The sequence below is a fragment of the Halomonas sp. TA22 genome (assembly GCF_013009075.1).
GTDB lineage: Bacteria > Pseudomonadota > Gammaproteobacteria > Pseudomonadales > Halomonadaceae > TA22.
Window position 1 is genome coordinate 1,078,313 of sequence record NZ_CP053108.1, and the last position, 56,630, is coordinate 1,134,942.

The window sequence follows — 56,630 nt, forward strand, 5'->3', positions numbered from 1 at the left end:
GTCGCCCGCCACCGCGCCACCTGCAGCTGGTCACGCCCGAAGGCGAGCGCCTGATGGGGGACCTTCCCGGGCTGACCGCCGAGACGCTCGCGACCGAATCCGGGCGCCTGGTGCACCTCACCACCAAGGCCTACGCCGCACAGGCGGCGTTCGAGGCGATTGCACCAAACCTGACGCCGGATACGCCCGTGGTGCTGTGGCAGAACGGCTATGGCATTCAGGAAACGCTGACTCGCCAATGGTCCGGACCGGTGCTGTGCGCCAGCACCACCGAGGGCGCCTATGTCACTGGCGTGGACGAGGTGGTACATGCCGGCCATGGCCAGAGTGTGCTTGGCGATCTTGGCGGCGAGCATGGCGAGCTCGCCTCGGCGCTTGCCGAGACCTTGAGCAGAGCGGGGCTACCGTGCCAGGCGGTGGATGACATTCGCGTGCGGCTCTGGCACAAGCTGGCGGTGAACGCTGCCATCAACCCCCTGGTCGCGCGCTTTCGCATTCGCAATGGTCAGCTTCGCGACAGACCATTTCGGCCGATGGTCGAGAGGGTCGTGGCCGAGGTGGCAAGAATCATGTCGTTAGAGGATATTCCTACCCCGCCCGAGGGGTGGAGCGGGCGGGTCTGGCAGGTGGTGGAGGGCACCGCCAACAACCGCGCCTCGATGCTTCAGGACGTACTCGCCGGGCGCCCTACCGAGCGCGAGGCGATCCTGGGCCCGCTGCTTGCAGCCGCCACTCGCCACACCCTGGCGTGTCCCGCTCTTGAGAGCCTTCATCGATCTTCTCCGGGACCTGCACCAGAGTGATCGGTAGCGCATGAAAACAACACTAAACGTTATTAAAAACAGATCGCTTATATCTTGACCCAATAGCGGCACTTGGGCGTATGCTCTATAGTCAAGCTGCCGCATCGGCCTGACTCAATGCCACGCGATATGCCATGCGGCACCCTCCGTCATGCCAACAGCACGTCAACAGGGAGTAGCCATATGGGCCTCAGAATTGGCGACATCGCCCCAAACTTCACCGCAGACACCACGCAAGGCACCCTGAACTTCCATGAATGGATCGGCGACAGCTGGTGCGTGCTGTTCTCGCATCCTAAGGATTTCACCCCGGTTTGCACCACTGAACTTGGCTACATGGCCAAGCTCAAGCCCGAGTTCGACAAGCGCAACACCAAGATCATCGGTCTCTCCGTCGATGCGGTCGAAAATCACGCCACTTGGTCGAAGGATATCGAGGAGACCCAGGGCACGGCGCCCAACTATCCAATGATTGGCGATACCAATCTTGAGGTGGCCAAGCGCTACGACATGCTGCCGGCAGATCTCGACGCCACCGCCGAGGGGCGCACGCCGGCCGACAACGCCACCGTGCGCGCGGTCTTCATCATCGGCCCGGACAAGAAGATCAAGGCGATGCTGATCTATCCGATGACCTCGGGCCGCGACTTCGACGAGGTACTGCGCCTGCTCGACTCCGTCCAGTTGACGCTGAAGCACACCGTGGCCACTCCGGTGAACTGGCGCCCGGGTGACGATGTCATCATCCCGCCCTCCGTCAGCGACGAGGAGGCGCAGAAGAAGTACCCACAGGGCTACACCACGCTCAAGCCCTACCTGCGCACCGTCAAGCAGCCGCAATGACCCTACCGTCGGGCGAGGGTTGACAGGACACTGGCGACCCGTCCGGTGTCACTGCCACTCGAGTCGCGCCTCCAGGCCACCGTCCGCTCGGTTGCTCAACGCCAACCGAGCGTGCTGGCGGTACGCCAGCACCAGCGCGATGGAGAGCCCCAGCCCGCTGCCGCTGATCTCCTGGCCTGCGACACGCCGGAAGCGCTCGGTGACCTGCGCGAGCAACTCCTCGGCAATCCCCGGGCCAGTGTCACGAATCGCCAACCATGCATGCTCCCCCTCTTCGACGTTCCCCATTCCCAGCACGACCTCGATACGGCCGCCGGCCGGCGTATAACGCAGCGCGTTATCCAGCAGGTTGCGGATCAGGATCTCCACTTCGGTCGCGTTACCCTCGATCTGCGGACGCACCGTGGCATCCACTTCCAACACCTGCCCGCGCGCCTCGGCCAGCGGCCACAGCTCGGCGGCAAGTCGCTGCACCATGTCCAGCAGATCGAGAGTCTCGCGTGGCGGCGCGTCGGGGCCATCCAGGCGTGCCAGCAGCAACAGCTGCTCCACGACCCGCTGCAATCGCTCGATACCGCCATAGGCCTTGCGCAGCGACTCGCGCTCACCGGCCAGTGCGTTGTCGAGATGAATCTTCAGCGCCGCCAGTGGCGTGCGCAGCTCATGGGCCGCGTCGGCACTGAAGCGTCGCTCGCGCTCCAGCGTCACGCCGAGCCGGGTGATGAAATCGTTCAGGGCATCGCGTAACACCTTAAGCTCGCGCGGCACCGCCAGGTCGATATGGCTGAGATCCTGTGAGCCGCGCCCCATCACCTGCTGCGACAGGCTCGAAAGCGGGCGCAGCCCGCGATTCACCAGCAGCCAGACGATCGCCAACAGCAGCGGCAACGCCACCAGCATGGGCAGAAAGTTGCCCAGCGCCACCTCGCCGGAGAGCTCATCATGGAAGCGTTCGCGCAAGCCGATGCTGAGCCAGCGCGCGTGGTCGTCGAGTTGCAGGCTGAAGACCCGCCAACGTTGACCGTCATACTCCTGCCAGCGGTAGCCCTCTCGCTGGGGAGGGGGAAAGGCCCCGGCATCGCCCCACTCCGCCCCCATCAGCCAGGGGATGCCATCCGCCTGCCAGAAGCCGAGCGTCAGCATGCGCTCCTCTGGATGGTAGCGCCGGCCGGGCGAGGCGGCTTGAGCATCGGAAGTACCGTACCAGTACGCCGGGTGGCCCGGCTGGTCCAGGTGGCGAGCGAGCCGTTCATACTCCTCGCTGGAGGTGCCCGGGCCGACCAGCGAGGAGACGATACGCCCCTGCATGCTCAGCTGGGCGTCGAGTATGCGCTCCATCTTGTGATGAGTGATGAAATAGGCCGAGACGACGATCGAGAGAGTGGCCAGGGCCAGTACCAGTGCCAGGGAGACGATCAGATAGCGGCGAATCGAGGTCATGCGCCAGGAGCGTCCAGGCGATAACCGATGCCGCGTACGGTGGCGATCAGCTGCTTATCGAGCTTGCGTCGCAGATGGTGCACATGGACTTCGAGGGCATTGGACTCCACCTCCTCCCCCCAGCCATAGAGCAGGCTTTCCAGGCGCGTGCGCGGCAACACCTTGCCCGAATGACGCGCAAGTTCCAGCAATAGGGCAAACTGCCGGCGCCCAAGCGCCACCTCCTGACCACGCCACGCCACACGGTGCTGGGATTCGTCGATGAGCAGGTCGCCCAGGCTCAAGGTCGGCGAGGCTCGCCCCTCGGCACGGCGGGTCACCACCCGCAGCCGAGCGAGCAGCTCCTGCAGATCGAATGGCTTGAGCACGTAGTCGTCGGCACCAGCGTCAAGCCCCTTCACTCGTGCATCCACGGCATCCCGGGCGGTAAGGATCAGCACCGGCAGGCGTGCATGGCGGCGAACCTCCTTCAGCACCTCGAGACCATCCATGTCGGGAAGTCCAAGGTCGAGCACCATCACCGAGAACGCCTCGGCCTGGAAGGCCGCCAGAGCATCGCGGCCCCCGGACACCCAGTCGACCACATAGCCCTCGCGTAGCAGTGCGGTCCTGATGCCATCGCCCAGCAGGGAGTCATCCTCCACCAACAGCACACGCATCGACTTCTCCCTTCACCGTTTCTTCCCACCCTTAAGCCTTCGTTAAGCCAAGCGTGCCAGGGTGGTGTTCAAGGCCGGCTGCTTCGCCGCATCGGTCTCCCCTGACAATATAAGGAGAACCCCATGCCACTATCTCTCGGCTTGACACAGGCACTTCAACCCATCAATACCCGCCTCGCCATCGAACACCCCCCGCGGCCGACTGCTCCGACCCCAGATACCTCCGCCATCGCGGTGTTGACCGACTTTACCCAGACACCGCCCCGCACCATCTGTGAGTCGACACCCATCGGTCAGGCGCATCGCAGCATGCTGCAGGAGGGAGTGAGATTGCTGCTGGTCACCGACGAGAGCGGCCATCTCAGCGGCATACTCAATGCCCGCGAGGTGATCGGCGGGCGCCGCATCACGCTGGCCATGCAGCACCACGGCCTCTCCCGCGAGGAGGTGACGGTGAAGATGGTCCAGACCCCAGGCGAAGCGCTGCATGCGATGCCCTATGCCCAGCTGGCCCGACTCACCATCGGTGAGCTGATGGAAGCGCTCAGAAGCTATGGCGACCAGCACCTGCTGATCACCTCGCAGGGCGATGACGGTGCGCCACGTCTGCGCGGGCTGGTATCCGCCTCCGATATCGGCCGTGCGCTGGGTGTAGAGCTCACTCTCGCGCCGGAAGCGCGCAGTTTCGCCGATATCTGCCAGGTCGTGCTTGGTCATGAGCTGTGAAGATGATGTACATCGTGGTTGAGGCTTGACGATCGCCACGGCGAAACGGTCCGCGAATCGCTTCGCAGGCCGTCGCTGCGCTCAACCGGTGTTGCGCAGTCCCGCGGCGATGCCCGCCATGGTCACCATCAAGGCGCGCGACAGCTCCGGACTGATCGCGCCGTCGGCGTCGCGGTTGCGCTGCAGCAGCTCCGCCTGCAGCCCATGCAGCGGGTCGATATAGGGATTGCGCACATCGATGGCCTGGCGGATCAACGGCGTATTCTCGAGCAGCTCCTGCTGACCGAGAATCTCCACCAGCACGCCCTGCAGCCGGGTGAAACGCCGGCGCAAGTCACGTCCCAGTGCCTGAAGAGAGGGTTCGTCGACCAGGCGGTGCTCATAGTAGGCGGCAATCTCCACGTCCCCCTTGGCCAGCAGCATCTCGAGCATGTCCAGATAGGTACCGAAGAACGGCCATTGCTCGCGCATCTCGCGCAGCCGCTCAAGCCCGCCCGGCTCCTCGAGCCGGGTGACGAAGGCGTCGCCGCTGCCAAGCCAGGCGGGCAGCATCAGCCGCGTCTGAGTCCAGGCGAATATCCACGGAATCGCCCGTAACGTCTCCACCCCGCCATCCTGACGACGCTTGGTGGGGCGCGAGCCGAGAGGCAACCTTCCAAGCGACCCCTCCGGCGTCACCGCCCGGAAATAAGGCACGAAGTCAGGATTCTCGCGTACCACGCTGACATACCCACGATGGGCGATCTCCGCCAGGCGATCCATCTCCTCGCGCCAGTGCGGCTGCGGCTGCGGCGGTGGCAGCAGCGTGGCTTCGAGTACCGCGCAGGTGTAGATCTCCATCGAGCGCAGTGCGATATCGGGCTGCCCGAACTTGAAGCGGATCATCTCGCCCTGCTCGGTAACTCGCAAGCTACCATTCACCGAGCCCGGCGGTTGTGAGAGAATCGCCGCATGGGCTGGGCCGCCACCACGCCCCACCGTACCGCCACGCCCGTGAAAGAGCGTCAGATCGACGCCATGTGCCTTGCACACCTCGACCAGGGACTCCTGGGCGCGGTACTGCGCCCAGGCTGCGGCCAGCTGACCGGCATCCTTGGCCGAATCGGAGTAGCCGATCATCACCTCCTGGCTGTCTCCAGCCAGGCGCCGGTAGCCCGGCAGCGCCAGCAACCGGTCGACCACGTCGCCGGCACGGTTCAGGTCGTCCAGCGTCTCGAACAACGGCGCTATGGGCAGACGCACGTCGCCGCCAACTTCCTTCATCAGCAATGCCACCGCCAGCACATCGGAGGGCTGCCCGGCCATGGAAATGATGTAGGTCCCCAGCGCCTCGCGCTGCTCGCGGGCGATGACCCGGAACGTCTCGATCGCCTCGCGGGTTTCGGTGGAGCACTCCCAGCGCCTGGGAATCAGCGGGCGCTGCGACTTCAGCTCGTCGAGCAGGAACGCCTGACGCTGAGCTTCGTCCCACTCGCTGTAGTGGCCAAGCCCCAGGAAGTCGGTCAGCTCCTCGAAGACCTGGTTGTGGCGGCTCGACTCCTGGCGGATGTCGAGTTTGGTCAGGGTCACGCCGAATACCGCCACACGACGCAGGGTGTCGAGCAACGCGCCATTGGCGATGGTGTCGAGCCCCACGTCGCACAGCGAGCGGTAGCAGGTCAACAGCGGCGCATAGAGTTGATCGCGGGTCTCGATGATCGGCCCGCTTTCATGGGAGCGGCCATCGAGACACGCCTTGGCCCAGTCGCGAGTCGCCTCGACGCGGCTGGTCAGGCGCTTGAGCAGGATGCGGTAGGGCTCGGCCTCGTCGCCGACTTCGGCCTTGAGCGCGCTATTGGCCTTCCACATCGACAGCTCGGCCTTGAGCTGTTCGAGGTCACGAAGATAGAGGTCGGCGGCCATCCAGCGCCCCAGCAGCAATACCTCGCGGGTGACCCGGGCAGTCACGTTGGGATTGCCGTCGCGATCGCCCCCCATCCAGGAGGCGAAACGCAGCGGTGCGGCGTCCAGCGGCAAGCGTTCGCCCGCCAGTTCCAGCAGCAGCGTATCGAGATCGCGATGGAAATCGGGCACCGCCTGCCACAACGAGTTCTCGATCACCGCAAAGCCCCACTTGGCCTCGTCGACCGGCGTGGGCCGCTCATGTCGGATCTCGTCGGTATGCCAGGCCTGGCTGATCAGCTCCTCGAGCCTGCCATGCACGCGGTTGGCCTTCTCGGGGTAGTCGAGGGAGGATTCGATGGCGGAGAGGCAGTCATCGATGGCGTCATACTTCTGGATCAGCGTGCGCCGGATCACCTCGGTGGGATGCGCGGTCAGCACCAGCTCGACGCGCATGCCGGCCAGCGTCTCGACCAGCTTGCGCGGTGGGTTGCCGGCCTCTCGTACCCGTGTCAGCAGCTCGCCGAGCACCGGTTGCGAGCCGGGCTTGTAGTCCTCGACGCGGCGAAAGCGCGCCCGGTAGTGCTGCTCGGCGATATTGGCCAGGTTGAGAAACTGATTGAAGGCGCGGGTAACCGGGAGCAGATCGCGATCCGGCAGCTGGCGCAGATATTCGATCAGCTCCCGCCTGCTCGGCTGGTCGCCTTGGCGGCCACGCTTGGCGAAGCCACGAATGGTCTCGATCTTGTCGACGAAGGCCTGCCCCTGGTCGTCGGCAATGGTACGGCCCAGGCTGTCGCCCAGAATGCGGACATTATCGCGTAGCGATTCGTGAAGATCATCACTCATGCGTAGCATCCTTTCTCTATGCGGTTAATTATCGTGGCTCTTGGCGCTCTGCCAATGCGCTTCCATCTCGTCCAGGCTGGCCTTTGCAGGCGTACGTCCCTGCTTCGCCAAGGCATCCTCTACGTAACGGAAGCGACGTTCGAACTTGGCGTTGGTGCGGCGCAGGCACTGTTCAGGATCGGCCTTGAGGCTGCGCGCCAGATTGGCCACGGCAAACAGCAGATCGCCCACCTCATCGCACGCATGCATCTGGTCGCCACGCGCCAGCGCCTCCTCGACTTCGGCGAGCTCTTCACGGATCTTGTCGATCACGCCCCGGCTGTCCGGCCAGTCGAACCCCACCCGGGCGGCACGCTTGGAGAGCTTGGCGGCACGCGACAGCGCCGGTAGCGCATGGGGAATATCGTCGAGCACCGAAGGCTCGCGTTCAAGCGGCGTTGGACGGGCCTCGCGCTCCGCCGCCTTGAGCGACTCCCAGCGGCTATTGACTTGACTGGTCTCGACCTCATGTGCCGAGACGCCTTCACGCCGCGACGCCAGATGGCCCGCAGGGAACACGTGCGGATGGCGGCGCAGCATCTTGGCGGTCAGTACATGCACCACGTCGTGAAAGTCGAAGCGCTGCTCCTCGGTGCCGAACTGACTGTAGTAGACGACCTGGAAGAGCAGGTCGCCAAGCTCGCCGGGCAGCTCGTCAAAGGCATGACGCTCGATGGCGTCCGCCACCTCGTAGGCCTCCTCAAGGGTATGCGGCACGATCGAGTGCCAATCCTGCTTGATATCCCATGGGCACCCCTGCTGCGGATCGCGCAGCACGGCCATCAGCTCGAGCAGGTCGCTCAGCGTGTACCGAGGCTTGCCGCCATGACGGTCGCTCATGCCTGGGGCCTCTTCTTGCGCTTGGGCGTACCGGCGCCGCCGCGCAAGCGTTTGATGTCGATCACGTTGGGCAGTTGCTGAATGCGCGAGAAGAGCCGCCCCAGCGTCTCCAGCCCATCGACCTCGACGGTGATGCCCATCCGGGCAATACCGTCGCTGGTATCGGTATGGGTGTTGATCGCCAATACGTTGACCTTGTCATGGCCCAGTACACCGGTGACATCGCGCAGCAGGCCCGAGCGGTCCCACGCCTCGATCTCGATATCGACGGGGTACTGGGTATGGGCACGCTCGCCCCACTCCACCTCGATGACCCGCTTGGGCTCATCGACACGCAGCTGCAGGATGTTGGAGCAGTCCTGGCGATGGATGGTGACCCCGCGCCCCTGGGTAATGAAACCGACGATCGCATCGCCGGGGACCGGGTGGCAGCAGTTGGCCATGCTAGTCTTGAGGTTGCCGACACCGAGCACGGTAATACCGTCGCTCGGATCCTTGCTCGGCGCGCGCTTGGGCTTGGCCAGTAGCCGGTCGAGCTGCTCCTGGTCGTCGGTCTCGCCAAACAGCTGCTGGGCCTGGTGAAGCACCTGGCCGATCCGTAGATCGCCGGCGCCGATCGCCGCGTACATGTCATCAGGCGTAGCGTAATTGACTTTCTGCGCCAGGGTGGTCAGCTCCATCCCCTCGACATCCAGGCGCTTCATCTCCTTCTCGAACAGCGCGCGCCCCTCCTCGAGGTTCTGGTCCCGCGCCTGCTGCTTGAACCACGCCTGGATCTTGGTACGCGCGCGAGACGTACGCACGTAGCCCAGCGAAGGATTGAGCCAGTCGCGACTCGGGCCACCCTTGGTGGCGGCGAGTATCTCGACCTGCTGACCGGTCTTGAGGCGATAGGTCAGCGGCACGATACGGCCATTGACCTTGGCCCCCCGACAGCGGTGACCGATCTCGGTATGCACGCGGTAGGCGAAGTCGATGGGGGTGGCGACCCTCGGCAGGTCGATGACATGGCCATCGGGGGTGAAGACGTAGATCCGATCCGGCGCCACATCGCTCGAGAGCCCCTCGCGCAAATCGCCGAAGTCGCCTACCTCGTCCTGCCACTCGAGCACCTGGCGAAGCCAGGCGATCTTCTCTTCGTAGCTGCGGCTCTTGGCGTTGGTGTCATGTCCCTTGTAGCGCCAGTGGGCACAGACGCCGAGTTCGGCCTCCTCGTGCATGGCGAAGGTGCGGATCTGAATCTCCAGCACCTTGTTCTCGGGCCCCAGCACAGCGGTGTGCAGCGACTGATAGCCGTTCTTCTTGGGGTTGGCGATATAGTCGTCGAATTCATTGGGGACGTGGTGCCAACGCGAGTGGACGAGGCCCAGCGCGGTGTAGCAGTCGGCGACTTCCGGCACCAGGATGCGTACCGCCCGTACGTCGTAGACCTGCGAGAAATCGATGCGCTTGCGCTTCATCTTGCGCCAGATCGAGTAGATATGCTTGGCACGTCCATCGACATCGCAGCGCGCAATGCCCTGGGCCTCGATCAGCCGCTTCAAGGTATCCACCACCTCTTGGATATAGCGGTCGCGATCGAGACGCTTCTCGGCGAGCTGCTTGGCGATGGCCTTGTACTCATCTTCGTGCAGGTAGCGAAACGAGAGATCCTCGAGCTCCCACTTGAGATGGCCGACCCCCAACCGGTGGGCCAACGGCGCGTAGATGTCGAACACTTCCCGGGCCACCCGCAGCCGTTTGTCGCGGGTGGCATCCTTGACCTGACGCAGCGCACAGGTGCGCTCGGCGATCTTGATCAGCGCCACGCGGACATCATCGATCATGGTCACCAGCATCTTGCGCAGGTTGTCCTGCTGATTGTGCTGGGAAAGCCCGTGGCTGGGCGTCTGATGACTGATCGCGGCCATCTGCAGCACGCCCTTGATGAGCCCGGCCACCTCGCCGCCGAACTGCTTGGCGATGACATCGCAATCGATCAGTTCCTCGCGCACCGCGCGATAGAGCACCGACGCCTCGAGCGTCGCCTGGTCAGGCCTCAGCTCGCTCAAGATATCGGCCATTTCAAGGCCCATGCGAAAGCTCGATCCATCCTCCAGCCACGCCTTGTGTGGCCGGTCCGACTCGCGCGCCAGGCGATCGGCAAGCATGCACGCCCGGCGCAGCTCGTCGGGATCGCGTAGTGTCACATCCTCCTGCAGGCGTGCCAGCCATTGTTCAATATCCACCGCACCATCTTGGGTCAGTGGCTGGTCTTCACGCACCTTTACCATGGGGCTGCGATCCTCGTGTTGTATGGCTCACGCCATGCGCTCAAGCAATAGCATGGACTCCATGTGAGCCGTCTGCGAAAACATATCCGCCATAGCCGCATGCGCAAGGCGATAGCCTCCTTGCATAAGGTATGCCGTATCGCGGGCAAGCGTCGCACTATCGCAGGAAATATAGAGAATGCGCGGTACCTGGCGCCGCGCCAAAACCCGGCATACCGCTTCGGCTCCCTCGCGAGGGGGATCGAGCACTACCAGCGACCAGTCGCGTTCGTCGAGCAACGCTCGTACTGCCTCGGGACGAGTGAGATCCGCCTGCCGCGCACTGACCGAGGCGAAGCCGTTGCGACGGGCATTATCCTCCAGGCGCGACACCATGGCGGGGCTGCCCTCCACGCCGACCACCTCACCGGCCGCACTGGCCAGCGCCAGGCTCAGGTTGCCCACCCCAGCGAAAAGATCGAGCACCCGCTCCTCGTCGCGAAGCGCAAGCCACTCAAGTGCCGTGTCGATCAAGCATTGATTGACGACGGCATTGACCTGCAGGAAGTCGCCCGGGGCGATGCTCAGCGACAGCTCACGGCGGCCAGCAACGAGCCGGTAGTAGAGATCCGGCGTCCCGCCAAGCCACTCGAGTTCAGGCTGCTCGCGGCCCAGCAGCCAGGCAAGCGTTACCGCATGGCGTCGCTCCGACGACTCGGCGTTCAGTGCCTCGGCGAAGGTCAGCCAGCGCTCCCGGTCGCCCACGTGTTCACGCAGCTGACGCACGATCAGACTGGCGCCCGCCTCGCTCTCCAGCAGCTCGACATGCCCCACCCAGCGCGGCGCCTCCAGCGTCTGCAGATGCTCGCGCAATACCGGCAACAACTCGGCCAAGGCGGGCACCAGAATGGGACACTGCTGGACATCCATCAAATGATGGCTGCCTTTGGCGCGAAACCCCAGATGCACGTGTCCGCCGGCATCGACCTTCACACCAAGCCTGGCACGCCGGCGATAGCCGTAACCGTCACCGCCCAGAATCGTCGGCAGCGAATCGCGCGCAACCCCATGCTGCTCAAGTTGCTCTACCAGCACCGCCTGCTTATGGCGTCGCTGCGCCTCGAGCTCGAGATGCTGTAGATCACAACCGCCACAGTGACCGAAATGCACGCAGCGCGGCGCGACCCGCTCAGGTGCCGCCACAAGCAGCTGGCGAACGTGCGCCTCGTCGTAGCGCTTGCGAGTGCGATGGATCGCCACCTCGACCCGCTCGCCAGGCAGTGCACGATCGATGAAAACGGTCTTGCCTGCCGCGTCGCGGGAGACGCCTCGCCCATCGTGGGCCAGGCGCAGTATCTCCAGTCCCGCATCGCCCTGGCTATCGGGGCTCGGAGTCGGGGCCTGGCGGGCCGTCGAGACAGACGCCGCTTTTCCGGCTAGCCCCGACTTGCCCGACCCTGGCCTGGCGGTACGTCGCTTGCCCAGCATGGCCATGTCAGGCCTCCGGGGCGAACAGGCCGGTAGAGAGATAGCGATCGCCCCGGTCGCAGACGATAAAGACGATAGTCGAGTTCTCGACTGTCTCGGCGATGCGCAGCGCGCCCGCCAGGGCGCCACCGGAGGAGACGCCCGCCAGGATGCCCTCTTCGCGTGCCAGGCGACGCATATGCACCTCCGCCTCGTGTTGCCCGATATCCAGGACACGGTCGACGCGCGACTCATCGAAGATGCCCGGCAGATACGCCTTGGGCCAGCGGCGGATACCCGCGATGCTCGCCCCATCCTCCGGCTGCAGGCCGATGATCTGGACCGCCGGATTGCGCTCCTTGAGATAGCGCGACACCCCCATGATGGTGCCGGTGGTGCCCATGGAGCTGATGAAATGGGTGATGTTTCCCCCGGTCTGTTCCCACAGCTCGGGGCCGGTGGTGCGATAGTGCGCCAGCGGGTTGTCGGGATTGGCGAATTGATCGAGGGGCTTGCCTTCACCCTTGGCGATCATGCTGTCGGCGAGATCGCGAGCCCCTTCCATACCCTGCTCCTTGGTCACCGTGATCAGCTCGGCACCGAAGGCGGCCATTGCCTGCTTGCGCTCACTGGAGGCGTTGTCAGGCATGATCAGCCGCATCCGGTAGCCCTTGATCGCCGCCGCCATGGCAAGCGCGATACCGGTATTGCCCGAGGTGGCTTCGATCAGGGTATCGCCGGGGCGGATCTCACCGCGCGCCTCGGCCTCGGAGAGCATCGAGAGTGCTGGACGATCCTTGACCGACCCCGCCGGATTATTGCCCTCGAGCTTGGCCAGCAGCGTGTTGTTGCGGCCGGTCGCAATACGCTTCAAGCGCACAAGTGGCGTATTGCCGACCACATCCTCAAGCGTTGGGTAATGCATCTCGCCATCCTTCTGGAATCTTTACCCGATTATATCCGTGCCCGACCGGGGGTGACAGTTATCCCGTGTCCGACTTCCTTTTGCCTCCCTCTGGTGAGGCAGAAATGGGTGGCCTCTGGCGGGCTATGGCATAATGGCGCTTCAATGCACTCCGCGCTCGCTAGCGAGTCATATCACGCCATATCGAGTCGAAGGTCTGACCATGTTGATCAGAACCCGCTTGCTGTTACTACTGATCTTCATTCCCATGGGGTTGGTGCTGCTGTTTTCCTTTTTCTTCCTGCAGCATGGGAATCATGAGCGCCGCGAAGCCCTGGAAGAGCGCATCACCGCCAGTGCCATCCTGTTGGCACCATCGCTGCAGCAGGCCATCATCGATGGCCAGGAGACGCGTCTGCAGGAGTTGGTCAGGCGGCTCTTGAACATCGAGGAGATTCGCGCGGCCAGTCTGTTTGATAGCGAGGGGGAGACGATTCTTCGCCTGGGCCAGCCCCTGCCTACCCCCCGCCAAGGGGCGAACCATCAATGGCAGCTGAGGCTACCGCTGGGTAGTGGTGAACTGGGTGATGAGCTGCCGGCGCGTCTCGAGCTGGCCGTCGATACGTCCTCACTGGCGCTGAGCCACTATCACAATCTGACCAAGGCCGGGCTTGCGTGGCTGATTACCGGGCTGGCCCTGTTCCTGGCGGCCTATCTGATCATACGACGCGTGACCCGCCCGCTGGACGACATTCGCCAGTTGGTCAGACAGCTGAACAGCGGTAATTACGGCCACCGGCTCGACACCCACTCCTCCTCCGAGCTGGCCGGGCTCTCCCACGGCATCAATTCGCTGGCCGACCGCCTCGAACACATCAACGACGACATGCAGCGCCATATCGAGCAGACCACCCATGATCTGCAGGAGTCCATGGACACCATCGAGATCAAGAACATCGAGCTCGACATGGCCCACCGCCGCGCGCTTGAGGCCAACCGGATCAAGTCGGAGTTCCTGGCCAACATGAGCCACGAGATTCGCACCCCGCTCAATGGCATCATCGGCTTCTGCCAGCTGCTGGCGCGCTCGCCTCTCGAGGCACGCCAGCGCGAATGGCTCAACCATGTCAGCAAGGCCTCCGACAGCCTGCTCTCGCTGATCAACGACATTCTCGATTTCTCCAAGCTCGAAGCGGGCAAGATGCAGCTGGAGAACCTACCACTGGACATGGTCGCCCTTGTCGACGAGGTGCTCTGCCTGCAAGCACCTCAGGCTCATCAGAAATCGCTCTATCTGATGGGACTGGTCTACGACGATGTACCGGATGCGTTATGGGGCGATCCGATGCGCATCAAGCAGGTACTCACCAACCTGGTGCACAACGCCATCAAGTTCACCCACCAGGGCGAGGTCATCGTCCGGGTGATGGTCGAGGATGCCGACAGCTGCCAGATGACACTGCGGGTGACCGTCAGCGATACCGGCATCGGTCTATCGCCCAGCGACACCAGCCGTCTATTCAAGGCGTTCAGCCAGGCCAGCGCCAGCGACTCTCGTCACTATGGCGGCACCGGCCTGGGGCTGATGATCTGTAGGCAACTGGTCGAACAGATGGGGGGCGAAATCGGCGTCGAGAGCCGCCTCAGGCATGGATCGACCTTTGCCTTCACCCTGCCCCTCGCTGGCAAGGCAGAGGGGATACGCCCGCCTGACATGGCCCTGGAGGGTCTCTGCATTGCCCTGTACGAGCCTCATGCCACGACTCGCCATGCGCTGGAGCACCTGCTCTCCTCATGTGGTGCCGAGATCAGGATCATCGATCATGAGCTGGCTGCGCCCCCCAACGATACCGATCTGCTCATCGCGGGACTGCAGTATGAGGATCTCGGGCTAGCAAGGCTGGCCTATGTGCAACAGTACCTCAACACACTACCCTGCCCCTGCATTCTGCAGGTCAATACCAGCCCGCTCGAGCTGCCCGACCTCCACCTGCCCCACGGCGGCGAGATCCTTACCCGGCCGATGTCGCGTCAGACCTTCGTGCGTACGCTCACCCGTCTGCTCGAACCCACCGACAGCGAAGCGCTGGCCGCACCGCCGAAACGCGTCTCCTCGCCCGGCGTACCTCGCGTCCTGATCGTCGACGACATGCCGTCGAACCGGTTGCTGCTCGAGCAGCTACTGAACGACCTGGGACTCGAATCGCACTCCTGCATGAGCGGCGAAGAGGCACTGGCACTTGCTCAGGGTGAGAACTTCGATCTGGTGCTCATGGACATTCGTCTGCCCGGCATGGATGGCATCGCCACGACCCAGGCGCTGCGACAAGTGAATGCGCACTGGCAACATTGTCCGATCATTGCCGTCACCGCCCACGCCATGGCCGATGAGCATCGTCAGCTGCATCAGCAGGGTTTTCTCAATGTCCTGATCAAACCGGTCGATCATGTCGAGCTGGCAAACCTGCTTGGCAAGCATCTGAATCTTCCGTTGGCCGCACTGCCCGCGCCGAGCGGTGGAGAGGACAACACGCCCACGGTTGCGGCGCAAGATGAGCTGGCGGTGGTGGACATGCGCTTGGGAACGCGCCTTGCCGCAGGGCGGGAGGCGCTGGCCAAGGATACGCTGTCCCTGCTGCTGGCGAGCCTCGACGACAGCGAAGAGGCCCTGCGCCGCGCCTGGGAGGCACGCGACGAAGAGGCATTCCTCGATGCCATTCATGCCTTGAACGGTGCCTGTCGTTACTGTGGCGTACCGCAGCTCGCCCTGCTTGCGGAAACCCTCGAGACACGCATACGCACCCGTGGCCTCATCGATGTCGCACCACTCCTCGATGAGCTGCACGACGCCATGGCACGGTTACGCCAGTGGCAGCAGCACAACGCACCCTTTTACAAATAAGAGCACGTTACACGCAGCTCATCACCTCCAGGCCTGCGCAAGCTTCTGCTCATCCGATAGACTGAGCCGATACCTCGGCCTGCGCCAGGCGTTTGGCCCTGCTGGTCAGATGCAGCGATGGAAGGCCACTGGCATCATTGAGCGTCTCGATCTCATCGACAGCAGCTGCCCCCCTCGATGTGATCATGATCGTGATGTTCATGATCGTGCTCGTCGAGGGCCGCCAGCAGCCCCGCTTCCTGTCCGGCGATGGCGAGGCGCTTCATCTCGGCAACCGCCTCCTTGAGCCCCACGAACAGCGCCCGGGCGATGATCGCATGGCCGATATTGAGCTCATGAATCCCGGGAATCGCCGCGATCGCCTCGATATTGTGATAGTGCAGGCCGTGCCCGGCATTGACGGTCAATCCACGCTCGCCGGCCAAGGCCGCTGCCGAGACGAGTCGTTCGTACTCACGACTCATCTCCTGCCCGACGGCTTCGGCATAGGCCCCGGTATGCAGCTCGACGACCGGCGCGCCCGTCTGTTGGGCCGCCTGGATCTGCTCGGGATCGGGATCGATGAACAGCGAGACTTCACACCCTTGAGCCGCCAGCCTAGTACAGGCATCGGTGATCACGTCAAGGTTGCCAACCACGTCCAGACCGCCCTCGGTGGTCAGCTCCTCGCGCTTTTCCGGTACTAAACAGACGTGGGCAGGACGGATCTGCTCAGCGAAGAGGATCATCTCCTCGGTCACCGCCATCTCCAGGTTCATGCGCGTATTGAGCATTTCGCAGAGCAAGCGCACATCGCGCTGCTGGATATGCCGACGATCCTCGCGCAAGTGCACGGTAATGCCATCGGCACCAGCCTCCTCGGCCAGCAACGCGGCCTGCACCGGGTCCGGGTAGCGAGTTCCCCGAGCCTGACGCAGGGTGGCGACATGGTCGATGTTGACACCGAGCTGAATTCGAGGGGCGTGCATAGGATATCTCCGCAATGGATCAGGATGGAATGGCGTGGCGGCGCTTGGCAAGCTGCAGCATCAGCTCGCGCGAGCGTAGCGGACGACTGCCCAACAGCGGCGCCAGGGCGGCACGGGTGAGCGCCTTGGCCGCACCGGCAAGGCCGGGCGCCTCCCACTGGCCACTGGCCAGCAAGCGCAGCGCGCGACCCTCGATGCCCTGGTCGACGCCTGCAGGAAGTGCCTCGAAGCGCCTCGCTTGCACGCAGTAGACATAACGCCGCTGGGGATCGAGCTCCGCACCTTCCAGGTCATGGAACACCGGCTCGGCATCGAGAGCTTCGAGCAGGGCAAGCTCGAGACGCCGAAGCGCTGGCGCCCTCTCCTCCGGGCGTGGCAACGCGGCCAGGGAGGCACCGTAGAAGGCGAATATCTCGCGGCTTGGCAGCAGTAGTGGCAAGATTCGCGCCACCAGCTCGTTGGCATACAGTCCGCACAGCAGTCCCTCCCCGGCCAGTAGAGCTGCACTTCCAGAAGTCTCCATCAGCCGCAGGCGCTTGAGCTCGCCTTCACCCACCCAGGTCACCAGCAGGGGGACAAAGGGCTGCATGCGCGAGCGTGAACGACTGCCGGGGCGTTGTATGCCCTGAGCCACGGCGCGCACGCGGCCATGCTCGAGGGTCAGCAGATCGACCAGGGCACTGGTCTCCCGGTAGGGACGCTTATGCAGAAGATAGGCAGGCTGGGGCTGCATGGATCAATCGTGATCGTAGCCGAGGCTCTTCAGGGCACGTTCGTCATCCGACCAGCCACGCTTGACCTTGACCCACAGATTCAGCATGACCTTGGCGTCGAATTGCTTCTCCATCTCCAGGCGCGCCTCGCGACCGATACTCTTGATACGCTCGCCATTCTCGCCGATCAGGATCTTCTTCTGCCCCGGCCGCTCGACCAGCATCAAGGCACTGATATGCACCACCCGGCCCTCATCGCGAAACTCCTCGATCTCAACGGTCATCTGGTAGGGCAGCTCATCGCCTAATTGACGCATGACCTTCTCACGTACCAGCTCGGCGGCCAGAAAACGCTGGCTGCGATTGGTGACCTGATCGTCCGGGTAGAAATGAATGCTTTCGGGGAGGTGCTTGGCGACTTCGGCCTCGAGCTCCGGCACGTTGTTGCCGTGCTTGGCCGAGAGCGGCAGGATCGCGGCGAAGTCGCGCTTGGCACCGACCTCTTCGAGCCACGGCAGCAGCGAGTTCTTGTCCTCCAGCCAGTCGACCTTGTTGATGGCCAGGATGACCGGTGCCTGGACATGGGTGAGCTTCTCGAGCACCGCCTGATCCTCGGCGGTCCAGCGCGTGCGGTCGATGATGAACACCACGCAGTCGACGTCGCGCAGCGCCTGCGTGGCGGCCTGGTTCATGAACCGATTGATCGCCTTGTTGCGATCCTTGGACATGATGTGCATGCCTGGCGTATCGACATAGATGGTCTGGTCGTCGCCTTCGGTCTTGATCCCCAGTACCTGGTGGCGTGTCGTCTGCGGCCGCCGCGACGTGATCGAGATCTTCTGGCCCAGAATACGATTCATCAGGGTCGATTTGCCGACGTTGGGACGTCCGACGATGGCAACGAAACCACAGCGCTGGTTCATGAGCGACTTCCTCGCGGCTCGAGCAGCTTGAGCGCCTGTTCGGCGGCCTGCTGCTCGGCATGACGGCGGCTGGGGCCGACGCCGATGGTATGTTTGTCGAGCATATCGACATGGCACTCGATGGTGAAGGTCTGGGCATGCGCCTCCCCCTCAACCGACAGTACGTCGTAACGCGGCAAGGGACACTGGCGCGACTGCAGGAACTCCTGCAGGCGAGTCTTGGGGTCCTTCTGGGTATCCTGCAGATCGATCGCCTCGAGACGCGTGCCGTACCAGGAGAGCACCCGCGACTTGGCCACTTCCATGCCGGCGTCCAGATAGATTGCTCCGATCACCGCCTCGACAGCGTCGGCCAGTATCGAATCGCGCCGATGCCCGCCGCTCTTCATCTCGCCGGAGCCCAGGCTCAGACATTCGCCCAGCGCGAATTCGCGGGCCACCTCGGCCAGGGTCTGGCCCTTGACCAACTGGGCACGCAGACGCGAAAGCTGGCCTTCCCGCGCCTGCGGGAAGCGCCGAAAGAGCGCCTCGGCGATGACGAAATTGACGATCGAGTCACCGAGAAATTCGAGACGCTCGTTATTCTGGCCGCCGACGCTGCGGTGGGTCATGGCCAGCTCCAGCAGGCCTATATCAGCGAACTCATGGCCGATACGACGGCTGAAGTCTTTCAAGGGGTTGCTCACGAAGCTCCTGCTTGTTTTTCAGGGTGTAATGTCATCGATGCGATCATCGCCTCTATTGGATACGGCGCACCGAGGTGAAGCTCGGCAGGCCTCCATCCCAGTGCATCCAGACCGCGAACGCCTGTCCCACGATATTCTCCTCGGGAACGAAGCCCCAGTAGCGGCTATCGTTGGAGTTGTCGCGATTGTCCCCGACCGTGAAATAGTGCCCATCCGGCACGACCAGCTCGCGCATCTGTGGGCCGGGGTCTTGGGGATTATGGTAAATATAGTGCAGACGTTCACCCAGCTGCTCTTCGAGCAATTGCAGAGCGCTCGCCCCACTGGGCGATTCGTCGGTCACACTGTTGGGCACGGCTTCGCCATTGACGTAGAGTTGCTTGCCCTCGTAGCGAATCTGGTCACCCGGCAGCCCGACCACGCGCTTGATGAAGTTGATGGAGGGTTCCTGAGGGAAGCGGAACACCATCACATCGCCACGCTCAGGATCGTTCATCTCGACGAATCTGGTGTTGAGCACCGGCAGCCGCAAACCATAGGTGTACTTGTTGACCAGGATGAAATCGCCGACTTCGAGCGTGGGGCGCATCGAGCCGGAGGGAATCTGGAACGGCTCCACCAGGAAACTTCGCAGCAGCAGCACGACCAGCAGTACCGGGAAGAAAGAGCGGGCGTAGTCGACCACCCATGGCTCTCTGGCGACGCGTTTGCGCGCACTCTCATCCAGCTGCTCGCCGGTTTCGGCCTCCACCGCTGCCACTCTGGCGCGTCGTCCACGAGCCCAAATCAGGCTATCGAGCAGCCAGACAAGCCCTGTGACCGCCACGGCCACCACCAGCAAAAGCGAAAAATCCATGCGTTCCCTCGACCCTAGTCGTTAACCTTGAGCACAGCGAGGAAGGCATCCTGTGGAATTTCCACCTTGCCGACCTGCTTCATGCGCTTTTTGCCCGCCTTCTGTTTTTCCAACAGCTTCTTCTTGCGTGACACATCACCGCCGTAGCACTTTGCGGTCACGTTCTTGCGCAGCGCCTTTACGGTGGAGCGCGCCACCACCTGTCCGCCGATGGCGGCCTGGATGGCCACGTCGAACATCTGACGTGGAATCAGCTCCTTCATCTTCTCGACCAGCAGTCGACCTCGGCCGTGAGCATGGTCGCGATGGATGATCGCCGCCAGCGCATCGACGCGATCGCCGTTGATCAGCACATCGAGGCGCACCAGCTTGGCCGCTTCGAAACGCTCGAAACTGTAATCGAGTGAGGCGTAGCCCTTGGAGATCGACTTGAGGCGGTCGAAGAAGTCCATCACCACCTCGGACATCGGCAGTTCGTAGACGAGCTGGATCTGGCTGCCCAGGAACTGCATGTCACGCTGGGTACCGCGGCGCTTCTCGCACTCGGTGATCACGTTGCCCACGTACTCCTGGGGTACCAGGATACTGGCCCGCACGATAGGCTCGCGCATCTCATCGACATTGGCCATGTCAGGCAGCTTGGAGGGGTTGGAGACATACACGATCTCGCCTCCATCCATGGCCAGCTCGTAGACCACCGTCGGTGCCGTGGTCAGCAGGTCGATATCGTATTCGCGCTCGAGACGCTCCTGGATGATCTCCATGTGCAGCGTGCCAAGGAAGCCTACCCGGAAACCGAAGCCCAATGCATCGGAGTTTTCCGGCTCATAGGCCAGCGAAGCATCGTTGAGGGCGAGCTTCTCCAGCGCATCGCGGAAGTCTTCATAGTCGTCGGCGCTGACCGGGAACATCCCTGCATAGACCTGCGGCTTGACCTTCTGGAAGCCGGGCAGGCGCGGCACGTCGGGCGTCTTGGCGTGGGTGATGGTATCCCCCACCGGCGCGCCCTGAATCTCCTTGATCCCGGCCACGACGAAGCCCACCTCACCTGCACGCAGGATGCCGGTCTCACGGCGCAAGGGCGTGAAGATACCGATTTCGTTGACCTGCCAGTCGCGACCGGTGGACTTGATGCGCATCTTGTCGCCCTTGCGCAGGGTGCCGTCGAACAGACGCACCAGCGATACCACGCCCAAGTAGTTGTCGAACCAGGAGTCGACGATCAGGGCCTGCAGCGACGCATTGGGGTTGCCCTTGGGGGGCGGGATGTCCCGTACCAGGCGCTCGAGCAGCGCCTCCATGCCCATGCCGCTCTTGGCCGAGACCTGGCAGGCATCGGTGGCATCCAGGCCGATGATCTCCTCGATCTCCTTGGCCACCTTGTCGGGATCGGCCTGGGGCAGATCCATCTTGTTGAGCACCGGTAGTACTTCGAGCCCCTGCTCGACGGCGGTGTAGCAGTTCGCGACCGACTGGGCCTCGACGCCCTGGGCAGCATCCACGACCAGCAGTGCCCCCTCGCAGGCATAGAGCGAGCGCGACACCTCATACGAGAAATCGACATGCCCCGGAGTGTCGATGAAGTTCAGCTGGTAGGTCTTGCCATCCTCGGCCTGGTAATCGAGGGTCACCGATTGAGCCTTGATGGTGATGCCCCGCTCGCGTTCGATATCCATCGAATCGAGCACCTGCTCCTTGAGCTCGCGGTCGCTCAAGCCACCGCATAACTGGATGATCCGGTCCGACAAGGTGGACTTGCCATGGTCGATATGGGCGATGATCGAGAAGTTGCGGATATGCTGGAGGTCGTCGCGTGATTCGTCGTTGGCCATCGAGTCGGTTCTGCCTTCAGTATCAGCGCGGAAGTATGAAATGGCGCTGGTGAAAAATTGCCGCCATTGTACCGGCAAGCGCCTGACAGGAACAGCGAAGGGAGCATGAGGGGCAAAGCAAGCGCCCCGACGGGAGCAGAGCTCTCGCCGGGGCGCAATCAACTGAGCTTATTCGCTTAAGCGAAGCGCCACGAACAGCGAGCGGCCATCGCGATAGAGACGCACCGGAACGGCACGATCGCTGTCGATGGAATCGATCACTTCCGCCAACCGCTCGGGAGAGCCGATGGAGTGCTGGTCAAGCGAGACAATCACGTCTCCCGGGCGGATCCCCGCTTCCGCGGCAGCTCCTTCGGGATCGAGCTCACTGACGCGCACGCCACTCTCGATGTTCAAGCGCTCACGCTCGGCGGCGTCGAGGGCACTTACCGCCAGTCCCAGGCGCGACTGGCGATCGCTCTGCTCGGCTATCGCGCTGCGCCCACCCTCGGCATCCGGCCAACTACCCACAGTCACATCCTGGGAACGGCGCTCACCTTCACGCATCACGGTCAGCTCGACATCGCTGCCCGGCGCGACGCGACCGATCAGCCGCGGAAGCGTGGTGGAGCTTTCCACCTCCTGACCATCGACCTCGAGGATCACGTCACCGGCACGCAGGCCACCCTCTGCCGCCGGGCCCTGGGGATCGAGATCGGCGATCAAGGCCCCGGTCGGGCTCTCCATGCCGAAGGACTCCGCCAGGTCGCGCGATACCGGCTGAATCATCACGCCCAACCAGCCGCGGTCGACGCGACCATCGCTGCGCAGCTGCTCGGCGATATCCATTGCGACACTGATCGGGATGGCGAAGGAGACCCCCATGAAGCCACCGCTGCGGGTGAATATCTGCGAATTGATGCCGACCACTTCACCGTCGAGATTGAACAGCGGACCACCGGAATTGCCTGGATTGATCGCCACGTCGGTCTGGATGAAGGGGACATAGGCGTCGCGCGGCAAGGTGCGGTTGATGGCACTGACGATACCGGCCGTGACGGAGTGATCGAAACCGAACGGTGAGCCGATCGCCGCGACCCACTCACCGACGCGCAGCTGGTCGGAGTCGCCGATATTGAGCGTCGGCAGGTCCTGCGCATCCACCTTGAGCAGTGCCACATCGGTCTGGGTATCGGCGCCGACAAGCTCTGCCGTGAGCTCGCGGCGATCATTGAGGCGCACCAGGATCTCATCGGCCCCCTCGACCACGTGCGCATTGGTCATGATGTAGCCATCGTCACTGATGATGAATCCCGAGCCGAGCGACTGGCGCGGCTGGCTCTGGCCTCGGCCACCGCCTCCCCCAGGGGGGAACTGCTCGCCGAAGAAGTGACGGAAAATGTCGGGAATATCCTGCGAACCGGGAAACTGCTGACTGCGCGGCTGCACGATTCGCGTCGTGGAGATGTTGACTACCCCTGGGGCGGCCTCTTCGACGAGCGTGGTGAAATCGGGAAGGCCCCTGGCATGCACGGATTGCCAGGCGAAGGCCGTGATCAGCATCAACAGCCAAAGGGAAAGATGTCGAGTCATGCGTTCCATGAAAGGCTCCTGCGATGCGTTGCAATAGTGCTTGTATTACTCATGTTTACCACTTCATTTAACTCAGGTATGGCCCGCCACGCCGCTTGCCGTAGCCGCCTTATGACAGTATCGAAGCGCAATTGATTCCGCGCTAGGCTGCGGGCGTCGCAAGCGTCTCGACCCAGATGGGGCGATAACGCGCATCGTGTCGGTGGCGAACCAAGCGCGCAACGCCCACCCCTGCAGCCAGCCCTGCAATGAAGGCCAGCGGCACCAGGCCATGCCCGACCGACAGCAGCCGCTCGGCCAGGAGACCGGCAAGCAACGAGCCGCCCAAGGGAATCCCGTAGACGCCAAGCGCTCCCTTGAGCAGCGTCGGCGATGGCAGGCCGATGATGATGCGCTCCCCTGCCTGCAGCCGGTGGGTACTGTCGATGGCCATCCTCCGAGCGCGCTTGCCGCTCCGGCGGGCCAACAAGGCATTGCCGCACCCCTGGCTGGCACTGCAGCCATGACAACGCTGCATGGGGTCGACTGACACCCAGGCTCCCCCCTCAAAGGGATCGATCACCATTGCCTTGGCCGTCAACAACCCCGCTTGCAACACGGTGCATGCACTTCCGGTCATCAGCCTGAGGCGCCCTGGGCGGCCTCGTTCGGGCCCTCTTGGGGTAACCATACGATCTGCTCGACGATACGCAGCAATACCTGGGGCGGCAATTCACCCATCGCCACCAGTTGCATCGGTTGGCCACCAAGTTCGAGGTGACGTACCGCGGCATAGGAAATACCCAGACGATGCATGCCCGGCGCCAGCGCCGGCCCATCACCATCCAGTGGCTCGACAAAGACGCTCAGGGTCGACAACCCATCACTGAACAGCCGGTGTCCCACGGCGTCGTCATGGACGGAGCTGCGTGTCGCCACCGGCTGGGGAACATACCCCGGCGGCAACCACCCCGCCCTCCAGGGGTCCGGGGGCGGTTCACGAAGTTCGTCGAGCTGCACTTGGCCATCGTAGAGACGTGGCCGCTGCAGTTCGGTGACCTGGAAGGTTTCGAGCTCGCGACCGCTGCTATCGAGCAGCACCTGTTTCAACGGCAGCGCCGTGGCATGATCCAGCCACAATCGATGGCCATAGCGCATAGCATCAAGGGGCTCGATATCCAGGCGCACGGCATTGCGCCCGGCGACACGCTCCTCACCATCGATGCGCAGGCGGTAGAACTCCTCCAGATGGCTCATGATGGCGGTTGGCGAGGCGGGAGTGTCGCTCTGTACGTTGGCCCAACCGCCGCGGCCTATCCGGCCCCGACGCTCCAGAATCAAGGCGGGGCCATCGAGAAAACGTGCGACCTCGCGCTCGATGCCGTCTTGAACATCGTGGGAGAGCGCCAACGTTCTGACGCCATCGTTACTGATACGTACGGCGCGGGCCTGGAAAATGAAGCAGTGATTGGCCCACATGCTGCGCTCGAACCATTGCGAGGCGCCCTGTGGCGCCTCGCGATCCTTGAGCACACGGCAGTCGAAGCCCTCCTCGTCGTTCCAGGCCGATGCCAAGGGAACTTGCTGATCAGCGGCCTGCGTCAGGGGAGCCAATAGCCCGAACAACAGAGCCGAGAGCGTCCAGCCCGCCAGAGATCGGCACTTCCCGCTAGCTGACATTACCCGCTCTCCCTCAACGCTGGCCCAGTGTCTCGTGCCCCGAAGCGCGTAGCAACGGCATCCAGCCATCACCGCTGCGGTAGGCCGAGCCTTCCGCATGACGATCTAGGTAGGACTGCAGCAGGCGCGCCTGCTCGAGATCGCCACGTTGCGACTGGCGGGTGTTTGGCGCCATGAACATCGGCATGTCCGAGGTGGCGCCCACCGCCCCTACCGGCATCATGCCGGTATTGCCGCCAGGCGACTGCTGGAACATGGGAAGATCGACGAGAGAGGGGCGCGACACGGGGCTCGAAGAGGCGGAAGCCACATCGCCTCCCGTTGACGCAGCCGAGCCGCTGCCTGCCATCGCCGGCCCATCGGCACCCGGCGTCCCCGCGACGTTGTAGACCTGCACCCCGGTGATCACCATCAATGAGACGGCAGCGGCGATCGCGGCACTGCTGGCGAAGGAGAAGCTGCGGCGTTTGCCCGACGCCTCCTCGACCAGGGGCAACGGCTCGCTCTCGATTCGGGCCATGATCCCGGCCGAGAGATCCATGCTGACATCGACCTCGCGGTCCCGCTGCATCAGGCTGCGAGCCAGATGGTAGCGACGCCAGGTATCGGCAGCATCGGGAGAGGCCTCGAGTATCTTGAGCACTCGACGCAGCTCCAGCTCATTCGCTTCGTTATCCATCAAGGCGGATAACGATTCCCGTTCATTGTGACTCATTCCTAGATCCTCACACTCGACAGGGCCTGACGCCCCCATGTCAGTGGATAAATGGCGAGTCTCGACTCGCCGGAATTCCCGCTCATCCTTGCGCACGATTCGCCATTCCTACCGCGAATCGCTCAATTGCCATGTGCGCACCCATCTTCATCGCAATCCCCACATCTGACGCCGACATTCGCCAACAGTTCAGCGCAGTGCAAAAAACTCATTCAACGATCATGTCCTGGGTCCGCGCGGTGGAGATCAGTGGCTGAATATGTTTGTCCACCGCCTCGCGGGCACGAAAGATACGCGAACGCACCGTTCCCACCGGGCAATTCATCACGCTTGCGATGTCCTCGTAGGAGAGCCCGTCCAGCTCGCGCAGGGTGATGGCGGTGCGCAGATCCTCCGGCAGGCTTTCGATGGCCTCGAATACGGCCGCTTCGAGCTGATCGCGGGCAATCGACGCTTCCGGGGTTTCGATATCGGCAAGCCGACCGCTCTGGTCAAGGATCTCGGCATCGACGATATCCATGTCGCTGCCCGGGGGGCGACGCCCACGTGACACCAGATGGTTCTTGGCCGTGTTGATGGCGATCCGGTACATCCAAGTATAGAACGCGCTTTCTGAGCGAAACTTGCCAAGCGCCCGGTAGGCCTTGATAAAGGCTTCCTGTGCAACGTCATGCACCTCGGCGTGATCGTGGATGTAACGCCCGATCAGGCCGATGATCTTGTGTTGATACTTCCTGACCAGCAGATCGAAAGCGCGATTGTCGCCCTTCTGCGCCCGCTCGACGAGTTGTTGATCGGTCTCCCTGACTGCCATTCATCCCCTCCCCAGTCGGGAAGTCGAGGCATTCGACTCGGCGGGGAGCATCGTTGCGATCAGCGTGTAATGTAAGAAGGCATTCATATCGTCAACCTGGGCCCTGTCGGGTAGTCGGTGATGGTCATGCATAAGTGTTCCTGTTTCTTGGCATTCCATCAAGCAGGGTCTGTCGACCGTCAATGCCTCGCTGTGACTTGTTCGATCCTGGCAAGTTCCACCTCGGCGTTGATTTTGGGTAGTGCCGCGGGCGATAGTAGGCTTCTCTTTTTCTCGCGCGGTTCACGTAACAGGTAGCGGCATGCCCCAACAACAGGTCAATAACCTCAACGTTCTCGCTCAGGACGTTCTCATTACTCCCGAGGCTCTCAAGCAGGAGATTCCCCTGACCGAGCTGGCCGAACGCACGGTCGTCGAAGGGCGCAACACGGTACAGCGGATTCTCGACGGCAGCGATCCACGTCTGCTGGTCGTGGTCGGCCCCTGCTCCATCCACGATGTCGACGCGGCATTGGACTACGCCCGGCGACTGCGTAAGCTCGCCGACGAGGTCAAGGAGAGCCTGTATATCGTGATGCGCGTCTATTTCGAAAAGCCGCGTACCACTGTGGGCTGGAAAGGCCTGATCAACGATCCCCACATCAACGACTCCTTCGAGATCGAGGAGGGGCTGCATATCGCCCGCAAGCTCTTGGTGGAGCTTGCCGAGATGGGATTGCCGCTGGCCACCGAGGCGCTCGACCCGATATCGCCCCAGTATCTACAGGACTGCATCAGCTGGTCGGCCATCGGCGCCCGCACCACCGAATCCCAGACACACCGCGAGATGGCCTCGGGCCTCTCCTGCCCGGTGGGATTCAAGAACGGCACCGATGGCAGCCTCGACGTCGCCGTCAATGCCTTGCAGTCGGTCTCGCATCCGCACAACTTCCTGGGTATCGACCAGGCCGGCCAGGTGGCAATCATCCGCACGCGTGGCAATGCCTACGGTCATGTGGTGCTGCGCGGCGGCAACGGCAAGCCCAACTACGACAGCGTCAGCGTGGCGCTGGCCGAGCAGGAGCTCGAGAAGGCCGGCATCAAGCCCAACATCATGGTCGACTGCTCGCACGCCAACTCCAACAAGGACCCGGCCTTGCAGCCGCTGGTCATGCAGAACGTCACCAACCAGATCCTTGAGGGCAATCGTTCGATCATCGGCCTGATGGTGGAGTCGCATATCGGCTGGGGCAGTCAAAAAATCCCCGAGGATCGCAGCCAGCTGCAATATGGCGTGTCGATCACCGATGCCTGTATCGATTGGGAGACGACGGTCGAGGTATTCCAGCAAATGGATCAGAAACTGCGTCCGGTATTGAAGGCGCGCCTCCAGGCTGCCTGAACATCGTGCTCGCTAGACCAGGCGCCCGCCATTCGGCGGGCGCAATCGTTTCAATGTATTGCGCTTCAGCTCACCACGGCTTGACCGTCGATCTCGCGCCGAAACGGGGGTAGCGAATCGAGCAGCGCCTGCCCATAGCGACGCGTCAGCACGCGACGGTCGAGCAGCGTGATGCGCCCGCTGTCCTGCTCCTTGCGAATCAGCCGGCCACAGGCCTGAACCAGCTTGATCGAGGCGTCCGGTACCGCGATGCGCATGAAGGGGTTGCCTCCACGACTCTCGATCCACTCGGCGAGCGTGGCCCCGACCGGATCGTCCGGCACCGCAAAGGGCAGCCGCGTGATCACCACATGGGTGAGATAATCACCTGGCAGGTCGATCCCCTCGGCGAAACTCGCAAGACCGAAGATGATGCTGCCCTGCCCCGCATCGACTCGCGCCCGATGGCGCTCGATCAGTTCACGCTTGGGCAGCCTATCCTGGGCCAGCACCCGCTCACGGCACGCCTGGGAGAGCGCCTTCTCCACCGCACGCAGCTGAGCGCGGGACGAGAACAACATCAACACCGCCTCGCGCGCTCCAAGCCCCTCGACGAACGAGACGATGGCCTGCTCATGCGCCTCGCGGTCGCCGGGATCGACCGCCTCACGTGGCACATTCAATATCGCGCGGGAGTAGTCGAAGGGGCTTGGCAGGCGCTGATAGCGGTAACGATTGGCAAGCCCGGCTCGCTCCTGCAGACGCTCGAAACGCCCCAGCGCAGTGAGGGTCGCCGACGTCACCACGGCCCCGTAGCAGCTACCCCATAGCGTCTTGGCCAGGGTGTGAGCCGCCGAAACGGGACTCGCCGAGAAGGAGAGTTCCGGCTCCCCCGCCACCGTTTCGAAGGTCAGCCAACGCGCCTGGGGCGGTTCGGCGGGATCGTCCTGCTGGCTCATGGCAAGCCACAGGGCGTGCGCTTCCAGCGCCCTACCATGGAGCAGCGAAATCAGCGGCAGCCAGGGCTCGGCCTGCTCGCGGGGAAGCCCAGTATGCTTGTCTGGATCGAGGCTCTCGCGCAGGATATCGGCAATGGTCTCCAAGTTGCGCGACAGCTCTGCGAAGATCACCACCAATGCGCTGGCGTGCTCGCGCAGTGCCAAGGGCGCGCGCCCCATCTCGAAGCGGTGATGGACGCTCTCCTCCCCTGCGCCATTGGGTAGCCCGGCCAACTGGTGACCCAGCGAGAAGACCTCGCCCAGACGCGGCTCGAGCGCTGCGATCGCCTCGGGAAATGCGGCCAGCAGCCGCGCCACGGTCGGCTGCACGGCAAGGGCCGCGTTGAGCTCGGTCAGCGACTTCTTGAGGTTGCGCAACCAGCGCAGCGCGCCATTGACGGCGAAACGGTGAGTGAAGTGCTCGATCGCCTTGTCGGGCAGGTGGTGCCCCTCATCGAAGACATAGATGCACTCCGAGGGTTTCGGCAACACCACACCGCCCCCAAGCGACAGATCGGCCAGCACCAGGTCGTGATTGGCAACGACGATATCGGCCGTGTCGAGATCTCGTCGGGCCCGAAAAAATGCACAGGCACCGAAATGGCCGCAGCGTCGGTTGGTGCATTGGCGATGATCGGTGGTCAGGCGCCGCCACTGCGTATCCTCAATGGTCAGTGGCCAGCTGTCGCGGTCCCCCTCCCAGCGCCCGTTGCCATAGGCATCAGCGAGCTCCTTGACCAAGGCGTGGAAGTCGTCGCCATCACGCGAAGCAAGCGCCTGCTCGAATAGCGAAAGCGTCGGGTTCTCCTCAACGCCATCGAGCAGTTGATCGAGCTTGGCCACGCACAGGTAACGGCCACGCCCCTTGGCCAGGGCGTAACTGAACGCAATACCGCTGTGCTTATGCAGCGCGGGCAGATCCTGATGCAGCACCTGCTCCTGCAACGCCACCGTGGCAGTGGCGATCACCAGCCGCTTGCCCTTGGCCTTGGCCACCGGCAGGGCCGCGAGCAGGTAGGCCAGCGTCTTGCCGGTACCAGTACCCGCTTCGAGCACGCAGACATGCTCATCCGAGGTACGCCGGCCGCTGTCGTCGGCCTTGATCCCCGCCAGGGTGCGGGCAATTTCGGCGATCATCAGGCGCTGGCCGTAACGTGGAGTCAACGCCAGGCCATCGAGAACGCGCCGATAGGCCTCCTGGATCTCACCCTTGAGCGCTTCGTCGAGCATCGCGCCTGTTCCTTGCGGCCTGGCCGCTTACAGCAAGCCTTCGGGCGGATGTTCGCAGGGCAGCTTGTCGTTGATGTAGCGCTCGATCTCGGGCAACGAGAAGGCATCCTCCTCCCCGACGAAGCTGATCGACACGCCCTTGGCGCCGGCACGACCGGTACGTCCGATGCGGTGCACGTAGTCCTCGGGATCTTCCGGCAGGGTGTAGTTGATCACATGGCTGACATCGTCGATATGAATGCCACGGCCCGCCACGTCGGTTGCGACCAGCACCTGGACCTCGCCTTCGCGGAAGCGCTCCAGGGTCTTGATGCGCTGCGCCTGTGGCACATCGCCGGAGAGCATCGCCACGTTGATATCCGCCTTCTTGAGCAGATCGTCCAGCTTGCGCACCAGGTCGCGACGGTTACCGAACACCATGACCCGGTCGAAACTCTCCTGTTTGAGCAGATTGACCAGCAGGCGCTGCTTGTCATCGTCACTGACCATGTAGACGCGCTGGTCGATATCCGCGGCATTCTCGACCGTGACCGCGATCTCGACGTGGGCCGGCTCGTGTGTCCACTGGCTGGCAAGCGCCAGAATGTCGTCGGTGAAAGTTGCCGAAAACAGAAACGTCTGACGCTCCTCCTTCTTGGGCGTATGCCGGATGATGCGCTTGACGTCGGGGATGAAGCCCATCGACAGCATGCGATCGGCCTCGTCGAGCACCAGCACTTCGACCTCGGTCAGGTCCACGTCTCGCTTCTCGTGGAAGTCCAGCAGACGGCCAGGCGTGGCCACCAGAATATCCAGCGGCTTGCCAAGATTATCGCGCTGCTTCTGGTAATCCATGCCGCCCACGACGCTTGCCACGTTAAGCGACGTGAACCGCGCCAACGCCTTGGCATCCTTCTCGATCTGCAGCGCCAGCTCGCGGGTCGGCGCGATGATCAGCGCGCGCGGGGCGCCGGGCTTCTGCCCGTTGGGGGCCTCCTCCTCGAGGAAGTAGGCAAGGATCGACATCAGAAAGGCAGCGGTTTTGCCGGTGCCGGTCTGGGCCTTGCCCACGATGTCACCACCCAACAGCGTATGGCGCAGCGCTTCGGCCTGGATCGGCGTGCAGTATTCGAAACCCAGTGCGTGGATGGCACGCATCAGGGGAGTGGGAAGATCGAAGTCATGGAAACGCCACTTGCCCGCGACGGGCGCTACCTGAAACTGCCGGGGATCCCAGCTGGGCTGCGACTTGCGCGGCTTGCGGCGGCGACGCTTGGGCTTGCGATTCTGGGCCGGTGCAGGGGCCTTTTCCGTCTCGCTCATAGGCTGTGATTCTGTCCATTATCTGTGGATGTGATGCGCGGCTCAGCAAAGTCAGACGCTTTCAAAGGTGGCTATTGTACCAGTCATTGACGATCAGGGCGCGTATCGCGGAAGCGACTGCTCTCCGCACTCATGAAGAGCCATGCCGTCGTGGTGGCGTCCTGATAGAATGGGCCAAACGTCGAAGTCAAAGGAGTCATGCCGACATGACGCGCAGGAAAAAGACCCGCTCGCTTGCCGACAAGGTGACGATCCGCACCGGCAAGCGCAAGGATTACAAGAAGTGGCGCCACGACAATCCCGACCAGGTTGCCCCATCGCGCCGCTTCACCCAGAAGAAGGTGCAACAGCGCAAGTTGCAGGCAATACGCAAGCTGGCTCGTCAGCAGCAGGGGACCACCCTTGACATCAACCCCAAGGACGACTCGTCCACCGATGGCAAGAGCGAATAATGCGACTGGTATCGTTCAATATCAATGGAATCCGCGCTCGCCTGCATCAGCTACAAGCACTTGTGGAGAGCCACCGCCCGGCGCTGATCGGCCTGCAGGAGACCAAGGTGCAGGATAGCGAGTTTCCGTTCGATGCAGTGAAGGCGCTGGGTTATCACGTCCACTATCATGGCCAGAAGGGGCACTACGGTGTTGCCCTGCTGTGCGATGAAGCGCGCTTTCCACAAGGCCCCGAGGCGGTATTCCACGGCATGCCCGACGACGGCGAGGCCTCTCAGCGGCGCATGATTGGTGCCCGCCTGCGGCTGGTCGATGGCGAACCGCTGACGGTGTGGAACGGTTATTTTCCTCAGGGCGAGAATCTCGCTCACCCCACCAAGTTTCCCGACAAGCAGCGCTTTTATGCTCAGCTCGCGCGACTACTCAGCGAGGATCATCAACCCAGCGAGCGTGTAGTGGTGATGGGCGACTTCAATATCTCGCCTGAGGATATCGACATCGGGATCGGTGAAGCGAACCGCAAACGCTGGCTGCGCGAGGGCAAGACGAGCTTCCAGCCCATCGAGCGCGAGTGGCTCGTCGGCATCAAGTCCTGGGGACTCAAGGACAGCTATCGCCTGCGCTATCCCGAGGTCGACGACCGCTTCAGCTGGTTCGACTACCGCTCGCGCGCCTTCGAACGCGATCCTAAGCGGGGGTTGCGCATCGACCACATCCTGGTATCAGCCCCTCTGATCGACAGCGTCGTCGACGCTGGCATCGACTATGAGCTACGCGCCATGGAGAGGCCATCCGATCATGCGCCGGTATGGACCGAGCTCTCGTTGTAGGATATCTCGACGCCTCTCTTGAAGACGCGCTTGCCAGGGCTAGCGCTAGGACTCGCCCTGGAGCGCGCCACGGGAAGCTCCCGACTCCGTCAGCCAGCGCTGTGCTTCCTCGGAGCCGCGCTCGCTGGCCCTGCGCAGCGCCTGCTCGGCGAGTTCAGTCTCCCCCCAGTCAAGAGCAAGATGACCCAGTTGCAGCCAGTCCTGGGCGGCATCGCTGCGCTCTGCCACCCGCCGCCAGACGCCAAGCGCTCGCTGGCGATCCCGAGCCGCCTGCCAGGCTTGTGCAAGCAGCCGGACATGCTCATCGCTTTCGGTCACGATGCCCTCCTCGATCGCCCGCTCAATTCGCTCCGCGCCGCGGGCCGGCGTACCCCCGGCCAAGTGCAGACGCACCAGCGTGATCAGCGCCTCCTCCCCTGTCAGCACTCCCAGCCGCCAGCCCGCTTCCCAGATTGCTGCCGCCTGCCCCGGCTCCCCCACTCGTTGCGCCAGGGCGGCGACACGACGCCAATCCTGCTCGCTGGAGGTTTCGTCAAGCTGAGCCTCCAGCTGAGCCAGCGCCTCACCGGCGCGTCCCGAACGCTGATAGACCGTAGCTGCCAGCGACTGCTGATCGACATCTGGCGCCGGTGTCTCCTCCAGCGCCCGCGTCACCCAGTCAGCGGACTCCTGCCAGCGTTCGAGCCTTGCCAGCGCGCGCGCCATCCTCCAACGGTCACGAGCCTGCCCAGCGTTACTGGCAAACCACTCCTCAAGAAGCACGACACCCTGCTCGGTCTGACCCGACGCGAGCCGTAAGCCGGCCTCCTCGCGTAGCCAGCGATCACGCTGCTGCGGCTCGATCCCCTGCGTCTCGCGCGCCTGATACAATAGATCGGCCGCGACGTCGGCACGCTCCTGCCGCGCCTCGGCACCGGCGGCAAGCTGCAGATAGAGCACACGCGCCCAGCGGTCGGCGCTGTTGCCGCCGGCAAGTCGTTCGGCTTGACGGCGGGCTCGTTGGCTGACTGCCTCGCGGTCCCCCTCCTGCAGCTGTTGCTGCAGGGCATTCAGATCGGCAATGACATCGCCGGGTAGCGCCGGTGCGGCCCCCACTGGCGCTGACAGGATCAGCGAGCCAAGCAGTAGCCACCAAGTGAAGCGGAGTGGGGACATGGCATCACCTCAATTGGAATTCCAGACGTTGACGGGCTCGGCGTAACCGGTCGGCAGGCTCGAACTGCCAGTTGGCCACGGCCTGCTGAGCCGCACTATCGAAGACGCTGCGCGGGCTGGCATCGACAACCTGGATGGAGGAGCGATCGACACTACCATCGGGACGGATCATGAACTGCAGCTCCACGTAGCCCTCGAGCCCCCGCCGCTGAGCTCGCGTGGGATACTCCGGCGGCACGCGGCGCGTTGGCGTGATCTGTCCGACATCCATCGGCGTCTGCGGCGCAGGCTCGGCCTGTGCCTGGGCCGGTTGCGCCGCTGATGCAACGGGGGCCGGCTCGGGCGATGGTGCGGGGGCCGGCTGAGACGTCGGTTCCGGCCGTGGCTGTGACTCGGGCTCAGGCTGTGGCTCGGGCTGAGGTTCCGGTATCTCGATCTCGGTGAGCTCCGGCAGTGCCTCGTCGAGCTCCAGCGGAACCACCTCCTCGGTTGGCAGTTCAGGCTCGGGTAGCGCGATGGGACTCTCCATCATGAGTACCGGCTCCGGCATTGGCGGCGGCTCCGCTGCCGGCAGCGGCGGCGGCGGCGGCGGGAGTTCCGCGGCGGCTTCGGCGACCTCGACCTCGGGCACGTCGGGCATATCGACCATGCTCAGGCTCATCTGCACCTCGAGCTCGTCGTACTCCTCCTGTGGCGGCGCCACCAGCAGTGCCAGCAGCCAGAACAGCAGCAGTGCCAGGGTGATCCCCCCCGCTATCGAGAAGGATGCCCGCATCATGGGGCGCTCCGGCTTGCGGCGACCGCCACCTGCTCCACACCGGCCTCGCGTATGCGATCCATCACCTCGATCAGCAGCCCCGTGGTGGAGTCGCGATCGGCCTGGATCACCACCGAGCCATCGCTGCTCACGAGTGCCGCCACCTCTCCTCCCACACGGTGAATATCGACCGGCTTGCCATCCACCCACACCGCTCCCTCCGGCGTGATGGCGACCATCACCTGGGCGTCGGGTCGCGGGCTTGCCGCGCTCGATTCGGGGCGCTGAATTTCCACCCCGCTCTCCTTGATGAAGCTGGTGGTCACGATGAAGAAGATCAGCATGATGAAGACCACATCCAGCATCGGCGTCAAATTGACCTCGCTGGCTTCGCCGTTGTCGGCGCCAAGGCGGCGTCTACGCATCGGTTTCCTCCACGGCGCGGGCCAAGCGGTCATGCAACCGCTGGTCCTCGCGTCGAATGATGTGCTCAAGGCGACTGGTGAATAGCAGCCCCACGACTGCCACGGCCATGCCGGCCAGGGTTGGCAGGGTCGCGCGAGCCACGCCATCCGCCATCGCCCGGGCCTGGCTGGTTTCGGTCAATGCCAGACTATCGAAGACGGCGATCATGCCGGTCACGGTGCCGAGCAGTCCCAGCAAAGGGCAGAGCGCCACCAGCAGTTTCAGCCAGGGCAACGGACGGCGCAGCCGCCCGATGAGCTCGCGGGACCAGACATCACGCAGCGTCAGTGCACTCCAGCTGAGATGATCGGAACGCCTTGCCCAGCGGCCGATCAAGGCATTGCGGGTCCGACGATAGGTGATGCGAAAGAACCAGACACGCTCCAGAGCCAGGCTGAACAGCAACATGGCCACCAGCGCAATCACCACCAGAACCGCCCCGCCCGCCTCGATCAGGCGCTCCAGAGGCTCAAGCCATAGCGGAATCACGTACGTCACTCCCTGAGAAGGACCGAGAAGTCGCTGAGCGCTGTTCCAGATGCTCGGCCAGGGCAGCGCTGGCCTGGCCCTCCACCACACCCGCCAGATGCCGGCTGCGGCTTGCCAGCGCCGTGTGAGCAAAGAGCAGCGGCACGGCAGTGATCAGTCCAAGCACGGTGGTCACCAGCGCCTGACTGATACCACCCGCCATCAACTGTGGATCGCCGGTACCGAACACCGTGATCGCCTGGAAGGTCACGATCATCCCGGTCACTGTTCCAAGCAACCCCAGCAACGGCGCCACGGCGGCCAGCAGCTTGACCAGCGGCTGGCCACGTTCGAGCCTCGGCATTTCGGCAAGTACCGCCTCGTCAAGCCTCGCCTCTAGCGCTTCGGGCACTTGTTCACCATGGATGGCACGAAAGCGCCGCAGTACCCGGCCAAGGGGGTTGTGGTCATGCAGCTGGCTCAGGTCGCGCAGCTGGCGGCGCACCGCGAGCGAGACCTGCAACAGGTAGCCATACTGCAGCAGTGCGACCAGTAGCCCGAATGCACCAAGCGCGACAACCACATAACCGACCGCCCCCCCCTGATGGAAACGCTCCATCAGCGAGGGTTGCTGTGCCAGCGCCGAGAGCACCTGGCCACGAGTCGGATCGAGGGCCAGAGTACGTGCATCGCCGGCATGGAATGCCGCCAGCGTGTTCGCCACCTCGGGCGGCGTGCGCTCGATGACCGCAAGCGTGGAGTCGTCGGCCCCCCTGCGCAATAACGCCTCTTCGGTAAAGGCGGCAAAGTCGCCAAGCCGCACCACCTCGCGCACGGAGACATCGCCGTCCGTACCCGCGACCGGCGCCTCGAAGCGCAGCACACGCCCGGTCTCAGCCGTCAGCGCCATGACGCTGTCGGCCAGGGTTTCGAGATGCTCACGCTGGAGCACCTCGACGTCGTCGAGCCGAGGCGGCAAGGCGGCATCACCTACCGCCGCCCAACTCTGCCCCAGCGCATCGCGAACCTCGCCGCTATGGCGCGCCAGGGTCGCAAGCACCGCCGCCAGATCATCGCCCTGCTCCTGCTGGCGGGCGTCAAGCTCTGCCCGGTGCTCCCGCTGCGCCTGTTGCCGCGCTTCCAGCGCCTCGCGCTGCTGTTGCGCGGCGGCATGCGCCGAGCGGGCTTCCTCGAGCGCCGCTTCCAGCCCCGCCTGATCTTCAAGCAATTCGCTCAAGCGTGCCTGATCGCGAGCCTCCGCGGCTTCACGCTCGGCGCGCAGTGTCTGCAGCGGCTCCTGCTGCGCCTGTACCGAGGGAGCCAACAACAGCGAGATCAGCACCAGGCTCTGAATGACCCGTGACAACTTCATGAGTGCCCCTCCGCCGGTGCAGGCACCTCTTCCAATGGCTGCGAGACCGGCAGTCTCAACAGTGCAGGAGCCCGCTGATCGCGGGCGATACGCAGCGCGTTACGCACTTCACGTCGCTCGGCCTCGTCGAGCGCTTGCCAGCGTCGGGCGTCGGCCTGCCAGACTCCACCCTCACGGCCATCCGATGAGAGATAGTAGAAGCCAACCCGACCGATACGCAGGTAGTCGACTTCACGGCGCGCTTCACCCTCGTCGCTCTCGCTCAAATAACCACGCCAGGCATCCATTTCCCGGCCGTAGTCGAGCTCGGCGCGCCAGGCCGCCAGAATGCGCTCCAGTTGGTCTGCATCGGCAAGCTCGGGATTGGCCAGGCCACTCTCCACACTGGCAACGCGCGCCTGACGCTCTTCGATCAGAAAAGGCATATCCCGCTCGACCCATGAGGCAAGGCGCTCGATCAGCCCACGCTTGAGCGATGGCAGCGCATCCCGGGTGGACTCAAGGGTATCCAGCGCCGCCTCTCGACGCTCCAGGGTATCGGCTTGACGCGTCAGACGAGGTTCGAGCTCGGCATTGTAGCCGGTCAGTCGACTCGTCTCTCGCTCCAGACGACGCAGCTCCTGCAGGGCTTCCCGGGTTGCGTCATCAGCGGCATCGATCCTTGCCTGCAGCTCAGCCTGACGCTGCTGGGCCTCCCGCGCTTCGTGGCGAAGCGTCACCTCGGCAAAGGCCGGCGACGCCAGCGAGGCGCACAGCAGTAGGCAACACCAATGCCTGGATTGAATTGGGGTAGTACTCACGTTGCATCTCCAGCGATCGACTCTTGGCAAACGGTTCCGGCAGTTACGGCGATGTCTTGCCGACCATCGATAGCCAATTATTGATAACAGTTATCGTTTACAAAAAAAGGGCATATGCGATAGATTACCATTTCAGATCAACGATAACAGTTATCAGTTACTACAAAGCAAGGATTCAAGGAACCCCAATGCGCATAACTCTCCGCTTCCCCTTCCAGCACTCAGGCCTGGCGTTGGCTATTGGCGCTGCCATGGCATTTCCGGCCCAGGCCGAGCAGCGTCTCGATAGCATCGTCGTCACCGCCGCTGGCTTCGAGCAGGCGCTCAACGATGCACCGGCCAGCATTTCGGTCATTACCCGGGAAGAGCTGCAACAGCGGCGCTTCACCAATATCGCCGAGGCACTTGCCGACGTACCGGGCGTCGATGTGCGCTCCGGCACCGGCAAGACAGGGGGGCTCAATATTGGAATTCGCGGCATGCCGAGCAATTACACCTTGATCCTGATCGATGGGCGCCGCCAGAACGCCTCGGGAGACGTGACGCCCAATGGCTTTGGCGAAACCGCGACCAGCTTCATGCCGCCACTGTCGGCCATCGAGCGCATCGAGGTGATCCGCGGTCCGATGTCGACGCTCTATGGCTCCGATGCCATGGGCGGTGTCATCAATATCATCACCCGCCCGGTCAGCAATACCTGGACAGGCAACGTGGCGGTCGACACGACGTTCCATCAGGATAGAGACGCGGGCAATTCCCAGAATATCAACCTCTATACCTCCGGCCCGCTGGTAGAGGACGTACTCGGTCTGCAACTGCGTGGCCGGCTGTTCGACCGAGACAGCTCCGAGCGCCTGATCGAGGATGGCACCGGTCGCGACCCGCGCCCCACGGAAGCCCGCATATATACCATCGGCGGTCGGCTGACGCTCAATGCCGATGAGGCCAATATCCTATGGCTGGATGCCGAGCGTTCGCGTCAGACCTATGACAATGAAGATGGCCGCCTGGGCAACCTGGACACGCCCGCGCGCATCTTCGGCTATGAGGATGAACTGCGCTTCAACCGCGACCAGGTGGCTCTCGGTCATACCGGACGTTACGCCGCTGGAACTCTCGAGAGCAGTATCACTCACAACACCACCGAGACACTGGGTCGCACCCTGCCCGCAGGGAGTGCACCCAACTACGGTTATGAAGCGGCCGGCGGCGAGCCTCGCCTGCTCGAGAATCGCGACATCGTGTTCGACACCAAGTTCGTGGCCCCCATCGAAGCGCACATGGTGAGCGTAGGTGCCCAGTACATCGATGCCAGACTGGAGGATGGTGCCGCAGGTAGCCAGGCCTTCGAACAGCAGAGTTGGGCCCTGTTCCTCGAGGACGAGTGGTGGCTGCGCGACGACTTGGCGCTGACGCTGGGTGGCCGCTATGAGGATCATGATGCTTTCGGCAGACACTTCAGCCCACGCGGCTATCTGGTGTGGAACACCACCGACAACTGGACCCTGAAAGGTGGGATAAGCCAGGGTTACAAGACACCGACCCTCAATCAGCTGCACGATGGTGTGACTGGCTTCACCGCCCAAGGTCAGAGCATAACCATCGGCTCACCGGATCTGCAGCCTGAGGAGAGCACCAACTACGAGATTGGTGCGATCTATGACAACCTGGAGGGCTTTTCCGCCGGCGCCACCGCGTTCTATAACCGCTTCAGCGACCGTATTGCCAATGCGGAAGATATTCCCAATTGCCAATATATCGATAACACGGGCAACACACCCAACGCCAGCCTGCCTAACTGCATCAGTGTGGGCAACTTCACGGCACAGGAGGGTTTCAGCCAGCTGATCAATATCGACAAGGCAGAAACCCGTGGGATCGAGCTTACGGCTCGCTATCGCCTGGCACCCAACTGGGAAGTCCGTGGCGGCTACACCTATACCGACACCGAAATCACCTCAGGCGACTATGAGGGGATGGTGTTGAGCAATACGCCTGACCATAAGCTGACCGCGAGCCTGACCTGGGACGTGACCAATCGTTTGAGCACCACGCTCGAGGGGGAGTACTACTCTTCACGCGAACGCTTCTCCGATGGCCTGCCGACCTCGGGCCAGAATCTGGCGCTCTATGAGCAGGTCGGCAACAAGCTCGACAGCTATGAACTCTTCAACCTGCGCACCAGCTATCAGATCGCCGACAACGTGCGCCTGACCGGCACCATCTATAACCTGCTCGACAAGGATTTCGGTCGCGCCGACGCCTACGAGTGGCAAGGCGACACCTACCAAGCCTACCGTTTTACCCAGACGGGGCGCTCCACTGACGGCATTTATCTCGATGGCCGCAGCCTCTGGATTTCTGCCAGCTACGATTTCTGAGCGATATCAGGAAACCGAGCCCCGATGATTCGGGGCTTTTGCAACAGCTTGAATATAATGGGCAAAAAATGCCAGTCAGCGTCGCTGACTGGCATTTTTTTACTGAGGGCTTGGACGGCGCCCAGCGGAGCAGCAAGGCTTACAGCTTGCTCTCGAGCTCCGGCAGGATCTCGAACAGATCCCCCACCAGGCCATAGTCCGCATCGCCAGGCATCCATCGCAACGCCCCGTGCTCACCGCACGGGGCTTTTTTATGGCGGGGGGGGGATAGGGCAGGGTTTTTAGGCGCCAGGGGCAGGGTTGCAGTGCGGCAGGGCACTTGTCTCAGCAGTGAGGCGGCGACTAGACTAGCCAGCCTTCATAGGAGACATCATGATCCCCCAATACCTGCTGCTCTATTGCCGCCCAGGCTTCGAGAAAGATCTGAGTGCGGAAATATCCACCAAGGCCAGTGAAGCGGGGTGGCAGGGATATGCCGTGGCCGAACACAATGCCGGACATCTGAGTTATGTGTTGGAGGGCGCCACTCCAGCCAATGGCTTGCACCGCGATATTCCACTTGCATCGATGGTGTTTGCTCGTCAAAGTCTCGTCGCCTTGCCTCCGCTCGTCGGGTTGTCACGTGAAGATCGACTGACACCTATCATTGAGCAGGTAATGGCCAGTGGGTGGAGCTTCGAATCGATATGGCAGGAGACGCCGGATACCAACGAGGCCAAGGCGCTCAGCGGCCTGATCAAGGCACTTGACCGGCCTTTGGAGTCGGCTCTGAAGAAGTGCGGAGCGCTGCGTCGCAAGGCGGGAGCGCGACGGCTCCATCTGCTGTGGAGTGCCGGAGACAGAGTACAGCTCGGGATGAGCTTTCCTGGCAATCGCAGCGAGTTTCCCGGCGGCATTCCCCGGCTACGATTCCCTCGAGAGGCACCCAGCCGATCGACACTGAAGCTCGAGGAGGCATGGCATGCGTTTGTACCGAAGGAGGAGTGGCCGCAGCGCATCGATAATGCCATGACCGGGGCGGACCTCGGCGCGGCGCCGGGAGGCTGGACCTATCAGCTGGTGAGAAAGGGCATGTATGTCTACGCCATCGACAACGGTCCCATGAATAAGACATTGATGGCCACCGGCCAGGTGGAACACTTGCGAGAGGATGGTTTTTCCTGGGAACCGCCGGGGCGCTTGGACTGGCTGGTCTGCGACATCGTCGACAAGCCGATGCGGGTGACCGAGATGATCGAGCGCTGGCTGGTGAAGCGCTGGTGTCGCGAGGCGGTCTTCAACCTCAAGTTGCCGATGAAGCAGCGCTGGAGCGAAGTCTCGCGCTGCCTGGCCTACTTGGCCTCCAGCCTGGAACGGGCCAATGTATCGGCCGAGATCGGCTGCCGGCATTTATACCATGATCGAGAAGAGGTGACCGTTCATGTGAGGTTGCTGGACTGATCAGCAGTGCTCGTAGAGGCGGATATGCTCTTCGTCGGAGAGCAGCGGTAGCACCCGCTGCATGACTCGCTCGCGTTCGGGGCTATGCAGCCAACTCTTCCAGGCGGTCAGGTCACGCCATTGGGTGATCAGGAGGCGCCGCTCGGGATGGTAGCGTTCGCAGAGACTTTCGCCAGCAATAAAGCCTCGGGCATTGATCGAGGCGCGCATCGCCTCCTTGGCGGCAAGTTCGTACTCCGCTTCGAGCCCTGGCATGATGCGTCGCTCAATCAGGATTTTTATCATTGTACTACCTATCCTCTACCCTATTTCCGTTCGCTAACGCTTTCATGCATGAGGTTCATGAGCCAATGGCCGACCAACTCGTCGACTTGCCCAGCCACGATGTCGAACTCGATACCCGGGGGCTCTACTGCCCCGAGCCCATCATGCTGATGCATAACCGGGTGCGCGACATGAGCATGGGAGATGTGCTCAAGGTAGTGGCCAGCGATCCGGCCACCACCCGCGACATCCCCAAGTTCTGCAGCTTTCTGGGACATGAGCTGCTTTACCAGGCTGAGCGCGATGGCACTTACCACTACTATCTGCGCCTGGGCTAACGACGCCACACTGGGTGGTGGGCTAGGGCGCGATCATCAGTGCCAAGGCTTCCAGTGTCGTCGGATCCTCCTGCTTGATGCGGTTGGCAATGGTGCGCTGAAAGAAATAGACGACGCGATGGCGGCTGTGCCCAGGATAGAGGCAGGCATCGCCGGCGAGTACGGGGGTCGATTCGATCGACTCCTCATCAACCAGCAGGGCTTCGATCTTGCCGCTATTGTACAGCTGCCAGCCGAAAACCTGCTTGAGCTGCCAGGGCAGATCCTCCTCGTCCATGCACAAGGCATGCGTGCCCAGTGTGTCGGGGAGCTGCTGGATCAGGCTCGAGCTTTCGGTGTCTTCGTAATCGAAGTAAGCGGCGGCATGCTCGAGCTCATGCTGCTTGTGCTCCGGCGGGGAGGTGAAGACCTCCTCGGTTTCGGGGTCGCGATAGCCTACGAAGTGGCCATACTCGGGATCGTCCAGCTCCTGACAGGGCGTCAGGGCTTCCATCCATGGAACTAGACCGACGACCTCGCCATCTTCTCGCAAACCCCAGGCAAGCAGCGGCATGCCATACAGCGTTTCCTGGTCGGAGGCGAGATGGTAAAGCATCTCCAGGCCATCCAGTTCAGGGGCAAGTCGTACCAGTCGACGCCTGGCGAGTTGCCGTTGTCGCATGACCTCCAGGTCGATGACCTGTGCGGTGCGGGGGGACAGTGGGATTCCCATGATTACCCTCCTAGAGCGCGTTGTAACGGCAGTGGAACGGCCTAGCTTCACTATTAGCACAGTCTTGGCGAAAAAGTTAAGTCTCGTTGCTTGCGCTGGCGGGCTGTGTTGTCAACGTGCATTCAGCGCGCCGCTGCGCTAACAAGCGCTGATGCTCCTGTCGAGCATGTACAAAGCGCTGCCAGGGTGCCTGTGCGCGCTCAAGCGATAGCCACTCCTGACGGTAGCGATCCATCGCGGGAAGCGATATCGGGTGTGCCTCGAGCAGGGTGTCAACCGAAGTCAACCAGCGCTCGGCGTATGCTTCGATAGCATCCAGATAATCGACTGGCATTGCCTGAAACAACTCAGTTTCAGGACATACGAGCGGCCCTAGGCGCTCCGTTTCGAGAAGTCGATTGGCTTCAGTCAGGCGCAGGCTTGCCAGTTGCAGCGTACGCAGGACCCGGGCCGTCAGTGGTTCTCGTCTTAGTGCCTGGAGGTGATCGGAGAGCGTTGCCGAGTCGGGACGCCAATCGCGATCGAACTGGCGAAGGGCACCTTCGCGCAGGTAGTCGAGAGCGGCCAGGAAGGGTTCGATATCGGGTAGATTGCCTGGCGAGAGCGGACGGCTCGCACGTGAGAAGCTGGCTCTCCATTCGCTTGAGCCGAACAGCGCATTCCAACTCACGAACGGCAGCTGTCGAGTCTTCATCTCGCTCAGCCGCTCGAGACGCTCACGGTGAGTGGGTGCAAGAGAGGCGCCGATGTCGGAGTCGAGACAGCCGGAGAGCCGCCGCCAGAGTTCCAGCTCGTATAACCAGTGCTGACTTGGCACTGCCACTCGACCGAGCTGAGTGTTACGCTCGGCCACTAGTGAGGTGATATTGCATTGGCGTAGCCCATAGACGTTCTGCAGACTCTCGCGTGTCTCGGGAATGTCGAAGGTGAGCCTGCGCCGATCGGGAAATGCGGCAATGTTTTCAGGCGATTGCGGTTCGGGGGCGGGGAGCTGAAGAGCCTCCGCCAGCTGTTGCTGATAATCGACCAGCAGCGCATCCGCCTCCCCGCGGCGCTCACACCCCGTGATGAGCAGCATCGTGGCCAGACCCATCGCCAGGCTTGGGGGCAGGTTCAATGAGGTCCGCCAAGTCGCAGGGCTAGCGGCGAAGCACCACTCCTTGTCCATTGCTCACCGCCTTGCTGATTCTGTGGAGTCTCCAGCCCAGCAGCAGGGCCGCGACAGTCAGGCCCGCGACAAGTCCGATCCAGTAACCATGCACACCCAGCGGGGCGAGCCAGTCGCCAAGCCCCCAAGTCCCCAGCCAGTGGCCGCCCAGCAGCCCTACAAGCCAGTAGGCGAGCAAGGTGATCACCATGATGATCCGGGTATCCTTGTAGCCGCGCAAGGCGCCCGCCATGTTGATCTGAAGCGAGTCGGAGATCTGATAGATCATCGCCAGTACGATCAGCGAAAGGGCCAGCTGCTGCACCTCGCTATTGCGAGTGTAGAGCGATATCACCGACTCCGAGGCGAACCACAGGATCGCATTGTTCAGCAGCGCAATCAGCAGGCAGACGGCAATACCGTTCCAGGCGACGAAACGCGCCTGAGCCGGCTGTCCGCTACCGAGCACGTTACCGACCCTGACGGTCAGTGCCATGCCCAAGGAGAGCGGCAGCATGAACAGGATGGAGGTGAAGTTCAGCGCAACCTGGTGGGCAGCGACAACGACTTCTCCAAGGCTTGCTATGAACAGGGCGATGAGGGTGAAGAGCGTGACTTCGACGAAGATCGCCACACCGATCGGGACGCCTACGTAGAGCAGCTCACCGATCAACTTGCGACTTGGCGGGGTGGGTGAGTGCCATAGCGAGACCGGGGAATAAGCGCGCGAGCGCTGGGTATAGAGCAACATGGCAAGGGTCATGACCCACATCGAGATGGCCGTGGCGATGCCGCAGCCGAACGCTCCCAATGCTGGTAGCTCGGCAAAGGGTGCCGGCAGCTCCACACCGAGCAGGTTGCTCAGCCCTGCACCACCATGAATCAGGATGAAGTTGCATGGAATATTGATCGAGAGTCCGATCAGGCTGATCCAAAGCGTCGGGCGAGTGTGATTCATGCCGTCGGAGAAGGCGCGCAGTGCCTGAAAGATCGCAATACCGGGCATGCCGAAGGCGATCGCTGAGAGATAAGCCGTCGAGCGTTCGGCGACCTGTGGCGGCACACCCATTACACGGAAGATCGGTGCGACGGCAAACCACAGTAGCAGGGCCGAGACGACTCCGAGCACCAGAGCCACCCATAGCGCCTGGTGCACGCTGGGTCTGATGCGATGGATATTGCCGCCGCCCAGCAGCTGGGCCACGATCGGTGTCAGCCCCATCAAGGTGCCGGTCATGAACAGCATCAACGGCATCCACAGACTCGAGCCCACCGAGACGGCCGCCAGGTCTGTGGCGCTCAGGCGGCCGGTCATGATCACATCGGCCACGCTCATGCCGGACTGCGCCAGCTGCGCGCCGCAGATCGGCAGGGCCAGGCGCATCAGCAGCCGGGTCTCCTTGCGGCTGCGAGCGAGCCTTGAGGTACTGAACTGGACCAAAACGACTCTCCTGAAGCGACAGATACAGGCAATTGCTGACCTTGTGGTCAAGCGCGCTAGTTTAGCAATTGCCGGACGTTATCGCTCGTCGGCGCAAGGCTTTATAATGCGGTGCTGCTTGGCCCTACTGCACAGAGGAGATTGCGTGGATTACGCTCTTGAAGATGTCATGGCGCTGTTCGATGGCCTCTTTCTGGATACGTTCAATACTTGTCTGGTAAGAGGCGAGAGCGAACCGCTCTACCTGCCCGCCGATAGTGACTGTCCCCATCATCGCGTGATCTTTGCGCATGGCTATTTTGCCAGTGCGCTGCATGAAATGAGCCACTGGTGCATTGCCGGGGCGCGGCGTCGCGAACTCGAGGATTATGGCTACTGGTATCTGCCGGATGGACGCGATGCCGACCAGCAGCGCCGGTTCGAGTCGGTGGAGGTAATGCCACAGGCCATCGAGATGCTATTCGCCCGTGCCTGCGCGCGTCGTTTTGCGGTGAGCGTGGACAACCTGGGCGACATCGAGGTGGATCGAGAGGCGTTCAGTGCCCGGGTTGAGCTGCAGGCGGCCGAGTATGAGGCGCAAGGCCTGCCGCCCAGGGCGGCGGCGTTTCGCGAGACGTTAGCGACGTTCTATCGTCAAGGAAAATCGCGAACGCAAGCCATCGAGGCTGGGCGCAGGCTGCTCGAATCCAGGCTTGCGGCGGATGTGATCACGACGCCTGGATGAGGCGCTGATGTAGCCTGAGCATGACCTCCACTTCCTGTTCGGGGCGCATCGGTTCCATGCCCAGTTCCGAGAACATCTCGCCACGTGCACGCGCCCAGTCGCCCGGCATCAGGTCGGGATAGAGCGTCTCGGCCGGTGCCAGCTCGACGAAGGGATCAAGCCCGAAGACATCGAACAGTCGCGACAGGGCCGCCTCGTCATCGCTGACCCCGGCGGTATAGAGCGTGCCGCTGAAGTGGTCGCCCTCAAGCTCGCGGATCACGTCCAGCGGACTCACGCCCAGGCTATCGAGCTCTTCCAGGCTGTAGTCGCCCAGCGAGATCAACTCCTCGTTCAGCCAGGAGTCGTCGGGCTGGATCAAGGTGTGCTTGATCTGGCCATCGGGCAGAGCCCAGGCGATGGCCAGGGGAAGTCCACCATCCTCGCCGGTTTCGATGGCGATAAAGCCAGGTAGATCGGACATGTCAGGTTTCCTTTGGCGTATCGTTGAGGTGGAAGAATCGGCGTGCCGTGGCGGTTGTGGCCGTTGCCAGATCGCCCTCGGCGATCCCTCGCCAATGCGCGATTTCACGGGTGATCCAGGGCAGTAGCGACGGTTCGTGACGCCGGCCCTTGAGCTTGGCAGGCAAGTTGCGCGGCAGCAGGTAGGGACAATCGGTTTCCAGCATCAAGCGCGATAGCGGTATCTCGCCCACTAGATCGCGCAGATGATGTCCTCGGCGTTCATCGCAGATCCAGCCGGTCAGGCCAATGTGCAGATCGAGGTCGAGATAGCCATATAGCGTATCGCGTTCGCCCGTGAAGCAGTGCACCACCGCCTGGTCGATATCGTCTCGCCAACTGCGCAGTATCTCCAGCATGCGCTTGCCGGCATCGCGCTCGTGAATGAACAGCGGCAGACCGCTCTCGACGGCAAGCCCTAGCTGCGCCTCGAACGCCCGCTCCTGTTCGTCAGGGCTGGAGAAATTGCGGTTGAAGTCCAGTCCGCACTCGCCGACCGCGACCACCTCAGGCTGACGATGCAGCTCGCGCATGGCATTTTTCAGTTCGGCACTCCAGCGGCTGGCATCGTGGGGATGAATGCCGGCGGTGGCATGAAGTCCAGGATGACGTCGGGCGAGCGTCACGGCCTGCTCGGCATGCTCGCGGTCGGTGCCGGTCACGATCATCGTCGTGACATCGGCGGCCAGCGCGCGGCCGAGCACTGCGTCAAGATCACGCGCGAAGCTCTCGTGAGTAAGATTGGCACCGATGTCTACCAGCGGGGCTGGCGAGCGAAACTGCAGCTCTGCGGGGAGTGCATCATCGAAGGTGGCGGTCGCTTCAGCCAAGGGGTCTGCTCCTGTCGGGTCTGGTCGGTATTGTAACCGGCGCATGAGATGCGCGGCCATGATCTGGCAAGCAACAAAAGCGCGATAGACGCCGACTTTACCTGGCCTTGCGCGTTACACTAGTGTCTTTGAGTCTAGCAACGAGGTGGTAACGCGTGACCCTGTTACGTCTTGAACAGCTGCAACTGGCCTACGGCACGCATGTGCTGCTCGATGGGGCCGATCTGGTGCTGGAAAAGGGCGAACGCCTAGCGCTGGTGGGGCGCAACGGCACTGGCAAGTCGACTTTGCTGAAGCTGGTCTCGGGCGAGATTCAGGCTGATGGCGGCTCGATCTGGCGTGCGCCGGGGTTGAAGATCGGCGTACTCGAGCAGGAGCTGCCCGATGCCTCAGGTGAGACGATCTTCGAAGTAGTGGCCCAAGGCTTGCCTGAAGCCGGGGCGCTACTCGCCGAGTACCACCACCTGATCCAGGCAGCCGATCCCAGCATGCGGCGTATGGAGCAACTGCAGACTCAGCTCGAAGCCATTGATGGTTGGTCGTTCCATCAGCGTATCGATACCGTGCTGACCCGCCTGGGGCTGCCTGCCGAAGCGCCGATGCAGTCGTTGTCGGGCGGGTGGCGCCGGCGGGTGGCGCTGGCCCGGGCTCTGGTTGCCGAACCCGACTTGCTGCTGCTGGATGAGCCGACCAACCATCTCGATCTGGATACCATCGCTTGGCTCGAGGAGCAACTGTCCGCCTTCAATGGCTCGGTGCTGTTCATCACTCACGACCGTGCTTTTCTGTCGAAGCTGGCCACGGCAATTCTCGAGCTCGATCGCGGCCGCCTGGGACGCTACCCAGGCGACTATGCCGCCTATCAGGCACAGAAGAACCATGAGCTCGAGATCGAAGCGCGGGAGAATGCGCTGTTCGACAAGAAGCTGGCCCAGGAGGAGACCTGGATCCGCCAGGGAATCAAGGCGCGACGGACCCGTAACGAGGGACGGGTCCGTGCTCTGCAGCAGCTGCGTGCCGAGCGCAGCCAGCGCCGTGAGCGCCAGGGCAGGGCAACGCTGAGCGTCGATAGTGGCGAGCGCAGCGGCAAGCGTGTGGTAGAGCTTTCCGGGGTCACTCAGTGGTTCGGCGAGGAGTGCGTGATTCACGGACTCGATCTGGAGATCCAGCGAGGCGACCGTATCGGCCTGATCGGTCGCAACGGTGCCGGCAAGACCACGCTGCTCAAGATCCTGCTCGGCGAGCTCGAGCCCTCCGAGGGCACGGTCAAGCTTGGCACCGGCATGAAGGTGGCCTACTTCGATCAGCTGCGTGCCGGACTCGAACCCGAGAAGAGTGTCTACGACAACGTCGCCCAGGGCAGCGACCGGGTCACGGTAGGGGGCAAGGACAAGCATGTCATCAGCTACTTGCAGGACTTCCTGTTCACCCCCGATCGCGCCCGGCAGCCGGTCAAGGTGCTCTCCGGTGGCGAGTCCAACCGCCTGCTGCTGGCCAAGCTATTCACCCAGCCGGCCAATGTGCTGGTGATGGACGAGCCGACCAACGATCTCGATGTCGAGACGCTGGAGCTGCTCGAGGAGCTGCTGCTCGATTACGAAGGTACGCTGCTGCTGGTGTCGCATGACCGGGTCTTCATGGACAACGTGGTGACTGGCGTGCTGGCTTTCGAGGGTGACGGTGTGGTGCGTGAATACGTGGGAGGCTATACCGATTGGGTGCGTCAGGGTGGCAAGCTGCCACCGGCTCCCTGGGATTTCGATGCCGCCCGGGTGTCGGGACAAGCCAAACAGACGCAGCCGGCGGCGATCGATACAGCGCCGAGCGAGCCGGCGAAGACGAAGAGGAGCGTCAAGCTTTCTTACAAGCTCCAGCGTGAGCTCGACAGCCTGCCGGGTATCATCGAGTTGCTTGAGGCCGAAGTGGCCGCGCTCGAGGCCAAGGTGGGCGATCCCGACTTTTATCAGCAGGAGGGCGATAGGGTGGCCGAGACGCTCGAGTTGATGAGCACCAAGCAGAGCGAGTTAGATGCCGCCATGGAGCGCTGGATGGAGCTGGAGGCTATGACGGCCGCCGAGGATTGATACGCGTTACCATCGTACCGAAGGTGCCCGCGGGTGCCTTCGGTCGGTCAGGCGCCAGTACGCTGAATACCTACTCGGAGGAGACTCCGTTCTTGCCTACGCGCACCGCCAGGACATCGCACTGAGCGCCATGCAGTACTCCCGTCGAGGTAGAGCCCAGTAGCAGCGCGAAGCCGTGACGACCATGCGAACCGACCACGATCAAATCGACGCCATTCTCCTCGGCGAAGCGATGGATCTCGGTATCGGGCATGCCGACCAGAACATGCTGGTTCTCTTGGGACACGTTGTGCGGATCGGCGATCTCGGCCAGGCGCTGCCTGGCATGCTCATCGAGCTGATCCTGGATGCTGGTGAGATCCATGGGGATGTCACCGCCATAGGCGAAGCCGAGGGGCTCCAGGGTATGCATGATCGAGAGCTTGGCGTTGTTTCGTTCGGCAATGGGAATGGCGCGTTCGAGAACTTTGTGGGAGTCCTTGGTCAAGTCGACGGCGACCAGTACGTGACGATATTCATTGCTCATGACATAGCTCCAGCGAGACGAGGTCGGGCGATCATTCGATCAGCAGCCTCTACTCTAGGCCGGCCCGAACGTTAGAACAACGACTCGGGTCAACGTTTCGATCGATTTCAACTCAACGAGAGATAGGCATGAACTGGCTGATCATTGTTTTTCTGCTAATGCTGGTCATATCGCCGGTCATGTGGCTCAAGCCAAGCCCCCGACAGAAGCGCGTGGCCCGGCTGCGCGAGGCGGCAATACGTGCAGGTATCAAGGTCAGACAGGAGAAGCCGCCGCTATACAAGCCGCTGGGACAGATGACCAGTTACCGCTGGCGATATCCGTCAGCACAGCCAGGGCCCCGCTTCGTCCTGGTCAGGAGTGCCGAGGCAAGTGAGGCACTGAAGGAGTACCGCCCCGGTTGGCGGTGGCGGATCGAACCGTTACGCCGCTTGCCTGACGAGGTGGAGAGGAGGTTGGAGACGCTATTGTCACGTTTACCCCATGATGCCCTTGTCATCGAGTCCGATCAGGATGCCCTGACCCTATGGTGGTACGAGTCGCAGAGTGCTGATCGCTTCGCCAGCTATCTCGACGATTTCGAACGGCTGCGCCAGGGGCTGACGGGACGGCCAGATACACCGAACTCATATGCCAGGCATTAGTCGATGTTTGCCGGTGGTGCCCCGCTTTCACGTGCCTGAATCGCCAGTCCGTTATTTTCGATACGTGTCAGCAGATCGTCCAGTTGGTCGACCTCCTGATCACTCAAACCAGCGAGCATCTCCTCGCGGGCGGCGGTAACGACCTTATCGATCCGCTGGAGTAGGGGCGTCGCCTGGGGCGTTAGGAAGACGCGCTTGGTACGACGGTCCTGCTCACAGGGGCAGCGTTCGATCAGACCCTGCTCGGCGAGCTGGTCAAGTGTCCTGACCAGAGAGGGCGCTTCCACGCCGATTGCGCGCGCCAGGTCGCACTGGGGTTGACCATCGAGACGCCCGAGATGGTAGAGCGTGATCCAGCGCGTCTGGGTCAGCTCAAGCGGTGCCAGTCGCTTGTCGATGATCGCGCGCCATAGCCGTGGAAGGCGCGATAGTCTAAAACCGATATTCTGATTCATGGCAATCCCCATTAGCAGGCTAATATTGAGATTGTCCAAACACGGCCCGCCCATTGCAAGCCTTCTTCGTCAACGCAATCGTATCAGCCGCTCATACCGGGCACCAGACGTCGTAGATCCAGCCCGGGCACACCGGCAGGTGACTGGATCTGGCCATTCGCCAGCGAGGCCTGTTCAGGGGACTCACTGACCGTGAAGCGCAGCACGCCAATACGTTGGCCGGACTCAGTCGTCACATCGATTCTCCAGTTGCCTGCCGAGGCGTCGGGGAAGTTCTGCTTATGGGACCATGAACGATACCCTTGCTGGCGCCCACCGGCGATGGTCAGCGCGATACGGTCGATCAGCTCTCCCTCATGACGCCACTCGTGGTAGATGCGCTCCTGCAATCCTCGTGGGGCGCGTATGGCGGTATAGGCATAGAGTCCGCTGCGCTGCAGCTCATCGTCATGCAGAGGTACGCTCCCCTGAGGAGTCCGCTCGGCCAGGTCGATGGCGGCCGACAGGGCGCTGCCGGTTAACCACAGATTGGCCGGCGGTACCCAGGCACGACCAGCCCAGGCCATGAGCGCAAGTAGCAGTGTCAGGCCGAACATCGCCGCCCAGCTTTTGACATGCTTGGGCTGCAGTAGATGGATCAGGCTTGGCAGACTAAAGATGACCATGAAGATAAGGGCACAGACGAGACTTTGACTGGTGGTCAGCTGCAGCATGATCGGCAGTGTCACCAGCATGACAACGAAGACGCACTGGGCATGAAAGGCGAAATAGATCCAGCGGTAGCGCTCGGCAAGCTTGAAGTAGAGGGGGTCGAGAATCGAGAGAAGGCACAGGCCGATGAAGAACAGCGTGAACAGTGCCTGCCCGCTGGCCCATACCGTGGTGGCCAGCAAAAAGGGCAGACTGAAGAAGAGTGTTTCCTGGTGAATCAACTGGGCAATAAAGGTGGTCGCCCCCTTGGGCAGCGTCGGGTAACCGCGACGAGCCAGCAGGCGACCGACTACGCTTTCAGAGAGTAGTAACAGCCAGGCTAACAGCAGCCCTAGTGCCAGGGCGCCTCCCAGCCATTGCTGACGGTCGACCAGAAAAAAACTGGCCACCCCAGCGGCGAAAGCCAGTGGAGGCCAGAGCCATAGATAGGGCCTGGCTCGCATCAGCAGCGTCTGAAGATATCCTTGCCAGCGCTGCATGCGCGACAGGGTCGTCGCAATGGAAGCGCTGGTTTCAGGCCCGGACGGTGCCGAATCGGTCATGTTGCTGCCATAGAGTCATTCGTGGTGAATAGATGATGACATCGTAACAACTGCAACCCTGTGCCGGGAGTCGCGAAACGGCAACAACACAATTAGGGCGATGAAGGATATTGGACGTTTAGCTACCTGCCCAAGGCTTGACGTGATGGCCAGGCTGGACCAAGCTGTCTGGCAATCAAACGGCCGTATGAAACCGATCTTCACATCCAATCCAACCCCGTGGGGAGAAACGTGGATGAACTATCAAGGTAATGCCATTTCGGTGACTACCAATGGCGACAACATTGCCACGCTCACCTTCGATCTGAAGGGCGAATCCATCAACAAGCTGTCCAGCGCGGTAATCATGGAGCTCGACGAAGCCATCCAGGCGCTGCAGAGCGCAGGCGACGTCAAGGGCCTGGTGATTGCCAGTGCCAAGGATGCGTTCATCGTCGGTGCCGACATCACCGAGTTTCATGGTCTGTTTGAAAAGGGTGAGGCGTTTCTGGTCGAGATGAACCAGAAGGTCCATGCAATCTTCAATGCTCTGGAGGATCTCCCGTTTCCCACCGTCACCGCCATCAATGGTCTGGCACTGGGCGGCGGTTGCGAGATCACCTTGACCACCGATTTCCGGGTCATGAGCGAAACCGCCAAGATCGGCCTGCCGGAGACCAAGCTGGGTATCCTGCCGGGCTGGGGTGGCTGTGTACGCCTGCCGCGCATGATCGGAGCCGATAACGCCATCGAGTGGATCGCCGGTGGCACCGAAAATCGTGCCTTCGATGCGCTCAAGGTAGGGGCTGTGGATGGCGTGGTGCCTGGGGATCGACTCGACGCCGCAGCACTGGACATCCTGGCGCGTGCCAACACGGGCGAGCTTGACTACCAGGCGCGCCGCGAAGAGAAGACGCAACCGCTCAAGCTCAACCCCATCGAGCAGATGATGGTCTTCGAAACCGCCAAGGGGTACGTGGCCGGGAAGGCCGGACCCAACTACCCTGCGCCGGTCGAGGCGATCAAGGTGATTCAGAAGGGGGCCGGGGAGGAACGCGCGCGCGCCCAGGCCATCGAGGCCAAGGCCTTTGCCAAGCTTGCCATGACCGATGTCTGCTACAACCTGGTGGGGTTGTTTCTCAACGATCAGGTGGTCAAGAAGAAGGCCGGCAAGTACGAGAAGCAGGCGCAGCCGGTCAAGCAGACCGCCGTGCTCGGGGCCGGCATCATGGGAGGCGGCATCGCTTACCAGAGCGCCTCCAAGGGCACCCCAATCCTGATGAAGGATATCAAGGATGATGCGCTCGAACTGGGTCTCAAGGAGGCGCGCAAGCTGTTCGCCAAGCAGGCCGAGCGCGGCAAGCTGACCACCGAGAAGATGGCCGAGCAGCTTAGCAATATTCGCCCGACGCTCTCCTACGGCGACTTCGGTCACGTCGACCTGGTGGTCGAGGCGGTGGTCGAGAACCCCAAGGTCAAGGATGCGGTGCTCACCGAGCTGGAAGGGCTGGTCGGGGAGAACACCATCCTCACATCCAACACCTCGACGATCTCGATCAACCGCCTGGCTGAGAATCTCAAGCGTCCCGAGAACTTCTGCGGCATGCACTTCTTCAATCCGGTGCACCGCATGCCGCTCGTCGAGGTCATTCGCGGTGAAAAGAGCAGCGACGCGGCGATAGCGGCCACGGTTGCCTACGCGCGTGCCATGGGCAAGACTCCCATCGTTGTCAACGACTGCCCGGGCTTTCTTGTCAATCGCGTGCTGTTCCCCTACTTCGGTGGTTTCAGCTTTCTCGTCGAGCAGGGCGCCGATTTCCAGCGCGTCGACAAGGTGATGGAAAAATTCGGCTGGCCGATGGGCCCCGCCTATCTGCTTGACGTGGTAGGTATGGATACCGCCGTACACGCCAACGAGGTGATGGCGGAAGGCTTCCCGGACCGTATGGCGCGCGATGGCAAGAGTGCCATCCAGGTGATGTACGATAACCAGCGCCTGGGGCAGAAGAACGACAAGGGCTTCTACAAGTACGAAGAGGATAGAAAGGGCAAGCCGAAGAAGGTCTCGGATGAGGAAGCCTATGCCTTGGTCAAGCAGGTGATGAAGGAGCAGAAGGAGTTCTCCGACGAGGAGATCATCGCACGCATGATGGTGCCGCTGTGCATGGAGACCGTTCGCTGTCTCGAGGATGGTATCGTCGATACGCCTGCCGAAGCCGACATGGCGCTCATCTACGGTATCGGTTTCCCGCCGTTCCGCGGCGGTGCGTTGCGCTATGTCGATGCGATGGGGGTCGATGCCTTCGTTGTGCTGGCCGAGCGGCTGGCGGATGAACTCGGTGCACTTTACGCGCCCACCGAGAAGCTGCGTGCAATGGCCAAGTCCGGCGAAACCTTCTATGGCAAGAGCGCCTGAACTCACCACGAACAGGAGTAGTGACAGATGAGTTTGAATCCGAGAGATGTCGTGGTGGTCGACGGTGTGCGTACCGCCATGGCCAAGGCCAAGAATGGCGCCTTCCGCCACGTGCGTGCCGAGAACCTGTCTGCCGCGGTGATGCAGGCACTCTTCACTCGCAATGCCAATCTCGATCCGAGTGAGGTCGACGATGTGATCTGGGGCTGTGTCAATCAGACCCTGGAGCAGTCGATGAATATCGCCCGCAACGCGGCGATCATGACCGGTATTCCGCGCAGCGTACCGGCGCAGACCGTCAATCGCCTGTGCGGCTCGTCGATGACCGCGCTGCATATCGCCAGTGCCAACATCAAGGCCGGGATGGGCGACTTCTATATCATCGGCGGCGTTGAGCACATGGAGCATGTGCCCATGGCTCACGGTGTGGACGTCAACCCCGCCGCCAGCAAGTATGCAGCCAAGGCGGCCATGATGATGGGCCTGACCGCGGAGCTGCTGGGCAAGATGCACGGCATCACCCGCGAGGATCAGGACAAGTTCGGGGTACGCTCGCATCACCGTGCGCTGGCCGCCAATGAACAGGGCTATTTCGATAACGAGATCATCGGTGTCGAAGGTCACACGCCCGATGGTCTACGCCAGCTGGTGACCCATGACGAAGTGGTGCGTATCGATGCGAGCCTCGAGGAGATGGCCAAGCTCAAGCCGATCTTCGACCCCAAAGGCGGTACGGTCTCGGCAGGGACGTCATCAGCCCTCTCCGTCGGCGCTTCGGCGATGGCGGTGATGAGCTACGAGCGCGCCCAGGCACTGGGGCTGTCGCCGATCGCTCGAGTGCTCTCCACGGGTGTGGCCGGTTGCGATGCTTCGATCATGGGTTACGGTCCCGTACCTGCCAGCAAGAAGGCCCTCAAGGCGGCAGGCCTCTCGATTGATGATATCCAGACGGCCGAGCTCAACGAGGCCTTCGCCGCCCAGGCGCTTCCCGTGCTCAAGGATCTCGGCCTGCTCGATCGCATGGACGAGGCCGTCAACCTCAATGGTGGTGCGATCGCTCTCGGTCATCCGCTAGGCTGCTCAGGTGCACGTATCTGCACCACGCTGCTCAACGTGATGCGCCAGCAGGACACCACGCTGGGCCTGGCGACCATGTGCATCGGCATGGGACAGGGTGTGGCGACAGTGTTCGAGCGCCTCAAGTAGTCGCGCTTAAGTTTCAAGACAGCGAGTCAGTACTACGGCCTCCTGATGTATTCAGGGGGCCGTTCTTCATCCAGCATCAACCCCTCCCACCGCTTCGCGATCCTCTCTCTCCAGCGCTTCTTGGAGGGCGTCTCGCAACAGCGGCAGATGCGACTGCTCCAGGTCTCGGGAGGCGCTCAGCAGCGTCAGGGTGCCACCCCGCGCGAGTCGCATCAACGGCTTGAGCGCATCGGGATCGTCCTGCATCTCCCAGCGGTAGCGGTGGGCAAAGACAGTACGGTTGATCTTCTTCTCATGCCAGTCGCGACGCAGCGCCGGTGAGGGCGCCGCGTCGCGGTACCAGTCGGCCAGAGCCAGACTCTCGCGCGGCTTGCCTCGTGGCCATAACCGATCCACCAGTACCCTGGCGCCATCCTGTGCCTCGACGTCGCTATAGATACGCTTCATGCGGATCTCGTAGCCCATGATGGCTCTCTCCCTGCTTGATGATATTCGCCTGGATAGGCCTCGCGACCCTCCAGCCTAGGGTAGTCCTCCTGTAGCGGCAATGCTTGCTCAGGCTAGCATGGCGTGAGTGGGCTGCGGTGTAGGCAATAGCAGGGAAGATTCGTGTAACGCTTCCCCAGCATCTAAGGTAATAGCAGCGATTCCACATAAGGAGAGGCAAACCATGGCGATGATCCCGGTGCATCGCAGTGAGGAGGAGAAGCAGGGCGGCAAGTGTCAGGCCAAGAAGCGCGAGCATGGCGAGCAGGAT

At 62.5% G+C, this 56,630-nt stretch carries 52 protein-coding genes (2 of these 52 running past the window's edge); 16 read left to right on the forward strand and 36 right to left on the reverse strand.

What is annotated here, in order from left to right; genetic code table 11:
- Positions 1-803, forward strand: the 3' portion of a protein-coding gene (locus tag HJD22_RS05040; protein WP_208654433.1) for a ketopantoate reductase family protein. It extends 121 nt beyond the left edge of the window; only the last 803 of its 924 coding nucleotides appear in the window; its start codon lies off the left edge, out of view; the stop codon is at positions 801-803.
- A 183-nt stretch (positions 804-986) separates the two neighbouring features.
- A complete protein-coding gene (locus tag HJD22_RS05045; RefSeq protein ID WP_208654434.1) occupies positions 987-1,646 on the forward strand; it encodes a peroxiredoxin in 660 nt (219 codons plus the stop codon).
- A gap of 48 nt (positions 1,647-1,694) precedes the next feature.
- Here HJD22_RS05045 and HJD22_RS05050 read toward each other — a convergent pair whose 3' ends face one another.
- Together HJD22_RS05050 and HJD22_RS05055 are read right to left on the reverse strand one after the other, a co-directional pair.
- Positions 1,695-3,086 carry an ATP-binding protein gene (locus HJD22_RS05050; protein ID WP_208654435.1) on the reverse strand — a complete coding sequence of 464 codons (1,392 nt, stop codon included), beginning with the start codon at positions 3,084-3,086 and terminating at the stop codon, positions 1,695-1,697.
- Complete coding sequence (locus HJD22_RS05055) at positions 3,083-3,745, reverse strand: response regulator transcription factor (RefSeq protein WP_208654436.1); 663 nt, start codon at positions 3,743-3,745, stop codon at positions 3,083-3,085. The genes HJD22_RS05050 and HJD22_RS05055 overlap by 4 nt, the downstream gene beginning before the upstream one ends.
- Positions 3,746-3,868: 123 nt before the next feature.
- Between HJD22_RS05055 and HJD22_RS05060 the strand changes: the two genes are divergently transcribed.
- Positions 3,869-4,471 carry a CBS domain-containing protein gene (locus HJD22_RS05060; RefSeq protein WP_208654437.1) on the forward strand — a complete coding sequence of 201 codons (603 nt, stop codon included), beginning with the start codon at positions 3,869-3,871 and terminating at the stop codon, positions 4,469-4,471.
- Positions 4,472-4,552: 81 nt separating this feature from the next.
- Here the strand turns inward: HJD22_RS05060 and ppc are convergent, their stop codons facing one another.
- Genes ppc through cysM form a run of 5 tightly spaced genes read right to left on the reverse strand, consistent with a single transcriptional unit; the run spans position 4,553 to position 12,724 of the window.
- The gene (ppc, locus tag HJD22_RS05065; protein WP_208654438.1) at positions 4,553-7,201 is read right to left on the reverse strand and encodes a phosphoenolpyruvate carboxylase; all 2,649 of its coding nucleotides are present in this window, start codon (positions 7,199-7,201) and stop codon (positions 4,553-4,555) included.
- A gap of 24 nt (positions 7,202-7,225) precedes the next feature.
- A complete protein-coding gene (mazG, locus tag HJD22_RS05070; protein WP_208654439.1) occupies positions 7,226-8,080 on the reverse strand; it encodes a nucleoside triphosphate pyrophosphohydrolase in 855 nt (284 codons plus the stop codon).
- Positions 8,077-10,353, reverse strand: coding sequence for a GTP diphosphokinase (gene relA, locus HJD22_RS05075; RefSeq protein WP_208654440.1), 2,277 nt, complete (start codon positions 10,351-10,353; stop codon positions 8,077-8,079). Before relA ends, mazG begins: the two co-directional genes overlap by 4 nt.
- A gap of 27 nt (positions 10,354-10,380) precedes the next feature.
- Complete coding sequence (rlmD, locus tag HJD22_RS05080; protein WP_208654441.1) at positions 10,381-11,826, reverse strand: 23S rRNA (uracil(1939)-C(5))-methyltransferase RlmD; 1,446 nt, start codon at positions 11,824-11,826, stop codon at positions 10,381-10,383.
- Between the two features lies 1 nt (position 11,827).
- The gene (gene cysM / locus HJD22_RS05085; RefSeq protein WP_208654442.1) at positions 11,828-12,724 is read right to left on the reverse strand and encodes a cysteine synthase CysM; all 897 of its coding nucleotides are present in this window, start codon (positions 12,722-12,724) and stop codon (positions 11,828-11,830) included.
- A gap of 247 nt (positions 12,725-12,971) precedes the next feature.
- Here cysM and HJD22_RS05090 point away from each other — a divergent pair, with 247 nt between their 5' ends.
- Positions 12,972-15,605: an ATP-binding protein gene (locus HJD22_RS05090; RefSeq protein WP_248730111.1), complete on the forward strand. Its 2,634-nt coding sequence runs from the start codon at positions 12,972-12,974 to the stop codon at positions 15,603-15,605.
- Positions 15,606-15,757: 152 nt separating this feature from the next.
- On the opposite strand, the gene pdxJ is transcribed toward HJD22_RS05090, so the two are convergent.
- The 11 genes from pdxJ to rpoE all read right to left on the reverse strand — a co-directional run bounded on the left by pdxJ (position 15,758) and on the right by rpoE (position 26,343).
- Positions 15,758-16,573, reverse strand: a complete 816-nt coding sequence (gene pdxJ, locus HJD22_RS05095) for a pyridoxine 5'-phosphate synthase (RefSeq protein WP_208654444.1) — start codon at positions 16,571-16,573, stop codon at positions 15,758-15,760.
- Positions 16,574-16,592: 19 nt separating this feature from the next.
- Positions 16,593-17,306 (reverse strand): DNA repair protein RecO, encoded by a 714-nt coding sequence (gene recO, locus HJD22_RS05100; protein WP_208654445.1) that lies wholly within the window; start codon positions 17,304-17,306, stop codon positions 16,593-16,595.
- 3 nt (positions 17,307-17,309) lie between these two features.
- The gene (gene era, locus HJD22_RS05105) at positions 17,310-18,209 is read right to left on the reverse strand and encodes a GTPase Era (RefSeq protein ID WP_208654446.1); all 900 of its coding nucleotides are present in this window, start codon (positions 18,207-18,209) and stop codon (positions 17,310-17,312) included.
- The gene (gene rnc / locus HJD22_RS05110) at positions 18,206-18,895 is read right to left on the reverse strand and encodes a ribonuclease III (protein WP_208654447.1); all 690 of its coding nucleotides are present in this window, start codon (positions 18,893-18,895) and stop codon (positions 18,206-18,208) included. The genes era and rnc overlap by 4 nt, the downstream gene beginning before the upstream one ends.
- Positions 18,896-18,947: 52 nt before the next feature.
- A complete protein-coding gene (gene lepB, locus HJD22_RS05115) occupies positions 18,948-19,751 on the reverse strand; it encodes a signal peptidase I (protein WP_208654448.1) in 804 nt (267 codons plus the stop codon).
- A 14-nt stretch (positions 19,752-19,765) separates the two neighbouring features.
- Positions 19,766-21,583, reverse strand: a complete 1,818-nt coding sequence (gene lepA, locus HJD22_RS05120) for a translation elongation factor 4 (protein WP_208654449.1) — start codon at positions 21,581-21,583, stop codon at positions 19,766-19,768.
- A 168-nt stretch (positions 21,584-21,751) separates the two neighbouring features.
- Positions 21,752-23,164, reverse strand: coding sequence for a DegQ family serine endoprotease (locus HJD22_RS05125; protein WP_208654450.1), 1,413 nt, complete (start codon positions 23,162-23,164; stop codon positions 21,752-21,754).
- Between the two features lie 133 nt (positions 23,165-23,297).
- On the reverse strand, positions 23,298-23,774 hold the full coding sequence (locus HJD22_RS05130) for a SoxR reducing system RseC family protein (RefSeq protein WP_208654451.1): 477 nt from the start codon (positions 23,772-23,774) through the stop codon (positions 23,298-23,300).
- Positions 23,774-24,814, reverse strand: a complete 1,041-nt coding sequence (locus HJD22_RS05135; protein ID WP_208654452.1) for a MucB/RseB C-terminal domain-containing protein — start codon at positions 24,812-24,814, stop codon at positions 23,774-23,776. The genes HJD22_RS05130 and HJD22_RS05135 overlap by 1 nt, the downstream gene beginning before the upstream one ends.
- Positions 24,815-24,827: 13 nt before the next feature.
- Positions 24,828-25,529: a sigma-E factor negative regulatory protein gene (locus HJD22_RS05140; RefSeq protein WP_208654453.1), complete on the reverse strand. Its 702-nt coding sequence runs from the start codon at positions 25,527-25,529 to the stop codon at positions 24,828-24,830.
- Between the two features lie 208 nt (positions 25,530-25,737).
- Complete coding sequence (rpoE, locus tag HJD22_RS05145; RefSeq protein WP_208654454.1) at positions 25,738-26,343, reverse strand: RNA polymerase sigma factor RpoE; 606 nt, start codon at positions 26,341-26,343, stop codon at positions 25,738-25,740.
- A gap of 301 nt (positions 26,344-26,644) precedes the next feature.
- Between rpoE and HJD22_RS05150 the strand changes: the two genes are divergently transcribed.
- Positions 26,645-27,724: a 3-deoxy-7-phosphoheptulonate synthase gene (locus HJD22_RS05150; RefSeq protein WP_208654455.1), complete on the forward strand. Its 1,080-nt coding sequence runs from the start codon at positions 26,645-26,647 to the stop codon at positions 27,722-27,724.
- Positions 27,725-27,789: 65 nt separating this feature from the next.
- Here the strand turns inward: HJD22_RS05150 and dinG are convergent, their stop codons facing one another.
- Together dinG and rhlB are read right to left on the reverse strand one after the other, a co-directional pair.
- Positions 27,790-29,931: an ATP-dependent DNA helicase DinG gene (gene dinG, locus HJD22_RS05155; protein ID WP_208654456.1), complete on the reverse strand. Its 2,142-nt coding sequence runs from the start codon at positions 29,929-29,931 to the stop codon at positions 27,790-27,792.
- A 27-nt stretch (positions 29,932-29,958) separates the two neighbouring features.
- Positions 29,959-31,233 (reverse strand): ATP-dependent RNA helicase RhlB, encoded by a 1,275-nt coding sequence (gene rhlB, locus HJD22_RS05160; protein ID WP_208654457.1) that lies wholly within the window; start codon positions 31,231-31,233, stop codon positions 29,959-29,961.
- Between the two features lie 206 nt (positions 31,234-31,439).
- Between rhlB and HJD22_RS05165 the strand changes: the two genes are divergently transcribed.
- On the forward strand, positions 31,440-31,685 hold the full coding sequence (locus HJD22_RS05165; RefSeq protein WP_208654458.1) for a hypothetical protein: 246 nt from the start codon (positions 31,440-31,442) through the stop codon (positions 31,683-31,685).
- A complete protein-coding gene (gene xthA / locus HJD22_RS05170; RefSeq protein WP_208654459.1) occupies positions 31,685-32,515 on the forward strand; it encodes an exodeoxyribonuclease III in 831 nt (276 codons plus the stop codon). The genes HJD22_RS05165 and xthA overlap by 1 nt, the downstream gene beginning before the upstream one ends.
- 45 nt (positions 32,516-32,560) lie before the next feature.
- On the opposite strand, the gene HJD22_RS05175 is transcribed toward xthA, so the two are convergent.
- The 6 genes from HJD22_RS05175 to HJD22_RS05200 are packed head-to-tail and all read right to left on the reverse strand — an operon-like array spanning position 32,561 to position 37,532.
- Positions 32,561-33,670 carry a hypothetical protein gene (locus HJD22_RS05175; RefSeq protein ID WP_208654460.1) on the reverse strand — a complete coding sequence of 370 codons (1,110 nt, stop codon included), beginning with the start codon at positions 33,668-33,670 and terminating at the stop codon, positions 32,561-32,563.
- Between the two features lie 4 nt (positions 33,671-33,674).
- Positions 33,675-34,448 (reverse strand): energy transducer TonB, encoded by a 774-nt coding sequence (locus tag HJD22_RS05180; RefSeq protein ID WP_208654461.1) that lies wholly within the window; start codon positions 34,446-34,448, stop codon positions 33,675-33,677.
- Positions 34,445-34,852: a biopolymer transporter ExbD gene (locus HJD22_RS05185; RefSeq protein ID WP_208654462.1), complete on the reverse strand. Its 408-nt coding sequence runs from the start codon at positions 34,850-34,852 to the stop codon at positions 34,445-34,447. Before HJD22_RS05185 ends, HJD22_RS05180 begins: the two co-directional genes overlap by 4 nt.
- Positions 34,845-35,378: a MotA/TolQ/ExbB proton channel family protein gene (locus tag HJD22_RS05190; protein ID WP_208656768.1), complete on the reverse strand. Its 534-nt coding sequence runs from the start codon at positions 35,376-35,378 to the stop codon at positions 34,845-34,847. Before HJD22_RS05190 ends, HJD22_RS05185 begins: the two co-directional genes overlap by 8 nt.
- Complete coding sequence (locus HJD22_RS05195; protein WP_208654463.1) at positions 35,362-36,732, reverse strand: MotA/TolQ/ExbB proton channel family protein; 1,371 nt, start codon at positions 36,730-36,732, stop codon at positions 35,362-35,364. The genes HJD22_RS05190 and HJD22_RS05195 overlap by 17 nt, the downstream gene beginning before the upstream one ends.
- Positions 36,729-37,532 carry a DUF3450 domain-containing protein gene (locus HJD22_RS05200; RefSeq protein ID WP_248730109.1) on the reverse strand — a complete coding sequence of 268 codons (804 nt, stop codon included), beginning with the start codon at positions 37,530-37,532 and terminating at the stop codon, positions 36,729-36,731. Before HJD22_RS05200 ends, HJD22_RS05195 begins: the two co-directional genes overlap by 4 nt.
- Positions 37,533-37,720: 188 nt before the next feature.
- Here HJD22_RS05200 and HJD22_RS05205 point away from each other — a divergent pair, with 188 nt between their 5' ends.
- Together HJD22_RS05205 and rlmM are read left to right on the forward strand one after the other, a co-directional pair.
- Positions 37,721-39,913, forward strand: a complete 2,193-nt coding sequence (locus tag HJD22_RS05205) for a TonB-dependent receptor (protein ID WP_208654464.1) — start codon at positions 37,721-37,723, stop codon at positions 39,911-39,913.
- A gap of 372 nt (positions 39,914-40,285) precedes the next feature.
- On the forward strand, positions 40,286-41,353 hold the full coding sequence (gene rlmM / locus HJD22_RS05210) for a 23S rRNA (cytidine(2498)-2'-O)-methyltransferase RlmM (protein ID WP_208653703.1): 1,068 nt from the start codon (positions 40,286-40,288) through the stop codon (positions 41,351-41,353).
- Here rlmM and HJD22_RS05215 read toward each other — a convergent pair whose 3' ends face one another.
- Positions 41,354-41,638, reverse strand: coding sequence for an antibiotic biosynthesis monooxygenase (locus HJD22_RS05215; RefSeq protein WP_208653704.1), 285 nt, complete (start codon positions 41,636-41,638; stop codon positions 41,354-41,356).
- Between the two features lie 65 nt (positions 41,639-41,703).
- Between HJD22_RS05215 and tusA the strand changes: the two genes are divergently transcribed.
- Complete coding sequence (gene tusA, locus HJD22_RS05220; protein ID WP_208653705.1) at positions 41,704-41,955, forward strand: sulfurtransferase TusA; 252 nt, start codon at positions 41,704-41,706, stop codon at positions 41,953-41,955.
- Between the two features lie 22 nt (positions 41,956-41,977).
- Here the strand turns inward: tusA and HJD22_RS05225 are convergent, their stop codons facing one another.
- The 3 genes from HJD22_RS05225 to HJD22_RS05235 all read right to left on the reverse strand — a co-directional run bounded on the left by HJD22_RS05225 (position 41,978) and on the right by HJD22_RS05235 (position 45,198).
- On the reverse strand, positions 41,978-42,667 hold the full coding sequence (locus HJD22_RS05225; protein ID WP_208653706.1) for a hypothetical protein: 690 nt from the start codon (positions 42,665-42,667) through the stop codon (positions 41,978-41,980).
- 76 nt (positions 42,668-42,743) lie between these two features.
- Entirely contained in the window at positions 42,744-43,784 is a 1,041-nt protein-coding gene (locus HJD22_RS05230; protein WP_208653707.1) for a DUF3080 family protein, read from the reverse strand.
- A gap of 22 nt (positions 43,785-43,806) precedes the next feature.
- On the reverse strand, positions 43,807-45,198 hold the full coding sequence (locus HJD22_RS05235) for an MATE family efflux transporter (protein ID WP_208656694.1): 1,392 nt from the start codon (positions 45,196-45,198) through the stop codon (positions 43,807-43,809).
- Positions 45,199-45,400: 202 nt separating this feature from the next.
- On the opposite strand from HJD22_RS05235, the gene HJD22_RS05240 reads away from it, so the two are divergent.
- Positions 45,401-45,979, forward strand: coding sequence for an elongation factor P hydroxylase (locus HJD22_RS05240; protein WP_302051028.1), 579 nt, complete (start codon positions 45,401-45,403; stop codon positions 45,977-45,979).
- On the opposite strand, the gene HJD22_RS05245 is transcribed toward HJD22_RS05240, so the two are convergent.
- Together HJD22_RS05245 and HJD22_RS05250 are read right to left on the reverse strand one after the other, a co-directional pair.
- Positions 45,963-46,442 (reverse strand): hypothetical protein, encoded by a 480-nt coding sequence (locus HJD22_RS05245; RefSeq protein ID WP_208653709.1) that lies wholly within the window; start codon positions 46,440-46,442, stop codon positions 45,963-45,965. The two genes, HJD22_RS05240 and HJD22_RS05245, sit on opposite strands and share 17 nt — an antisense overlap.
- A gap of 1 nt (position 46,443) precedes the next feature.
- The gene (locus HJD22_RS05250) at positions 46,444-47,310 is read right to left on the reverse strand and encodes a TatD family hydrolase (RefSeq protein ID WP_248730112.1); all 867 of its coding nucleotides are present in this window, start codon (positions 47,308-47,310) and stop codon (positions 46,444-46,446) included.
- 155 nt (positions 47,311-47,465) lie between these two features.
- Between HJD22_RS05250 and HJD22_RS05255 the strand changes: the two genes are divergently transcribed.
- Positions 47,466-49,394, forward strand: a complete 1,929-nt coding sequence (locus HJD22_RS05255; protein WP_208653711.1) for an ATP-binding cassette domain-containing protein — start codon at positions 47,466-47,468, stop codon at positions 49,392-49,394.
- Between the two features lie 70 nt (positions 49,395-49,464).
- Here the strand turns inward: HJD22_RS05255 and HJD22_RS05260 are convergent, their stop codons facing one another.
- The gene (locus HJD22_RS05260; RefSeq protein WP_208653712.1) at positions 49,465-49,920 is read right to left on the reverse strand and encodes a universal stress protein; all 456 of its coding nucleotides are present in this window, start codon (positions 49,918-49,920) and stop codon (positions 49,465-49,467) included.
- Between the two features lie 128 nt (positions 49,921-50,048).
- Here HJD22_RS05260 and HJD22_RS05265 point away from each other — a divergent pair, with 128 nt between their 5' ends.
- Entirely contained in the window at positions 50,049-50,564 is a 516-nt protein-coding gene (locus HJD22_RS05265; RefSeq protein ID WP_208653713.1) for a preprotein translocase subunit YajC, read from the forward strand.
- On the opposite strand, the gene slyA is transcribed toward HJD22_RS05265, so the two are convergent.
- Positions 50,561-51,019, reverse strand: a complete 459-nt coding sequence (gene slyA, locus HJD22_RS05270) for a transcriptional regulator SlyA (RefSeq protein WP_208653714.1) — start codon at positions 51,017-51,019, stop codon at positions 50,561-50,563. The genes HJD22_RS05265 and slyA overlap by 4 nt on opposite strands.
- An 83-nt stretch (positions 51,020-51,102) precedes the next feature.
- On the reverse strand, positions 51,103-52,272 hold the full coding sequence (locus tag HJD22_RS05275) for a DUF5924 family protein (RefSeq protein WP_208653715.1): 1,170 nt from the start codon (positions 52,270-52,272) through the stop codon (positions 51,103-51,105).
- Between the two features lie 235 nt (positions 52,273-52,507).
- On the opposite strand from HJD22_RS05275, the gene fadB reads away from it, so the two are divergent.
- Together fadB and fadA are read left to right on the forward strand one after the other, a co-directional pair.
- Complete coding sequence (gene fadB / locus HJD22_RS05280; protein WP_208653716.1) at positions 52,508-54,667, forward strand: fatty acid oxidation complex subunit alpha FadB; 2,160 nt, start codon at positions 52,508-52,510, stop codon at positions 54,665-54,667.
- Between the two features lie 27 nt (positions 54,668-54,694).
- Complete coding sequence (gene fadA, locus HJD22_RS05285; RefSeq protein WP_208653717.1) at positions 54,695-55,873, forward strand: acetyl-CoA C-acyltransferase FadA; 1,179 nt, start codon at positions 54,695-54,697, stop codon at positions 55,871-55,873.
- A gap of 66 nt (positions 55,874-55,939) precedes the next feature.
- Here fadA and HJD22_RS05290 read toward each other — a convergent pair whose 3' ends face one another.
- Complete coding sequence (locus tag HJD22_RS05290; RefSeq protein WP_208653718.1) at positions 55,940-56,338, reverse strand: DUF488 domain-containing protein; 399 nt, start codon at positions 56,336-56,338, stop codon at positions 55,940-55,942.
- Between the two features lie 205 nt (positions 56,339-56,543).
- Between HJD22_RS05290 and HJD22_RS05295 the strand changes: the two genes are divergently transcribed.
- Positions 56,544-56,630 carry the start of a TetR/AcrR family transcriptional regulator gene (locus HJD22_RS05295; RefSeq protein WP_208653719.1) on the forward strand. It continues 588 nt past the right edge of the window, so 87 of the gene's 675 nt are visible here — the first part of the coding sequence; its start codon is at positions 56,544-56,546; the stop codon falls past the right edge of the window.

What these genes read in the sequence shown, in the direction of transcription:
- HJD22_RS05185 (WP_208654462.1), bottom strand. Translation starts at nt 34,852, where the DNA reads ATGCGTAGACGCCGCCTTGGCGCCGACAACGGCGAAGCCAGCGAGGTC.
- ppc (WP_208654438.1), bottom strand. Translation starts at nt 7,201, where the DNA reads ATGAGTGATGATCTTCACGAATCGCTACGCGATAATGTCCGCATTCTG.
- HJD22_RS05140 (WP_208654453.1), bottom strand. Translation starts at nt 25,529, where the DNA reads ATGAGTCACAATGAACGGGAATCGTTATCCGCCTTGATGGATAACGAA.
- HJD22_RS05290 (WP_208653718.1), bottom strand. Translation starts at nt 56,338, where the DNA reads ATGGGCTACGAGATCCGCATGAAGCGTATCTATAGCGACGTCGAGGCA.
- HJD22_RS05165 (WP_208654458.1), top strand. Translation starts at nt 31,440, where the DNA reads ATGACGCGCAGGAAAAAGACCCGCTCGCTTGCCGACAAGGTGACGATC.
- mazG (WP_208654439.1), bottom strand. Translation starts at nt 8,080, where the DNA reads ATGAGCGACCGTCATGGCGGCAAGCCTCGGTACACGCTGAGCGACCTG.
- slyA (WP_208653714.1), bottom strand. Translation starts at nt 51,019, where the DNA reads ATGAATCAGAATATCGGTTTTAGACTATCGCGCCTTCCACGGCTATGG.
- HJD22_RS05275 (WP_208653715.1), bottom strand. Translation starts at nt 52,272, where the DNA reads ATGACCGATTCGGCACCGTCCGGGCCTGAAACCAGCGCTTCCATTGCG.
- HJD22_RS05225 (WP_208653706.1), bottom strand. Translation starts at nt 42,667, where the DNA reads ATGGGAATCCCACTGTCCCCCCGCACCGCACAGGTCATCGACCTGGAG.
- xthA (WP_208654459.1), top strand. Translation starts at nt 31,685, where the DNA reads ATGCGACTGGTATCGTTCAATATCAATGGAATCCGCGCTCGCCTGCAT.
- era (WP_208654446.1), bottom strand. Translation starts at nt 18,209, where the DNA reads ATGAACCAGCGCTGTGGTTTCGTTGCCATCGTCGGACGTCCCAACGTC.
- HJD22_RS05055 (WP_208654436.1), bottom strand. Translation starts at nt 3,745, where the DNA reads ATGCGTGTGCTGTTGGTGGAGGATGACTCCCTGCTGGGCGATGGCATC.
- HJD22_RS05150 (WP_208654455.1), top strand. Translation starts at nt 26,645, where the DNA reads ATGCCCCAACAACAGGTCAATAACCTCAACGTTCTCGCTCAGGACGTT.
- fadB (WP_208653716.1), top strand. Translation starts at nt 52,508, where the DNA reads ATGAACTATCAAGGTAATGCCATTTCGGTGACTACCAATGGCGACAAC.
- HJD22_RS05090 (WP_248730111.1), top strand. Translation starts at nt 12,972, where the DNA reads ATGGGGTTGGTGCTGCTGTTTTCCTTTTTCTTCCTGCAGCATGGGAAT.
- relA (WP_208654440.1), bottom strand. Translation starts at nt 10,353, where the DNA reads ATGGTAAAGGTGCGTGAAGACCAGCCACTGACCCAAGATGGTGCGGTG.
- rpoE (WP_208654454.1), bottom strand. Translation starts at nt 26,343, where the DNA reads ATGGCAGTCAGGGAGACCGATCAACAACTCGTCGAGCGGGCGCAGAAG.
- pdxJ (WP_208654444.1), bottom strand. Translation starts at nt 16,573, where the DNA reads ATGCACGCCCCTCGAATTCAGCTCGGTGTCAACATCGACCATGTCGCC.
- rlmD (WP_208654441.1), bottom strand. Translation starts at nt 11,826, where the DNA reads ATGGCCATGCTGGGCAAGCGACGTACCGCCAGGCCAGGGTCGGGCAAG.
- HJD22_RS05045 (WP_208654434.1), top strand. Translation starts at nt 987, where the DNA reads ATGGGCCTCAGAATTGGCGACATCGCCCCAAACTTCACCGCAGACACC.
- lepB (WP_208654448.1), bottom strand. Translation starts at nt 19,751, where the DNA reads ATGGATTTTTCGCTTTTGCTGGTGGTGGCCGTGGCGGTCACAGGGCTT.
- HJD22_RS05060 (WP_208654437.1), top strand. Translation starts at nt 3,869, where the DNA reads ATGCCACTATCTCTCGGCTTGACACAGGCACTTCAACCCATCAATACC.
- HJD22_RS05215 (WP_208653704.1), bottom strand. Translation starts at nt 41,638, where the DNA reads ATGATAAAAATCCTGATTGAGCGACGCATCATGCCAGGGCTCGAAGCG.
- HJD22_RS05050 (WP_208654435.1), bottom strand. Translation starts at nt 3,086, where the DNA reads ATGACCTCGATTCGCCGCTATCTGATCGTCTCCCTGGCACTGGTACTG.
- HJD22_RS05205 (WP_208654464.1), top strand. Translation starts at nt 37,721, where the DNA reads ATGCGCATAACTCTCCGCTTCCCCTTCCAGCACTCAGGCCTGGCGTTG.
- HJD22_RS05235 (WP_208656694.1), bottom strand. Translation starts at nt 45,198, where the DNA reads ATGCGCCTGGCCCTGCCGATCTGCGGCGCGCAGCTGGCGCAGTCCGGC.
- rhlB (WP_208654457.1), bottom strand. Translation starts at nt 31,233, where the DNA reads ATGAGCGAGACGGAAAAGGCCCCTGCACCGGCCCAGAATCGCAAGCCC.
- lepA (WP_208654449.1), bottom strand. Translation starts at nt 21,583, where the DNA reads ATGGCCAACGACGAATCACGCGACGACCTCCAGCATATCCGCAACTTC.
- recO (WP_208654445.1), bottom strand. Translation starts at nt 17,306, where the DNA reads ATGCAGCCCCAGCCTGCCTATCTTCTGCATAAGCGTCCCTACCGGGAG.
- HJD22_RS05195 (WP_208654463.1), bottom strand. Translation starts at nt 36,732, where the DNA reads ATGAAGTTGTCACGGGTCATTCAGAGCCTGGTGCTGATCTCGCTGTTG.
- HJD22_RS05130 (WP_208654451.1), bottom strand. Translation starts at nt 23,774, where the DNA reads ATGACCGGAAGTGCATGCACCGTGTTGCAAGCGGGGTTGTTGACGGCC.
- cysM (WP_208654442.1), bottom strand. Translation starts at nt 12,724, where the DNA reads ATGCATTACCCAACGCTTGAGGATGTGGTCGGCAATACGCCACTTGTG.
- HJD22_RS05180 (WP_208654461.1), bottom strand. Translation starts at nt 34,448, where the DNA reads ATGATGCGGGCATCCTTCTCGATAGCGGGGGGGATCACCCTGGCACTG.
- rlmM (WP_208653703.1), top strand. Translation starts at nt 40,286, where the DNA reads ATGATCCCCCAATACCTGCTGCTCTATTGCCGCCCAGGCTTCGAGAAA.
- HJD22_RS05175 (WP_208654460.1), bottom strand. Translation starts at nt 33,670, where the DNA reads ATGTCCCCACTCCGCTTCACTTGGTGGCTACTGCTTGGCTCGCTGATC.
- tusA (WP_208653705.1), top strand. Translation starts at nt 41,704, where the DNA reads ATGGCCGACCAACTCGTCGACTTGCCCAGCCACGATGTCGAACTCGAT.
- dinG (WP_208654456.1), bottom strand. Translation starts at nt 29,931, where the DNA reads ATGCTCGACGAAGCGCTCAAGGGTGAGATCCAGGAGGCCTATCGGCGC.
- HJD22_RS05260 (WP_208653712.1), bottom strand. Translation starts at nt 49,920, where the DNA reads ATGAGCAATGAATATCGTCACGTACTGGTCGCCGTCGACTTGACCAAG.
- HJD22_RS05245 (WP_208653709.1), bottom strand. Translation starts at nt 46,442, where the DNA reads ATGTCCGATCTACCTGGCTTTATCGCCATCGAAACCGGCGAGGATGGT.
- HJD22_RS05265 (WP_208653713.1), top strand. Translation starts at nt 50,049, where the DNA reads ATGAACTGGCTGATCATTGTTTTTCTGCTAATGCTGGTCATATCGCCG.
- HJD22_RS05135 (WP_208654452.1), bottom strand. Translation starts at nt 24,814, where the DNA reads ATGTCAGCTAGCGGGAAGTGCCGATCTCTGGCGGGCTGGACGCTCTCG.
- fadA (WP_208653717.1), top strand. Translation starts at nt 54,695, where the DNA reads ATGAGTTTGAATCCGAGAGATGTCGTGGTGGTCGACGGTGTGCGTACC.
- HJD22_RS05125 (WP_208654450.1), bottom strand. Translation starts at nt 23,164, where the DNA reads ATGGAACGCATGACTCGACATCTTTCCCTTTGGCTGTTGATGCTGATC.